Source organism: Aeromonas sp. 604176 (assembly GCF_049170755.1).
GTDB lineage: Bacteria > Pseudomonadota > Gammaproteobacteria > Enterobacterales > Aeromonadaceae > Aeromonas > Aeromonas veronii_A.
Genome location: NZ_JAAKNE010000013.1, coordinates 1 through 54,096 on the forward strand (window position 1 = coordinate 1; position 54,096 = coordinate 54,096).

At 57.8% G+C, this 54,096-nt stretch carries 59 protein-coding genes, 3 tRNA genes, 1 other RNA gene and 2 pseudogenes; 51 read left to right on the plus strand and 14 right to left on the minus strand.

The annotated features are described in order from the left end of the window. Positions 1–231 precede the first annotated feature (231 nt). A complete protein-coding gene (locus G5358_RS03800) occupies positions 232–1,917 on the minus strand; it encodes an aspartate:alanine antiporter (RefSeq protein ID WP_033115819.1) in 1,686 nt (561 codons plus the stop codon). A 773-nt stretch (positions 1,918–2,690) separates the two neighbouring features. Further along, positions 2,691–2,766, minus strand: a tRNA-Asn gene (locus tag G5358_RS03805). A gap of 133 nt (positions 2,767–2,899) precedes the next feature. Between G5358_RS03805 and uvrB the strand changes: the two genes are divergently transcribed. The 3 genes from uvrB to G5358_RS03820 all read left to right on the plus strand — a co-directional run bounded on the left by uvrB (position 2,900) and on the right by G5358_RS03820 (position 5,992). Next, positions 2,900–4,912 (plus strand): excinuclease ABC subunit UvrB, encoded by a 2,013-nt coding sequence (gene uvrB / locus G5358_RS03810; protein WP_042080860.1) that lies wholly within the window; start codon positions 2,900–2,902, stop codon positions 4,910–4,912. Then, entirely contained in the window at positions 4,909–5,166 is a 258-nt protein-coding gene (locus tag G5358_RS03815; protein WP_013723683.1) for a YkvA family protein, read from the plus strand. The genes uvrB and G5358_RS03815 overlap by 4 nt, the downstream gene beginning before the upstream one ends. Before the next feature lie 178 nt (positions 5,167–5,344). Then, positions 5,345–5,992 carry a DedA family protein gene (locus tag G5358_RS03820; protein WP_041202713.1) on the plus strand — a complete coding sequence of 216 codons (648 nt, stop codon included), beginning with the start codon at positions 5,345–5,347 and terminating at the stop codon, positions 5,990–5,992. A gap of 77 nt (positions 5,993–6,069) precedes the next feature. Here the strand turns inward: G5358_RS03820 and dsbB are convergent, their stop codons facing one another. After that, complete coding sequence (gene dsbB / locus G5358_RS03825; protein ID WP_005336895.1) at positions 6,070–6,591, minus strand: disulfide bond formation protein DsbB; 522 nt, start codon at positions 6,589–6,591, stop codon at positions 6,070–6,072. Positions 6,592–6,689: 98 nt separating this feature from the next. Further along, complete coding sequence (nhaB, locus tag G5358_RS03830; RefSeq protein ID WP_421323632.1) at positions 6,690–8,270, minus strand: Na(+)/H(+) antiporter NhaB; 1,581 nt, start codon at positions 8,268–8,270, stop codon at positions 6,690–6,692. A 333-nt stretch (positions 8,271–8,603) separates the two neighbouring features. Here nhaB and fadR point away from each other — a divergent pair, with 333 nt between their 5' ends. The 4 genes and pseudogenes from fadR to G5358_RS03850 form a co-directional block, all read left to right on the plus strand. Beyond that, positions 8,604–9,317, plus strand: coding sequence for a fatty acid metabolism transcriptional regulator FadR (gene fadR / locus G5358_RS03835; protein WP_026034983.1), 714 nt, complete (start codon positions 8,604–8,606; stop codon positions 9,315–9,317). 265 nt (positions 9,318–9,582) lie between these two features. Then, positions 9,583–9,723, plus strand: a complete 141-nt coding sequence (locus G5358_RS03840; RefSeq protein ID WP_005345965.1) for a TIGR02808 family protein — start codon at positions 9,583–9,585, stop codon at positions 9,721–9,723. A 188-nt stretch (positions 9,724–9,911) separates the two neighbouring features. Then, positions 9,912–10,469: a YaeQ family protein gene (locus G5358_RS03845; RefSeq protein ID WP_005336887.1), complete on the plus strand. Its 558-nt coding sequence runs from the start codon at positions 9,912–9,914 to the stop codon at positions 10,467–10,469. 12 nt (positions 10,470–10,481) lie between these two features. After that, a pseudogene (locus G5358_RS03850) lies at positions 10,482–10,883 on the plus strand (AEC family transporter); the annotation flags it as partial. Between the two features lie 259 nt (positions 10,884–11,142). Here G5358_RS03850 and G5358_RS03855 read toward each other — a convergent pair. After that, on the minus strand, positions 11,143–11,889 hold the full coding sequence (locus tag G5358_RS03855) for a LexA family transcriptional regulator (RefSeq protein ID WP_421323633.1): 747 nt from the start codon (positions 11,887–11,889) through the stop codon (positions 11,143–11,145). A 408-nt stretch (positions 11,890–12,297) separates the two neighbouring features. On the opposite strand from G5358_RS03855, the gene G5358_RS03860 reads away from it, so the two are divergent. From G5358_RS03860 to G5358_RS03980, 25 genes are all read left to right on the plus strand, one after another. After that, a complete protein-coding gene (locus G5358_RS03860; RefSeq protein ID WP_421323634.1) occupies positions 12,298–14,268 on the plus strand; it encodes a DNA-binding protein in 1,971 nt (656 codons plus the stop codon). Next, entirely contained in the window at positions 14,196–14,510 is a 315-nt protein-coding gene (locus G5358_RS03865; RefSeq protein ID WP_421323635.1) for a hypothetical protein, read from the plus strand. The genes G5358_RS03860 and G5358_RS03865 overlap by 73 nt, the downstream gene beginning before the upstream one ends. A 42-nt stretch (positions 14,511–14,552) precedes the next feature. Next, positions 14,553–15,275: an AAA family ATPase gene (locus G5358_RS03870; protein ID WP_421323636.1), complete on the plus strand. Its 723-nt coding sequence runs from the start codon at positions 14,553–14,555 to the stop codon at positions 15,273–15,275. A 69-nt stretch (positions 15,276–15,344) separates the two neighbouring features. Continuing rightward, positions 15,345–15,923 carry a hypothetical protein gene (locus G5358_RS03875; protein ID WP_421323637.1) on the plus strand — a complete coding sequence of 193 codons (579 nt, stop codon included), beginning with the start codon at positions 15,345–15,347 and terminating at the stop codon, positions 15,921–15,923. Then, the gene (locus G5358_RS03880) at positions 15,907–16,458 is read left to right on the plus strand and encodes a transcriptional regulator (RefSeq protein ID WP_005353402.1); all 552 of its coding nucleotides are present in this window, start codon (positions 15,907–15,909) and stop codon (positions 16,456–16,458) included. Before G5358_RS03875 ends, G5358_RS03880 begins: the two co-directional genes overlap by 17 nt. Before the next feature lie 56 nt (positions 16,459–16,514). Beyond that, the gene (locus G5358_RS03885) at positions 16,515–16,763 is read left to right on the plus strand and encodes a hypothetical protein (protein ID WP_005353401.1); all 249 of its coding nucleotides are present in this window, start codon (positions 16,515–16,517) and stop codon (positions 16,761–16,763) included. A gap of 19 nt (positions 16,764–16,782) precedes the next feature. Then, complete coding sequence (locus G5358_RS03890) at positions 16,783–16,962, plus strand: hypothetical protein (protein ID WP_029300298.1); 180 nt, start codon at positions 16,783–16,785, stop codon at positions 16,960–16,962. Positions 16,963–16,972: 10 nt separating this feature from the next. Further along, positions 16,973–17,593 carry a DUF3164 family protein gene (locus tag G5358_RS03895; protein WP_421323638.1) on the plus strand — a complete coding sequence of 207 codons (621 nt, stop codon included), beginning with the start codon at positions 16,973–16,975 and terminating at the stop codon, positions 17,591–17,593. A 12-nt stretch (positions 17,594–17,605) separates the two neighbouring features. Further along, positions 17,606–17,800: a hypothetical protein gene (locus G5358_RS03900; protein WP_005345945.1), complete on the plus strand. Its 195-nt coding sequence runs from the start codon at positions 17,606–17,608 to the stop codon at positions 17,798–17,800. 7 nt (positions 17,801–17,807) lie between these two features. Continuing rightward, positions 17,808–17,877, plus strand: an RNA gene (locus G5358_RS03905) — hammerhead ribozyme type II. Positions 17,878–17,922: 45 nt separating this feature from the next. Continuing rightward, complete coding sequence (locus G5358_RS03910; RefSeq protein ID WP_376890660.1) at positions 17,923–18,159, plus strand: hypothetical protein; 237 nt, start codon at positions 17,923–17,925, stop codon at positions 18,157–18,159. Continuing rightward, positions 18,146–18,316 (plus strand): hypothetical protein, encoded by a 171-nt coding sequence (locus G5358_RS03915; RefSeq protein ID WP_323952351.1) that lies wholly within the window; start codon positions 18,146–18,148, stop codon positions 18,314–18,316. The genes G5358_RS03910 and G5358_RS03915 overlap by 14 nt, the downstream gene beginning before the upstream one ends. Beyond that, entirely contained in the window at positions 18,313–18,939 is a 627-nt protein-coding gene (locus G5358_RS03920) for a gp16 family protein (protein WP_421323639.1), read from the plus strand. Before G5358_RS03915 ends, G5358_RS03920 begins: the two co-directional genes overlap by 4 nt. After that, a complete protein-coding gene (locus tag G5358_RS03925; protein ID WP_421323640.1) occupies positions 18,926–19,366 on the plus strand; it encodes a Mor transcription activator family protein in 441 nt (146 codons plus the stop codon). Before G5358_RS03920 ends, G5358_RS03925 begins: the two co-directional genes overlap by 14 nt. Positions 19,367–19,467: 101 nt before the next feature. After that, entirely contained in the window at positions 19,468–19,890 is a 423-nt protein-coding gene (locus G5358_RS03930) for a hypothetical protein (protein WP_421323641.1), read from the plus strand. 145 nt (positions 19,891–20,035) lie between these two features. After that, positions 20,036–20,863 carry a DUF2971 domain-containing protein gene (locus G5358_RS03935; RefSeq protein WP_421323664.1) on the plus strand — a complete coding sequence of 276 codons (828 nt, stop codon included), beginning with the start codon at positions 20,036–20,038 and terminating at the stop codon, positions 20,861–20,863. Positions 20,864–20,947: 84 nt separating this feature from the next. Further along, positions 20,948–21,535, plus strand: a complete 588-nt coding sequence (locus G5358_RS03940) for a glycoside hydrolase family 108 protein (RefSeq protein ID WP_421323642.1) — start codon at positions 20,948–20,950, stop codon at positions 21,533–21,535. Next, entirely contained in the window at positions 21,532–21,828 is a 297-nt protein-coding gene (locus tag G5358_RS03945) for a hypothetical protein (RefSeq protein ID WP_337072321.1), read from the plus strand. Before G5358_RS03940 ends, G5358_RS03945 begins: the two co-directional genes overlap by 4 nt. Then, on the plus strand, positions 21,821–22,042 hold the full coding sequence (locus G5358_RS03950) for a hypothetical protein (protein ID WP_005353373.1): 222 nt from the start codon (positions 21,821–21,823) through the stop codon (positions 22,040–22,042). Before G5358_RS03945 ends, G5358_RS03950 begins: the two co-directional genes overlap by 8 nt. Before the next feature lie 167 nt (positions 22,043–22,209). Further along, entirely contained in the window at positions 22,210–22,437 is a 228-nt protein-coding gene (locus G5358_RS03955; protein ID WP_245096749.1) for a TraR/DksA C4-type zinc finger protein, read from the plus strand. Beyond that, on the plus strand, positions 22,418–22,732 hold the full coding sequence (locus G5358_RS03960; RefSeq protein WP_016350122.1) for a DUF2730 family protein: 315 nt from the start codon (positions 22,418–22,420) through the stop codon (positions 22,730–22,732). Before G5358_RS03955 ends, G5358_RS03960 begins: the two co-directional genes overlap by 20 nt. 79 nt (positions 22,733–22,811) lie before the next feature. After that, positions 22,812–23,108 (plus strand): ArsR family transcriptional regulator, encoded by a 297-nt coding sequence (locus G5358_RS03965; RefSeq protein WP_421323643.1) that lies wholly within the window; start codon positions 22,812–22,814, stop codon positions 23,106–23,108. Positions 23,109–23,110: 2 nt separating this feature from the next. Further along, the gene (locus G5358_RS03970; protein WP_201915719.1) at positions 23,111–23,686 is read left to right on the plus strand and encodes a DUF3486 family protein; all 576 of its coding nucleotides are present in this window, start codon (positions 23,111–23,113) and stop codon (positions 23,684–23,686) included. Further along, entirely contained in the window at positions 23,686–25,245 is a 1,560-nt protein-coding gene (locus G5358_RS03975; protein WP_421323644.1) for a terminase large subunit domain-containing protein, read from the plus strand. Before G5358_RS03970 ends, G5358_RS03975 begins: the two co-directional genes overlap by 1 nt. Then, complete coding sequence (locus G5358_RS03980; protein ID WP_421323645.1) at positions 25,245–26,543, plus strand: DUF935 domain-containing protein; 1,299 nt, start codon at positions 25,245–25,247, stop codon at positions 26,541–26,543. Before G5358_RS03975 ends, G5358_RS03980 begins: the two co-directional genes overlap by 1 nt. 359 nt (positions 26,544–26,902) lie before the next feature. Here the strand turns inward: G5358_RS03980 and G5358_RS03985 are convergent, their stop codons facing one another. Continuing rightward, positions 26,903–27,565, minus strand: coding sequence for a hypothetical protein (locus G5358_RS03985; protein WP_335838130.1), 663 nt, complete (start codon positions 27,563–27,565; stop codon positions 26,903–26,905). Positions 27,566–27,608: 43 nt separating this feature from the next. Continuing rightward, positions 27,609–27,752, minus strand: coding sequence for a hypothetical protein (locus tag G5358_RS03990; protein ID WP_335838131.1), 144 nt, complete (start codon positions 27,750–27,752; stop codon positions 27,609–27,611). Positions 27,753–27,924: 172 nt separating this feature from the next. On the opposite strand from G5358_RS03990, the gene G5358_RS03995 reads away from it, so the two are divergent. Continuing rightward, the gene (locus G5358_RS03995) at positions 27,925–28,242 is read left to right on the plus strand and encodes a phage virion morphogenesis protein (RefSeq protein WP_421323646.1); all 318 of its coding nucleotides are present in this window, start codon (positions 27,925–27,927) and stop codon (positions 28,240–28,242) included. Positions 28,243–28,327: 85 nt separating this feature from the next. On the opposite strand, the gene G5358_RS04000 is transcribed toward G5358_RS03995, so the two are convergent. After that, positions 28,328–28,696, minus strand: a complete 369-nt coding sequence (locus G5358_RS04000) for an HNH endonuclease (RefSeq protein WP_421323647.1) — start codon at positions 28,694–28,696, stop codon at positions 28,328–28,330. 527 nt (positions 28,697–29,223) lie between these two features. On the opposite strand from G5358_RS04000, the gene G5358_RS04005 reads away from it, so the two are divergent. From G5358_RS04005 to G5358_RS04035, 7 genes are all read left to right on the plus strand, one after another. Then, complete coding sequence (locus tag G5358_RS04005; RefSeq protein WP_421323648.1) at positions 29,224–29,844, plus strand: hypothetical protein; 621 nt, start codon at positions 29,224–29,226, stop codon at positions 29,842–29,844. Positions 29,845–29,953: 109 nt separating this feature from the next. Next, positions 29,954–31,174, plus strand: a complete 1,221-nt coding sequence (locus G5358_RS04010) for a phage protease (protein ID WP_421323649.1) — start codon at positions 29,954–29,956, stop codon at positions 31,172–31,174. A 44-nt stretch (positions 31,175–31,218) separates the two neighbouring features. Then, positions 31,219–32,127, plus strand: a complete 909-nt coding sequence (locus tag G5358_RS04015) for a Mu-like prophage major head subunit gpT family protein (protein WP_421323650.1) — start codon at positions 31,219–31,221, stop codon at positions 32,125–32,127. Positions 32,128–32,230: 103 nt separating this feature from the next. Further along, positions 32,231–32,692 carry a Rho termination factor N-terminal domain-containing protein gene (locus tag G5358_RS04020; RefSeq protein WP_227094943.1) on the plus strand — a complete coding sequence of 154 codons (462 nt, stop codon included), beginning with the start codon at positions 32,231–32,233 and terminating at the stop codon, positions 32,690–32,692. 1 nt (position 32,693) lies between these two features. Beyond that, the gene (locus G5358_RS04025) at positions 32,694–33,119 is read left to right on the plus strand and encodes a gp436 family protein (RefSeq protein WP_421323651.1); all 426 of its coding nucleotides are present in this window, start codon (positions 32,694–32,696) and stop codon (positions 33,117–33,119) included. Next, the gene (locus tag G5358_RS04030; RefSeq protein ID WP_421323652.1) at positions 33,116–33,562 is read left to right on the plus strand and encodes a phage tail terminator protein; all 447 of its coding nucleotides are present in this window, start codon (positions 33,116–33,118) and stop codon (positions 33,560–33,562) included. The genes G5358_RS04025 and G5358_RS04030 overlap by 4 nt, the downstream gene beginning before the upstream one ends. Next, positions 33,562–34,311 carry a hypothetical protein gene (locus G5358_RS04035; protein ID WP_421323665.1) on the plus strand — a complete coding sequence of 250 codons (750 nt, stop codon included), beginning with the start codon at positions 33,562–33,564 and terminating at the stop codon, positions 34,309–34,311. Before G5358_RS04030 ends, G5358_RS04035 begins: the two co-directional genes overlap by 1 nt. A 57-nt stretch (positions 34,312–34,368) precedes the next feature. Here the strand turns inward: G5358_RS04035 and G5358_RS04040 are convergent, their stop codons facing one another. From G5358_RS04040 to G5358_RS04050, 3 genes are all read right to left on the minus strand, one after another. Next, positions 34,369–34,968: a hypothetical protein gene (locus tag G5358_RS04040; protein WP_421323653.1), complete on the minus strand. Its 600-nt coding sequence runs from the start codon at positions 34,966–34,968 to the stop codon at positions 34,369–34,371. 194 nt (positions 34,969–35,162) lie between these two features. Then, the gene (locus tag G5358_RS04045; RefSeq protein WP_421323654.1) at positions 35,163–35,501 is read right to left on the minus strand and encodes a hypothetical protein; all 339 of its coding nucleotides are present in this window, start codon (positions 35,499–35,501) and stop codon (positions 35,163–35,165) included. A gap of 139 nt (positions 35,502–35,640) precedes the next feature. After that, on the minus strand, positions 35,641–36,825 hold the full coding sequence (locus G5358_RS04050) for a hypothetical protein (RefSeq protein WP_421323655.1): 1,185 nt from the start codon (positions 36,823–36,825) through the stop codon (positions 35,641–35,643). Positions 36,826–36,913: 88 nt separating this feature from the next. On the opposite strand from G5358_RS04050, the gene G5358_RS04055 reads away from it, so the two are divergent. The 11 genes and pseudogenes from G5358_RS04055 to G5358_RS04105 all read left to right on the plus strand — a co-directional run bounded on the left by G5358_RS04055 (position 36,914) and on the right by G5358_RS04105 (position 52,237). After that, positions 36,914–39,757, plus strand: a complete 2,844-nt coding sequence (locus G5358_RS04055; protein ID WP_421323656.1) for a tape measure protein — start codon at positions 36,914–36,916, stop codon at positions 39,755–39,757. Further along, a complete protein-coding gene (locus G5358_RS04060) occupies positions 39,754–40,128 on the plus strand; it encodes a hypothetical protein (protein ID WP_323952379.1) in 375 nt (124 codons plus the stop codon). The genes G5358_RS04055 and G5358_RS04060 overlap by 4 nt, the downstream gene beginning before the upstream one ends. Before the next feature lie 4 nt (positions 40,129–40,132). Then, positions 40,133–43,750 (plus strand): curculin (mannose-binding) lectin protein, encoded by a 3,618-nt coding sequence (locus G5358_RS04065; RefSeq protein ID WP_421323657.1) that lies wholly within the window; start codon positions 40,133–40,135, stop codon positions 43,748–43,750. An 83-nt stretch (positions 43,751–43,833) separates the two neighbouring features. Further along, positions 43,834–45,036, plus strand: a complete 1,203-nt coding sequence (locus G5358_RS04070) for a hypothetical protein (RefSeq protein ID WP_421323658.1) — start codon at positions 43,834–43,836, stop codon at positions 45,034–45,036. Between the two features lie 3 nt (positions 45,037–45,039). Continuing rightward, positions 45,040–46,188 (plus strand): hypothetical protein, encoded by a 1,149-nt coding sequence (locus tag G5358_RS04075; RefSeq protein ID WP_421323659.1) that lies wholly within the window; start codon positions 45,040–45,042, stop codon positions 46,186–46,188. 2 nt (positions 46,189–46,190) lie between these two features. Beyond that, positions 46,191–46,595, plus strand: coding sequence for a hypothetical protein (locus G5358_RS04080; RefSeq protein WP_421323660.1), 405 nt, complete (start codon positions 46,191–46,193; stop codon positions 46,593–46,595). A gap of 11 nt (positions 46,596–46,606) precedes the next feature. After that, on the plus strand, positions 46,607–48,559 hold the full coding sequence (locus G5358_RS04085) for a hypothetical protein (protein WP_421323661.1): 1,953 nt from the start codon (positions 46,607–46,609) through the stop codon (positions 48,557–48,559). After that, entirely contained in the window at positions 48,556–48,780 is a 225-nt protein-coding gene (locus G5358_RS04090) for a hypothetical protein (protein ID WP_021229456.1), read from the plus strand. The genes G5358_RS04085 and G5358_RS04090 overlap by 4 nt, the downstream gene beginning before the upstream one ends. A gap of 119 nt (positions 48,781–48,899) precedes the next feature. Next, positions 48,900–49,388, plus strand: a pseudogene (locus G5358_RS04095) (AEC family transporter); the annotation flags it as partial. A gap of 265 nt (positions 49,389–49,653) precedes the next feature. Beyond that, on the plus strand, positions 49,654–50,118 hold the full coding sequence (locus G5358_RS04100; protein ID WP_128835637.1) for a hypothetical protein: 465 nt from the start codon (positions 49,654–49,656) through the stop codon (positions 50,116–50,118). A gap of 283 nt (positions 50,119–50,401) precedes the next feature. Continuing rightward, positions 50,402–52,237, plus strand: coding sequence for a sigma 54-interacting transcriptional regulator (locus G5358_RS04105; RefSeq protein WP_421323662.1), 1,836 nt, complete (start codon positions 50,402–50,404; stop codon positions 52,235–52,237). 169 nt (positions 52,238–52,406) lie between these two features. Here G5358_RS04105 and G5358_RS04110 read toward each other — a convergent pair. From G5358_RS04110 to G5358_RS04120, 3 genes are all read right to left on the minus strand, one after another. Then, a tRNA-Val gene (locus G5358_RS04110) sits at positions 52,407–52,483 on the minus strand. Between the two features lie 38 nt (positions 52,484–52,521). Continuing rightward, positions 52,522–52,598: transfer RNA gene (locus G5358_RS04115), tRNA-Val, on the minus strand. A gap of 194 nt (positions 52,599–52,792) precedes the next feature. After that, positions 52,793–54,096, minus strand: a 1,304-nt coding sequence (locus G5358_RS04120) for an MATE family efflux transporter (RefSeq protein ID WP_421323663.1), incomplete at its 5' end; no start/stop codon positions are given.

Sequence of the window (54,096 nt, forward strand, 5' to 3'; positions counted from 1 at the left end):
CAGAGCAGAGCAGAGCAGAGCAGAGCAGAGCAGAGCAGAGCAGAGCAGAGCAGAGCAGAGCAGAGCAGAGCAGAGCAGAGCATCAACTATTGTGGGTAGGGGGCTGACAGCGCAGATGGTTGGTGTCAGGTGAGATCACACCAATGAGCCTGCTCCGCGTCTTGGGAGAAAATCAGATAGCAAGAAGGGAGCCGGAGGCTCCCTTCTTTGTTAGCGGTAACTTGATGGCTGCTAGAACCAGAAGCCGATGATAAAGGAGCCTGCCAGCGTCAGCATCACGTTGGCCACCGCATAGGTCCCTGCGTAGCCAAGCGCCGGAATGGAGCTGTTGGCGGCCTCGTTAACCACATCCATGGCGGGGGCGCAGGTACGGGCACCTGTGATGGCGCCGAGCAGCAGGGCCGGGTTCATCTTCAATACCCAGACCCCGAACAGGTAGCCGACCAGTACCGGCAGCGTCGTGACCAGCATACCGGAGAAGAGTACCACGGCACCCACTTCGCTCAGGTGATCCAGAATGCCGCCACCCGCCTTGAGACCGGTGCTGACCATAAAGACCGCCAGACCAAGATCCTTGGCCAGTCGCAGGGCGCCCGGGGGCACGTAGCCGACCGTCGGGTGGTTGGCCCGCAGATATCCCATCAGAATGCCTGCCAGCAGCAGACCGACTGCGTTGCCGAGGCCAAATTCAATCTGGCCGAACACCAGCGAGACAGAACCGATCAGCAGCCCCAGCACGAAGAAGGTGGTGAAGGCCACCAGATCCGTGGTCTGGCTGTGGATACTGATAAAGCCGATCTTGTTGGCCAGCAGTTTAACCCGCTGTTTTTCGCCGCTGATCTGCAGCACGTCGCCTTTTTGCAGCATGATGTTGCGATCGAACGGCATCTCGATCTGGGAACGCACCACCCGGTTGAGGAAGCACCCCTTCTCGGTCAGGTTGAGTTCCACCAGATGACGACCCACCACGGAGTCGTTCTTTACCACTATCTCTTCGGTGACGATCTGCAGGTCGAGCAGGTTGCGATCAAACACTTCTTTACCGTTGCGGTAATTGACGTCCAGCTTCTCGTGGCTCTCGGGATAGCCCACCAGCGCGATCTCATCCCCTTCCTGAATGACGGCATCCCCATCAGGACTGGCGAGAATGCCGTTGCGGCGGATCCGCTCCACATAACAGCCGGTGTGGGGGTAGATGCCGGTCTCGCGCAGGGTGCGGCCGCCAATCCAGGCTGCCAGCTCGGGACCAACCCGATAGGCGCGAATGATGGGCAGGTAGGTCTTGCGACTGTCGCTGTCGGATAGACCCCGCTCACGGGCAATTTTTTGCGCTTCGGTGTTGAGATCGAGCCGTGCCAGCGAAGGGAGGTATCGCACGACCAGCATCAGGCCAACCAGACCCACCAGATAGGTCAGGGCGTAGCCGATACCCATGTTGTCGAGCACCGCCTGCATATCGGTCTGATGGGGCAGGTTGAGCAGGCCACTGCGCAGGGCATCCTGGGCACCGACCAGCGCAGGGGTCGAGGTGAGCGATCCCGCCAGAATGCCGGCCGCCATCCCGGGCCCCAGATTGAAGAACTTGGCCAGTCCTACCGTCAGGAAGAGGGCGGTCAGCAGGATCACCAGAGTCAGGGTGATGTAGTGGATGCCATCGCGCAGGAAGACACTGAAGAAGTGGGGCCCCGCTTCGATCCCCACGCAGAAGATGAAGAGCATGAAGCCGACGTTCTCGGTCGTGGCGGTGAACTCGAAGCCCATCTGACCAAACAGCAGGGCGGTAAACAGCACACCTATGGTGTTGCCAATCTGAAAGTTGCCAATCCGTACCTTGCCAAGCAGCAGGCCAAAAGCCAGCACTACGAAGAGCAGCAGGGAGTCGCTTTGATGTAGCAGTGTCACAAAGTCTATGGTCATGCCCGGAAAAACCGAGGAAAAAAGTGGGGCCGATATTGTGCCGGATCTATCCCCAATAAAGAAGCGCAAGGGTGCGATTAATCGGAAGTTATCGGACGCTATTTAATGAGCAGGCGGCGGGATAAGGGGAGCATCGGAAAAAAGCAGGTGATTTTTGCTCTCCTTCCCGTTGTCAATTAGTGAAACATGCTGGTTGCAGCCGGGCTTGCACTGTCATGGGTGAGATTTTAGATTCTGCTGTCTAGCGCTTCGCCACAGAGCGGTTTCAGCAGATTCAACCTGGGGATCTCTTGGTCGTAAAAGAGTCAAATGACGAGATACTAGCGTCATTCCCATATGGGGAAAGGGCTGGCAAAAAGATATCTCCGGAAAGTGCCAATAGAGCCTGTTAATCAACAGTTACAGAGGGTGGGACAAAACAGAATAAAATCAGGTTAGCCTGTAAAATGGTCTCCTGTTGCAGGGGATAACAGGCAATCCCGCGTCCTGACAGGGCTTGCTGCACTTACCCACAGAATCTGTGGATAACCCTGTTTATGAAACTTGTTCATCGCCCTGAAAGCCGCGCCAGCACTGGGATGCAAGGGCTGTTCAAAAAATACCGGAAGAAAAATGTTTGTATAAAAATCAAATAGTTAGATGCGACAGGAGAAAACTCTGTCGAGCCGGGGCGGGTAACAAAAGGGAGCGTCAGCAGCAAGAAGGATCTTGTGCATTAAAATTGGCAGAAGAGGGCACTAAAGTGGATAACTTGCACCGAGATGGTGAGGAATTGGCTCCCCCGACTGGACTTGAACCAGTGACATACGGATTAACAGTCCGCCGTTCTACCGACTGAACTACGGGGGAACATCAGGCAAGGAGGAGCATCATACAGAAGGTGTCCTGGGTGGTCAAGCCATTCGCGGGATGATGGCACGGGTGTACCGCTGCCAAACCCTCGGTTACACTGCTCCTTTGCTGTTTTGTGTCGGGAGTGTTCATGAGCAAATTGTTCAAGTTAGCCAGCCAGTTTCAACCCGCCGGGGATCAGCCCGCGGCGATTGCCCAACTGCTGGATGGCATCGAGTCCGGCCTCGCCCACCAGACCCTGCTCGGGGTGACCGGTTCGGGCAAGACCTTCACCATGGCCAACGTCATCGCCACCCTGAACCGCCCGACCATGATCCTGGCTCCCAACAAGACCCTGGCCGCCCAGCTCTATGGCGAGATGAAGGAGTTCTTCCCCGACAATGCGGTGGAGTATTTCGTCTCCTACTACGACTACTACCAGCCCGAAGCCTATGTGCCGACCACCGACACCTTTATAGAGAAGGATGCCTCGATCAACGATCACATCGAGCAGATGCGATTGTCGGCCACCAAGGCGCTGCTGGAGCGGCGCGACGTGGTGATTGTCGCCTCGGTGTCGGCCATCTATGGTCTGGGGGATCCCCAAGCTTATCTAAGCATGATGCTGCATCTCAAAGTGGGGGATGTGATCAACCAGCGGGATATCCTGCGTCGCCTCGCTGAGCTGCAGTACACACGCAACGACATGGCGTTTCAACGCGGCACCTTCCGGGTGCGCGGTGAAGTGATCGACATCTACCCTGCCGAATCGGACAAGTTGGCCCTGCGGGTAGAGCTGTTTGATGAAGAGGTGGAGCGCCTCTCCCAGTTCGATCCTCTGACCGGCGCCATCGAGCAGACGGTAGTGCGCTACACCATCTATCCCAAGACCCACTACGCCACCCCGCGCGAAACCATTCTGGGGGCTATCGAGCATATCAAGGAGGAGCTGCGCAGCCGCCGCGAGCAGCTGTTGTCCCTCAACAAGCTGGTGGAAGAGCAGCGCATCAGCCAGCGTACCCAGTTCGACATGGAGATGATGCAGGAGCTGGGTTACTGCTCCGGCATCGAGAACTACAGCCGCTACCTCTCCGGCCGTGCGCCGGGGGAGCCGCCGCCCACCCTGTTTGACTACCTGCCGGGGGATGGCCTGCTCATCATAGACGAGTCTCACGTCACGGTGCCGCAGATCGGTGCCATGTTCAAAGGGGACCGCTCCCGCAAGGAGACCCTGGTGGAGTACGGCTTCCGGCTCCCCTCGGCGCTCGACAACCGGCCGCTCAAGTTCGACGAATTTGAAGCGCTGATGCCGCAGACTGTGTTTGTCTCGGCGACTCCCGGCCCCTACGAGCTGGAGAAGTCCGGCGGCGATGTGGTGCAGCAGGTGGTGCGCCCAACCGGCTTGCTCGATCCGGAGATCGAGGTGCGTCCGGTGACCACGCAGGTGGACGATCTGCTCTCCGAGATCCGCAAGCGGGTCGCCGTCGAAGAGCGGGTGCTGGTCACGACCCTGACCAAGCGGATGGCGGAAGACTTGACCGAGTATCTGGCGGAGCACGACGTCAAGGTGCGCTACCTCCACTCCGATATCGACACGGTCGAGCGGGTGGAGATCATCCGCGATCTGCGCCTCGGCAAGTTCGATGTACTGGTGGGCATCAACCTGCTGAGGGAAGGTCTCGACATGCCGGAGGTGTCGCTGGTCGCGATTCTGGATGCAGATAAAGAGGGCTTCCTGCGCTCGACCCGCTCGCTGATCCAGACCATCGGTCGGGCGGCGCGTAACCTCAACGGCAAGGTCATTCTCTACGGCGATACCATCACCAACTCGATGAAGGTCGCCATTGAGGAGACCGAGCGGCGCCGCGCCTTGCAGCATGCCTATAACCTCAAGCATGGGATCACCCCCAAGGGGCTCAATAAGTCCATTGGTGATGTGATGGACATGGGCGGCAGCCGCACGGCAGGCAAACCTGGCAAGGGGATGCGCAAGGCGGCCGAGCCGCAAGGGGAGTACCATGTCCGCTCTGCCAGCGAGATTGCCAAAGAGATCAAGCGGATGGAGGAGCAGATGTTCCAACATGCCCGGGATCTGGAGTTCGAACAGGCGGCAGCACTGCGGGATCAGATCCAGCAGTTGCGCAGCGAGTTGATCGAGTCATGAGCCGCAAACGCTGGCTGATTTGGCAACGACTTCGTCGTCTCTATCATGGTTTTCGCCATCCCGGTACCCCCTGGTGGGCGAGGGGACTGGTGATCCTTATCCTGCTCTATGGCATTAGTCCGGTGGATCTTATCCCTGACGTGGTGCCCTTGCTGGGTTGGTTCGATGACGTGACCCTGCTGCTGGTGTTGCTGTGGGGTTGGGAGCGTTGCCTTCCCCCCGCAGTGCGCAGCGATCTGGAACAGGCCTCCTAGTTCACCTTTTCAACACCACGCTCGACATCACTCTGTGCGCTCCCACCCTCGAAGGAAGCGGAAAAACGGTTTCATTTGAAGGTGGGCGCTGCGGGATGAAAAAGAGGCTGGCCGGTGATTGTCGCCCGAATGGCATTGGCGTAGACTCCACGCCGTTCACTTTATGGGTATGGAAAAAATGGATCTGATCCTCTTTGCAATCGACTTTATCCTGCACGTTGACGTGCATTTGAAAGAGCTGTTCGAGAACTATGGCGTCTGGGTTTATGCAATCCTGTTTCTGATCATCTTCTGTGAAACCGGGTTGGTAGTGACGCCGTTCCTGCCGGGTGACTCCCTGCTGTTTGCCGCCGGTGCGCTTACCGTGGGCAGCGTGCTGGACGTCCATACCCTGGCGGCCGTGCTGATCATCGCTGCCGTGCTGGGCAACGTGGTCAACTATACCATTGGGCACTTCTTCGGCGAGCAGCTGTTCCGCAACCCGGACTCCAAAATCTTCCGCCGGGATTATCTGGAGAAGACCCACGCCTTCTATGCCAAGCATGGTGGCAAGACCATCATCATCACCCGCTTCCTGCCCATCGTGCGTACCTTTGCGCCGTTCGTGGCAGGGATGGGGGCCATGACCTATCCGCGCTTCCTGGCGTTCAACTTGGTTGGCGGCCTGCTGTGGGTACTCTCCTTCGTTTATGCCGGTCACTTCTTTGGCAATCTGCCGGTGGTGCGTCACAACTTTACCCTGCTGATCTTCGGCATCATCGGTATCTCCCTGTTGCCCATGGTAATTGGCGCGGTCAAGGCCAAGATGAGTACAGCCAAGGCATAATCAGAAATACGGTCAACCAGAACGAGAAGGGGGAGCCATAATGGCTCCCCCTTTTTATCTCCACGCGGGCATGACACTCAGTTGCAGCAGCGCCCTTTCACCAGATTGCCGATGGCCACTACGGTGAAGACCAACAGGTAAGCGGCGAAGATGACGACCAGCCACTGGGGCATGGAGTAACCGAAGAACTGCCAGGTGATCTGGGCACAATCCCCTTCCGGCATAAAGAGCCAGGGGAGCCACTGATCGAGCGGAGCCCAGCTCGGGAAGTCGGCAAACGGGCTGCAGACGTTGAACGGGGAGGGGTTAACCTGATAGTCCACATGCTTGAGGGCCAGCTGGAAGCCACGGAAGGCACTGTAGCCCCACAGCAACATGGCACTCCAGCGAACATACCACTTATCCGGCGCCACCATGCCGAGCAGACCAGCGGCCAGCACACCCAGGGTCGCCAACCGTTCGTAAACGCACATCACGCACGGGGAGAGGCCCAGCACATGCTGGAAGAAGAGGGCGCACAACTCGAGGAACAGGGCTGATGCTGCCAACAGACCCCAGGCCAGCCGATGGGCGGCGATACGGCGGAGAAACTCGATCATCTCATTGATCTCTCAGAAAAAACAGTGGCTGAATTAGAGCAGAGCGGAACCGAAAAGAAAAGGGCCCTGAAAGGGCCCTCGGAAACCGTCGCAATGGATTAATGCAGCGCCGGCTGTACCGCTGGCAGCGCACTCTCCATCATCAGCCATCCATGCTGATAGAACCACTCGGTGGCAGGACCAAGCAGCAATTCGACAGAGAAAAAGCCGATCAGCCCCAGCACCAATGTGTAGGGCAGCGCCATCCAGACCATGCGGCCATAGGAGAGACGCAGCAGCGGCGCCAATGCCGAAGTGAGCATAAACAGGAAGGCGGCCTGACCATTGGGGGTGGCGACTGACGGCAGATTGGTACCTGTGTTGATAGCTACCGCCAGCAGATCGAACTGGGCGCGGTCGATGGCACCATTGAGCATGGCCGTCTTCACCTCATTGATGTAGACGGTGCCGACAAAGACGTTGTCACTGACCATGGAGAGCACCCCGTTGGCCAGATAGAAGAGGGCCAGCTGGTTCTCCGGTTTGGCTGCCAGTACCAGCTCGATCACCGGCTTGAACAGCTGCTGATCGATGATGACGGCGACCACGCTGAAGAAGACCGCCAGCAGGGCGGTGAAGGGGAGTGCCTCCTGGAAGGCTTTACCCAGCGAGTGCTCCTCGGTGATCCCGGTCAGGGAGGTGGCCAGCACGATGACCGAGAGACCAATCAGGCCAACGGCTGCCAGGTGCATGGCCAGACCGACGATCAGCCAGACCGCAATCAATGCCTGAACGATCAGCTTGGCCTTGTCTTGCGGGCTGCGTTTTGCCTCTTCGTAGCGGTTGTACTCCTCCATGATGGCACGCACCGTGTCCGGCAGGCGGGCGCCATAGCCAAACCAGCGGAACTGCTCCACCAGCACGCATGTCAGCAGACCGCAGATAAAGACGGGGACGGTCACAGGGGACATACGAATGGCAAATTCAGCGAAGTTCCAGCTGGCTTGCTCGCCGATGATGAGGTTTTGCGGCTCGCCCACCAGGGTGCAGACACCACCCAGCGCGGTACCGATGGCGGCATGCATCATCAGGCTGCGCAGGAAGGCGCGAAAATCATCGAGATCCTGGCGATTGAGCTCGGCGACTTCCTTATCATCGGTATGGTCATGGCTGTGACCAAACTCCTTGCCGGACGAGACCTTGTGATAGATGGCATAGAAACCGGTGGCGACGCTGATCACCACGGCAATCACGGTCAGGGCATCGAGAAAAGCTGACAGGAAGGCGGAGACCAGACAGAAGGAGAGGGAGAGCAGGATCTTGGAGCGTACGCCGATCAGCAGCTTGGTGAAGACATAGAGCAGCAGCTGCTTCATGAAATAGATGCCTGCCACCATGAACACCAGCAACAGCAGCACCTCGATATTGGCGACCAGCTCGTGCTTGACCTGATCGGCGGAGGTCATGCCGATCAACACGGCTTCGATCGCGAGCAGACCACCCGGTTGCAGAGGGTAGCACTTGAGGGCCATGGCCAGGGTGAAGATAAACTCAACGACCAGTAACCAGCCCGCAATGAAAGGATCAAGGTGGAAGGCGATCGGATTGATCACCAGAAATAGCAAGATGGCGCTTTTATACCACTGTGGTGCATTGCCCAAGAAGTTCTTGGCGAATGCCTGCCCTAGGCTTATTGGCATGATAATGGGTCTCAACTTTGTTGTTAGGATCTGCTTCTATGCAGTCAAGGATGATTCGACCTGTGCCTCCGGATGTTGGCCTTTATCTGTCTGATTCCTCGTGATTTTAATCAAAAAGCGTGACGATTATAAATGATAGCCGATGGATCTCTGCCCATCTGTCTGTTTTACAACCACCTTGTCGGGGTTGGCTGGCTCCCTCGTGGCGATTAGATACATATTCCCAACACTATATTTGCCATATGTGAGCAGAGGACTGACCTTATGCTTGCCAGCCATCATCGCTTTGATATCATTCGTCAGCCTTTTTACGCATTACAACAGAGTCAATTCATGGTTATAAAAGCGCAGAGCCCAGCTGGGTTTGCCGAGGAATACATCATCGAGTCCATCTGGAACAATCGCTTTCCTCCCGGATCTATTCTGCCCGCCGAGCGTGAATTATCCGAGTTGATCGGGGTGACGCGGACTACCTTGCGCGAAGTGCTGCAGCGACTGGCCCGTGATGGCTGGTTGACCATACAGCATGGCAAGCCGACCAAGGTGAACAATTTCTGGGAAACCTCCGGCCTCAATATTCTGGAGACGTTGGCCCGTCTGGATCAGGACAAGGTACCTGATCTGATAGCTCAGCTGCTCTCCGCCCGTACCCATATCTGCACCATCTTTATCCGCGGGGCGATCCGTCACAATCCAGAACAGGCCGCCGAGATCCTGCGTGGCGCCGATGGGGTCGAGAACAACGCACAGGCTTATGCCGAGTTCGATTATCGCCTGCACCACCAGCTGGCGTTTGCTTCCGGCAATCCGATCTACGCCCTGATCCTGAACGGTTTCAAAGGGTTGTACAGCAGAGTCGGCAGCTACTACTTCTCCGACAAGCAGGCTCGCGAGACCGCAGATGCCTACTACAAGACCCTGCTCAATCTGGCCGAGACCAAGAACCACGAAGCCGTGTTCATGACGGTGCGTCAGTACGGTATCGAGTCCGGCAAGCTGTGGACCCGCCTGCGTCAGGACATGCCAAGCGATCTGTGCGACAACTGATCCCTTGCCTGTGCTGTCCAAGAAACGCGCCATCCGGCGCGTTTTTTTATTCTGCTGTGTTTGTGTCTATCCTTGACTGGCGGTGGTAATTGCTTGAACTGCATGGATATTTGGCCAAAAAGCTTGATCCAGCGCAAATGAACCCTGCATTTATCACTTTGGTGGCATAGGACCCAACCGCTGATTGAGGTCAAATGGAGGCATCAAGAGCGGAGCCAATATCCGCCAGAAGGAACACACCTTTCACCGGATGAAGGACACAACAATGAGTCTTCTTGAACACACCATCTGGACAGTACTGGGATACGGGGCCATGCCCTTTATCTTTCTGAGCGGATTCGTGGCGGTGGCAGTGACCTGTTGCATGCTGCTGAATGCGTTCGGGGTACAGTCCGCCGAGAAGTGAGTCGCTTCTCCATGCCGCCAAATGCCAGTCTTCGGACTGGCATTTGTTTTTTGTGTCTTTTAAAGCACTTATCCCGGCAGGGAAGGGGAAATCTTTGGTCAGTATGGTCGAACCTGCCGCCGATTTTGATTACACTGGCGCCCGTATTTCCCACTCACCCTTCTCTTATCAGGTGTTCAAGGTTTTCTATGGCTCTCAAGGCAACCGTATTCAAGGCCCAGATCAGTTTGTCTGATATGGATCGCAATCTGTATCAGGACTTCTCCCTCACGCTGGCACGCCACCCCTCCGAAACCGATGAGCGGATGATGATCCGGCTGGCGGCCTTTGCCTGGCACGCCGCTGAGCGATTGGAATTCACCAAGGGATTGAGCGCCGATGACGAACCCGAGCTCTGGTGCAAGAACTACTCGGACGAAATAGAGCTCTGGATCGAGCTGGGCCAACCCGATGAAAAACGGCTTAAAAAAGCCTGCAACCGCGCCCGTCAGGTGGTGCTCTACCTCTACGGCGGTCGTGGCACCAGCGTCTGGTGGAAGCAGAACCAGGGCAAGCTGAGCCAGCATGACAACCTCAGCATCATCGAACTCTCCGACAGCCAGACTCTGCCGCTCACCGCTATGGTCGAGCGTACCATGCAGCTCACCTGCACTATTTCCGATGGTCAGCTTTGGGTCAGTAACGGCGCACTGGAAGTGACGCTGGATCCGGTGGTACTGATGGGCAAACCGGCCCGCGAACTGTAACGGACGCCGCCCATGTTCAGCGCCTTGCTCAATATCGTCATCCCGGTGTTCGGTGTGGTCGGGCTCGGCGCACTCTACGGGCGATTGCGACCGGGGGCCGCCCTCGGTTACGTCAATAGGGCCAATATCGAACTGTTTACCCCGGCGCTGGTCTTCTCCGCGCTGGTCAAGTATCCGCTGGCGCTGGCGGAGCATATGCCGCTGATTGCGGCGGGGGCGCTGGTTATTTTGTTACCAGGTCTGCTGCTCGCGCAGCTCAAACTCCAAGGAATTGAGCGGGCAGCGCTGATCTTGCCCGCCATGTTCCGAAATACCGGCAATCTTGGTATCCCCTTGATGGTGCTGGCATTTGGCGAGCAGCAACTGGGGGCCATCGTGATCCTCTTTGTGCTCTCCAATCTGCTGCACTTCTCGTGTAACCCATCACCAAGAATGAAAAACCGGGAGCTGGCGAAAACAAGTGGGAGATGGCGGGACAAACTCAGGAATGGCGGGGCTTGTGGCGTGATGCGGTTAAACCAAGCCGTTTAACCGCAAAATGAAAACTTTAGAGTCAGGCAGCGAGTCGATGCACTGAAAATGAAAAATGTAGTGATTGCTGCCTAGAGCCATTTAAATAATTACTGGCCAGATAATATCAGCAGCGGGGTATCACAAAATCAGATAGTTACAGTTAAAAAAAGTCGTGCCCTGCCCAGACTACCTTGCCGATCACGGCCAGGTTTTCCAGCTGATTGGCTGGAACGACCTGCAGGGGGTAATCATCGCGGTTGTCGCTGATGATGGTGATCCCGCCATCGAAGTTTTTCTGCAGGCGCTTGGCGTAGAGCTCTTCTCCCAGGCGCAGCACGAAGATGGATCCGTCTTCGATCTGATTCTTGCTGATATCGACCAGGATAGAGTCACCAGAGTGGATGGTGGGCTCCATGCTGTCGCCTTTGGCGAAGACCACCACCAGGTTATCCGGGTTTAACTTGCGAAACGTGAGCCACTTGCGGCGGAAGGCCAGCTTGCGTTTAACCTCATGATCATCATTAAACGCACCATGGCCGGTACTGACGGTGACATGGTAGCCATCGATCAGCGCGTACTCCTCATCAAACTCCTCACGTTGCACCATCTGCTCGGCCGTTCCATCGGGGTGTTTCGGGCCCTGACCGGTGGCCAGCCACTCCAGATTCACATTGAACGTCCGCGCGATGCGCAGCGCCTTGTCGATGGTGGGCAATGAACTAAACGGAGGGAAGTATTTGCGCATCCCCGACTCACTCATCCCCACCAGTTCGGCAAATGCCTTGTAGCTCAGGCTCCCGCGCAGCTCATCCAGACGGTCACTCAGAGTATCCATTCCCGCCGTCAGAAAAGATACCTCACCGTCTTTTTGTACTGCTTGTGGTTTTTCTTCATAACGCTCTGACATACAAGGAATTCTCGGCTAGTGGCTGATGCTGGTGAGTCGATAGACAAAAAATTCCGCACAAAAAGACTTGTCAATCTTTTTGGGGGGATCAATCATTCATATGTGACGCGTTGCGACATGAAATCATTCTTTTATGAAAGATAAAGATACGCACTGCGACACTTGATGATACCGAAACGGGGTGAGTATGTCAGGGAAAACACCAGAGTGGATCAGGGCTGAGCTCATAAAATGCGGATATTCCCAAGCTGCTTGGGCCCGCGCTAAAGGGTTGCACCCCCGAGCCGTACAGCGTTGCATCAAACACTATGCTCCGGCCAGAGGGATTAGCCCCAAGCGTCGGGAAAGCCGCGCCATCATGGCCCTGCTGTCCGAGTCGCTGGGGATCGACCTGCTGGGAGGTGACCAATGAGCAGCTGGTACACCGCCCAGGCGCTGGCCGGATTGGTTGGCATGCCCGCTTACCCCGATGGTGTGCGCAAAAAGGCCGAGCGTGAAGAGTGGCAAAGCCGCAAGCGCGAGAAAGGCAAAGGGGCCGAATACCACATTGGCTCACTGCCGATTGAAACCCGCCGTTATCTGGCAGAACAAGCTGTGGCTGCACAAGGCCATGCGGTGACCGACCATGCAGCGGGTGGCAAGGCCATGGCCAAGTTGCTGGCGCGCGAGGTGCCAGTCAAACCGGAGGCTGGCCGCAAATTGCTGACTTTGGGGGAGGGGGCTCGCCAGAAGGTCGATGCCAGACTGCTGATCCTGCAGGCTGCCGATATCTTCCTAGCCCCCTATCACGCCTGCCAGCAAGGGGAGGTGGGTCGCCGCGCCTTTATCGAGGCATACCGTGCCCGCATCCTGCAGTTGCCAGCCAGCGTCTATGAGCGGCAAAAGCCATTCAGTCTGATCACCCTGCGCCGCTGGCAAAGTGCGCTGGCGGATGAAGGCCCCGCAGCTCTGGCTGGCAACTATCAGCGGGAGCGACCATCAACCGTCGAGCAGAGCCCAGATCTGGCCCAGTTTCTCACCGCCTTGGTCACCACCAAGCCCCATCTGGCCAACAAGTGGGGGGCGCTGCACGAACTGGCCAGCCAATACAGCGACATGAATCAGCTGGGATGGCAGATCCCCAGCCAATCCTCCTTGCGTCGCTGGATGGTGAAATGGTTGGCAGAGAACAAGGTGGCCTTTACCTATACCACCAACCCGGATGCCTACAACAACAAATACCGCAGCGCGATCGAGGAGATGTACCCCTGGATGGCCCAGCCCAACGACGTCTGGGAGTTCGATAGCACCCCGGTCGATGCCATGTTGGTGGATGGTCGCCACAGCATCATCGCCGTGATCGACGTGTATACCCGTCGCGTTCGTCTGCTGGTGGCCAAGAGCTCATCGAGCGAGGGGATCTGCCTGCTGCTGCGCAAGACTCTGTTGGCTTGGGGCACGCTCAACGATAACGGCGTGATGCGCACCGATAACGGCTCTGACTACGTGAGCCAGCGAGTTATGTCCATCTGCACCCTGCTTGGTATGAACCTCAGCCGCTCCAACGCCTACTCGGGGTGGGAGAAACCCCATATCGAGCGGTTTTTCCGCACCTTGAGCCACGGCCTGATCGAGCTGTTGCCCTCCTATATCGGCCACTGCGTGGCAGACCGTCAGGTGATCGAGGCGCGCAAGAGCTTTGCCCAGCGGCTGGAGGAGAAGCGCAAACCGGATGCGCAAAAAGAGATTTACGAGCTGGCCATGACGGCAGCAGAGCTGCAAACCCTGCTCGATAACTGGCTCGATGCCCGTTACCACAACCGCAAGCACAGTGCCCTTGGCATCAGCCCCAATGAAAAGTACCAGTTGGCCCGTTATCAGCGCCGCGCCATTCCCGATGAAGCTGCGCTGGATCTGTTGCTCAACCATATCGGCGAGGCGACCGTTTCCAAAGGCTTTATCAAGGCCGGTGGCCTCAAATACAGCGCCCCCGAACTGTTGGAGCACAACTGGAAGAGCCAGCGGGTCAGCGTGTTTCTCGATCCGTGCGATGTGGGCCGCGCCATCTTGTACCGCACGGTGACTGGAACGAGCGGATCGAGGCCATCAACATCGACCTGCTGGGCAATGGCATCAGTCCCGATGCCTTCCGGGCGGCCAAAAAAGCCGATGCCAAGGCGCTGGCCAGTTTTCGCCGCGAGATGCGCAACCTTGCCAAGACCTTTGGCATCGACCAGCTCCATCAGGATGTGGTGCGCCACTTCGTCGATCAGGCCAAGGGTATTGAAGCGTTCAGTCGGCGCGATCTCACCCTCGATAACCCGGCATTGGCCGCGCTCACCGGGGTTTCAACCCCCGCTGAACCCGCCCGTTTCAATGCGGCAGAGCTGGCCGCCATAGAAGCCAGACGAGAAGCGAAAGCGCAGCGGGCGCAAGCCATCGCAGGGCAGGAATCGAGAGCACTCAAGACCGAGTACGAGCAAGCCATCTATCTGGCAGAGCGGGAGCTGGATACCCCGCTGACAGAGCGGGAGAAGGAGTGGCTGACCCGATACCTCTACAGCCACAAGCTGATGGCAAAACGCATTAACCGCCATCTGGATGAAGTTCGGGCTACCCGCCGCACCCAGGCAAAAGGTTAGCGAATAGCCCGAAAAGGCCCAAAAACAAAGGACAAACCCACTATGAAACACAAGATCGTTGAAGTCAAAAACATGCTCAAGACCGAGCAGCTGCTCGACAACTTGCTCAACCGCTCCAGCATAGTGCCGGGCATTGGCCTGATCCATGGCCCCTCCGGCTTTGGCAAGACCACCGCCGTGGAGTGGCTGTTCAACCAGGACGAAGTGAACGGCATCTATGTCCGCTGCTACAAGGCCGACACGGTGACCAGTCTGCTGGAGCAGATTGCCAAAGAGATCGGCATTCCCCAGCGCCACAACCTGCGTGCTCAGGTCGATAGCATCATCGAATCCGTCCGTGCCGAAGAGCTGGCCATCTTCGTGGACGAGGCCGATTACGTGGTCGGCAATGCCCGCATCATGGAGACCCTGCGCGATATCTACGATGCCACCGAACAACCCCTGATCCTGGTCGGGATGGAAGAGATTGCCCGCCGCATCAGCCAGCGCAAGCAGCTGTTTAACCGCATCTCCCAGTGGATCGAATTCAAACCGGCCGATCTCGATGACGTGTCCCTGATTGCCAGCGAAATGCTGGAGGTGGACGTGGAGATCGACGATGCACTGCTGGATCTGATCCGCAAGCGTTCCAATGGCGTGGTGCGCACCATCGTCTCGGCCCTCGACAAGATTGAAAAAATGGCGATGGCCTCTGATGCCCGGATTATCCGGCTGGAGGACGTTGACGCCAGCGAGCTGCTCCATGACGTGCGTCGCAGCCGCTAGCCGTCAGGCTACAGCCAATAAAAACAAAGCACGGGAGGGATTCCAGTGGTTGATACAAAAGCAACGCTAATGACGTTGCAAGCCTGGGAATGGATGTGCCAGCAAGAGACTTTTCTGATCAAGGACGTGATCGCCGTGACGGGAATGTCTGAGGCACATATCTACAAGGTCGTGCGTGACTGGTTGGCCGCTGGCCACCTCATTAAACACCCGGACGGCGTGGTATCCCGCCCGGCCTATTTCAAAGTGGTTAGCGCCCAATACGTGCCACCGATTGGCAAAAGCAGTGGCCAGAAGCGGCCCAAATGCAAGAACAAGCGCAAAACCAATCAACAGAAAATGTGGAACACCATGAAGATCAGCCGCTTCTTCACCCTGACAGACCTGATGCTGACGGCAGAGACGGGTCAGAAACAAGCCTGGTTTTACACCGATAGGTTGGTGAAAGCCGGTTACGTCAAAGTGCTGTTCAAAGTTGACAGTTTGCTGCCTGTACCCGCCAGACACGGCCTGACAGGACGCTATCAGCTGGTCCGGGATACAGGCCGTTATGCCCCGCTGTGTCGTGACCATGGTTGCTGGGATCAAAACCAGCAGCAGTTATACCCGTTCCAACGGGAGGAGGAGACACATGGAAACGTGGCTTGAGGTGTTGCAGGCCGAAGTGGCGGCCAGTTCGCTGGCCCAGGTGGCCGAGAAGCTCGGGCTCTCTCGCACCACCATCAGCCAGGTCTGCAACGAAAAGTATCCCGGCGATATGGCAAGGGTACAGACCCTGGTGGAAGGGGCCCTGATGGGCAACAAGGTGAGGTGCCCCATCCTGGGGGATATCCCGGCCCATCAGTGTCTTGCTCACCAACGCCGTGGCCCGAGCGAAGTGGGTAGCAGTCCAATGGATATCAAGCTCTGGAAGGCATGCCGCAGCGGTTGCCCCCATAGCCAGCTGACCGAGGCGCAGCAACTGCGTCGCCCGATGCGGTTATCTGTAGAGCAGGGCAAAGGGGCGCAGAAAACGGCTCGCTATGACGCCGAGGCCACCCTCTCCAGATTGCGCCGTCAGGCCAAAAGCGATGGCGACAATGCCAGCAGCAGCCTGCGCATTCTAAGTGAATTGCTGGCCGAAGAGCTGAAAATCATGGCCATCAAATACAACCGACTGCTCGACAAGCAAGAAGGCAAATAAGGGTTGGCGGGGCTCTTTCGCGGTGGGCCCGGTGACGAGATCACAAGGAGAACGGGATGAAAAAGCATCTGCACAGCAATTTGCAAAAGACCGCCGAGCAACTCAGCCACTGGCTGACGGCCAAGGGATATGACGTTCGCACCAGTCGGGTTTGCCATACCCCGCTGCTGGCGGTCACCGGGCCACTGCCCAAAGAGATGCAAGCGCGCGCCGTGTTGAGCCGTGAATGTCTGGCGGGCGTGGTGCGCGAAGTCGCCCTAGTGCGCTTTGGCGGCTGCCTGCTGCACTGGCGCCAAGAATCCTGAAACTGGCCAGGGGGATGAGATGAGCAAGATCCAGCTTGAGATAGAAGACGAGGCGCTGGCGCGGGTGGTGCTGCGCCAGTTACCCAAGTTTCTCGAATTCTGCAGCGCGACCCATCAGGAGGAGCTGGCGAGCGCGACAGCAGAGCAGTACAGCGCCGTGATGTGCCCTCCGGTGCCCGGTAGCAACAAGATCCATTAAGGAGAAGTCCATGCAAGAAGCACAAACCAGCAGTACCACCCCGATGCGCCAGAACGCTCAGGGGCACTGGGTACCGGAAAGCCTGATCGCCCCGGCAGACAAGCTGCGCGATGAAGTTGTGATGGGCATCATTGCGGCAGCTCGCGAGCAACGCGCACAGCTGGCCGCCTTCAAGATTGGCGCCATGCAACAGATCGCCGACTTTGTGGACCTCTCCGCCGAGCAGTACGGCGTGGCGTGGGGCGGTACCAAGGGCAACGTGACCCTGCTCAGTTTTGATGGCCGTTACAAGCTCATTCGGGCAGTGGGGGAGCACCGCAAATTTGATGAACGGATCCAGGCCGCCAAAGCGCTAATTGACCAGTGCATCGAACGTTGGAGCGATGGCGCCAGCAGCGAGATCCGCGCTCTGGTAGACCATGCCTTTCGGGTATCCAAGAGCGGTCATATCGACGTGAATCAGGTGCTCTCCCTGCGCCAGCTCAATATCGATGACCCGGATTGGCTGTTGGCCATGCAAGCCGCTGTCGATGCCATCCAGGTGACCGGCACCAGCCAATATCTGCGGCTCTACGAGCGTGACGCTCACGGGCGTTACATCCAGATGAGCCTGGATCTGGCCAAGGTATAGGGAGGAGGCGTGATGGAAATCAACGTGGAAAAAGCCGAAGAGCAACTGCTGCTCTGTGAGCAGATCACCGAAACAGAGGGCACCTGCTACCCCGACGACACCTATGAGGATGGCATCAAGGCCGCCCTGCTCTGGGCGCTGGGGCTGGGGCCTGCCCCCCTCAATGCCGAGGAGTATCAAGGGGTGACGCCACTGCAGTTCGAGTAATGGCCCGCTGCGAAACAGGGCGGCACTGCCGCCCTGTCTACCCGGTGTGGTTGCCGGGTACTGATGAGCAACCAAACGATCTGGGCCCAGGTCTTCACCGTCTTGATACAAGGAGCACGGCGATGACCAAAACAGAGATGGATATTCGGCTTACCAAGATATTCAGCAGCGCAGCCATTGCACTGGCGGCCGCTGAAAAACGGGCTGTGTGCAAACAGCTCAAACAGTTTATTAGAGAGGCCCGCGCCCAGGGGTTATTTGCCCTGGCGGGGGAAGCAAGCCAGATGCGCTGGCAACTGGTGGCTGAACTGCAGCAAGCCAGAACGGTGGCGCTGGAGGCCAGTCATGGCCATGTCTAACTGGCAACGACTACTGGCCTACGTGATGAAGTTTGGCAACCTGAGCCAGCAGCAGGCAGAGCAGTGGCTCGATATCCATTGCCCTGAATGGCGTAGTGGGCCTGACGTGATGGCGGCCGGGCAAATCTGGATGAAAAAGACGGGGAGGGGGAATTGAACACCTTAGCTAACAATCAGCAAAATGCTGCGCAGGGTGGTGATCGTACCCGCCTGATCCGTCTGGTTCAGGTTGGCAGGCGCACCCTGGGGCTCGATGAGGAGACCTATCGGGCGTTGCTGGAGCAGCAGAGCGGCAAGCGTTCGGCGGCCGAGTTGACGATCCCGGAGCTGGACAAGGTGCTGCTGGCCATGAAGGGGGCAGGGTTTAAACCGACGGTTAAACGCCCTGTTAAAGTGGCTGTTACAGCGGGAGGGCACAAGCGTTTAAGCCCGGCCCGTGGGGCCCATGCCAAAACCGCCGAGATAAACGTGATCCGGGCTGTATGGATCACCATGCACCGCCATGGTCTGTTGCGCGATGGCAGTGAGACGGCATTGAATCACTACGTTGAGCGGCAAACGGTGCGGCTTAACAACGGCATCGGCGTGGCAGAGGTGGCCTGGCTCACCGATGGGTTGGCTTACCAGGTGCTTGAGTCGCTGAAGAACTGGCACAAGCGGGAGCTGGTTGCCCGCCTTGTCGCGGCCAATAAAACCGTCCCCACCAATGGGAAGTCCGGGCGAGTGGCCGGTTATCAGGCCGTTGTGGCGGCGTTTGAGGAGATGAATGATGGACGCTAACGCTGAGAATCTGGACTTGTTCGCCGATGATCATGAGTCGCTGGGGCAGCTTGTCGATCGACTGGATCAGATCCCGACCACCGAACTGACGGCCAAATGGCCCAAAGCCCTGGCCGAGTTGGTCGATGTGCTGGCCTGCGAGTTGGTCAGAGGGGGAATGGAGCCGGATCTGGCCAAGGCTCAGGCCCGCAAGTTGGCGCTGGTACAGGCCCATTACATGGGGGGCCGTGCCTACTACATCCCCACCGGGGATCATCTCAAGGCCGCGTTGCGTGACCGGGCCATCTGGGACGAGTTCAATGGGCGGAATATCGATGTGCTGGCTCGCAAGCATGGCCTCTCGGTGCCACAGACCTATGCGGTGGTGGCCGAACAGCGTGAACTCAACCGGCGACGGCATCAGCTCGATATGTTTGGGCATCTTTAGCGATAAGAGTCACAGTAAATGCAGAACCCCGTGCAAGCGGGGTTTTCATTTAGGATGGACTCATTTAACGTCAGGTAAATTTATTGAGATGTGAGTAAAGAATGGATAACCGGACGATTGGTGATGCAGGGGAATACTTGGTTGCGTTTCATCTCAGCCGACGTGGCCTGTCTACGGCGCTAATGAATGCTGGCACCAAGGGGGTGGATATGTTGGTGACCGATGATGGTAAAAGCGTGGTCAGCATTCAGGTGAAGTCATCTCAAGGTAAAAGCCAGCCGAGGCAATGGATGGTCGGCAAGCACCAGCCTAGCCCTTCAGCAAATTTCTTTTATGTTTTTTGCAATATTTGGGAAGATCTCCAGCGTGAGCCTGAGATGCTAGTGGTGCCCAGTGAGCACGTTAGCCGCTCGGTGGATTGGAATTCCAAAGTGCCCTTGTTCAAAATTCAGTCAGAAGAAAAAGAGAAATACCAGGACAACTGGGATCAAATACTGCGATGCTTTAGCAAGCAACTGGATTGAATGATCAGGATATTTCAATGAGATTTTAGCTTGCTGGTACCCCAGACCTATGCGGTGTGTGGGAGTAGAGAAAATTGCTGCATCTTGGGTGCCAAAGAGATGTGTTTGAGGGAGAATATAGAAGCAAAATGGGAGTAAAAAAGTGATGCTATTATATAAATATACTAGTCGTTGGAAGGACTTTATTAAAAACCATCAGTTGAGATTCACACCTCCGTGCGATTTAAATGACCCCTTTGAAGCTACCCCCCCACTTATAGATGTTCTGAGTCAGGATTATTACCCCCAATCAGGCGTTAAGGATGAGACAAGGGCAATATATTTTAATGGCATTATTCGCTCACAAAGTAAAAATGCCCACAGTAGCCGCATGCCGGCAGTCAGAACTCTTGGTGAACAGGGTATTCTATCATTATCAAGATGTGAACCTCTCAACTCCAATGCGAATTTATTATGGGCTCATTATGCAAATCAATACAAAGGTATAGTTATTGAGTTTGATGCTGGAGACGATTTTTTCAATGGATACCAACCCGTTGACTATAGTAATGAGCGGCGTCTCTGTAGCAAAAATTCACTAGCAGATGTATTTTATAAAAAACATCCATCTTGGATATATGAAGATGAAGTGAGAGTTGTTAGGGCTCTGAAAGATGCTAATTCATTTTATTATAAGAGTGCCAATTGTGATGAAGCTCAGAAGTTCGAGTTAGGTGACTCACAACACAAAGGAAAATCACTTGATTCACCAAGTTATTTTTGCTGCTTTGATGTACCTGAAGTGGCAATAAAACGTATTTACTTAGGTGTTTATATGCCTTTGGACGATAAGGTGGAACTATTCGGTTTGGCACAGGAACATCTCAAAAACTGTATAGTTATGGATACAATGATTGATGAGAACTCCTATGCTCTGCGAACCCAAGTATTTTTCCCTGAAACGGCTAGTCGTATAGGCGGTGGTTGGGCCTAAGTGATAAGTTCTAACCCACCATAAACCCATGCCATAGAGGCCCCTCGGTACGCTGCGGATAACGCAGTAAGTCGAGGGGCCTTTATGTTGCCTGATACTTTTTCTTCCGCGCTTGCCTGGTTGCTTCGTCCCGATGTGGAAGGGGGCGAAGTCAACCATCCCGCCGACCGTGGTGGTCATACCAAGTACGGCATCGCCGATGCTGCCGATGGCAAGAAGGACGGCATGGCCGACCTCGATCGGGATGGGGTACCCGATATCGCTATCGGTGATTTGACCCCGGCCCATACCGAGCCCTTTTACCGCCAGAACTACTGGGCGCCCGCCCGCTGTGACCTGATTGCGAGCTTAAGCCCGGCCCTCGCTATCGCCGTGTTTGATGCAGCGGTGCATCACGGGCCGCAACGCGCCATCCAACAGCTGCAACAGGTCTTGGGGGTGATGGCAGATGGCCGCCTTGGCCCGGTGTCGATTGGCAGACTCAAGCAGCAACTGGGCGCCAAGGGCGAGGGCCAGTTGTTGCTGGCGCTGATGATGCAGCGGGCCAGCTTCATGCACGGCATTGTGCGCAAAGACCCGAGCCAGTGGGCCAATGCCGATGGCTGGATCAACCGGCTGCTGCGTCTGCAGGGCTACCTCCTTTCTGACGTGGTTGGCGAGGTGGTGGCATGAGCGTGCTGACCATCAAGCAACAGAAGGCGGCGTCCGCGATCCAGGCTGCGGGCTGCTTTGGTATCCCTGAGCTCAAGAACCCCCGTTATCTCGCTTGCTTCAAGGATGGGCGCAAAGCCCATCTCAAGGCCGCTCTGGCCGGTGCGGATCTGGAGGCCATCCCGCTCTACAGCCATCACGCCACTCGCCAATCCCTGTTTGCCCAGGGCTGGCGGTCGGTGGGCGAGCTGGATCGCCTGCGGGCCCGTGCCCGTCATTCCCAACCTCAACAAAAGGAACTCCATCATGCCTGATTCCCTGTTACCTCAAGCGAAGTCTGCCTTCAAAAGCCGCACCGTGATCGGTGGTGTGATTGCCGTGGGGGCCGGTATTGCGGGCCTGTTCGGTGTGCCGGTCGATGCGGGTACCCAAGCCAGCCTGGCATCCACCCTGGTGGATCTGGCCAGTGCGGTGGGTGGCCTGCTCGCCATCTGGGGCCGGATCAAGGCGACCCATACCGTCCGTTAAAACACTGTTTGAGCCTGTTCCAGTAGGCGTTATTGGCGCAGCCAGTTTGGTCTCGGACAGCGCGCAGAAACCGCAGCGTACATGCAGTACGTGAGGCTTTCGAGCACTGCCCAGGGCCAAAATGGCAAGTGAAATAGCCTAATGGGATGGGCTCCGGGAGAGGTCATGTGACAGACCATATAGACCGCGCCCAGCAGGCCGATGCCGATCGGACTGGGCGCATTATCGAAGCCCACCAGAACAGGGCAAGGCCACACGGTGATGGTATCTGCTGCGATTGTGACGAAGCCATCCCGACCTCCCGCCTTGCAGCCGAGCCTGGTGCCGAGCGCTGTATCGAGTGCCAGACCCTGTATGAGCGCAAGGAGGCGACCCGTGTGGGAATTCATCGTTAAGAACTGGGGGCCTCTTTATGCATTGGCCAGCCTGGTGGGTCTGGTGGTCATCATCTTGCTCTCCAAAACCTACGCCAAGCGCGAAGACCTCACGGCCCTGGTGCAGAGAGTCCAGCGGGTGGAGCAGGTACTGGCTGATCTGCCGAGCGAGCGTGAGCTGCACAAGCTGCAGTTGGAGATAAGCGAATTGCGAGGGGAGCTGCGGGAGGTAAAGCCGGAGCTGCGCCAAGCCCGTCGCCTTGCCGATCTGCTATTGGAAAATGAGCTCGCCGCCGTACAGAAGGAGAAGCCATGAGCATTCAACAAATTCTGTTATGTGGGGCCCAGCAGTGTTTTACCAGGCTGCCGTTACCAATCGCACTTAAGGAGAAGGCATGAGCATTCAAGCGATATTGGACGCCCAGCAGCGGCTGGTGATCTTGCGCTCCCTGCTGGATATAGGTGGTGCCGCCAACGAGTCAATCCTCAATGACTGCCTTGACCAGCTGGGTACCGGCCGGGTGACACGGGATCGGGTGAAGACCCTGCTGGCTTGGCTGGAAGAGCAGGGGCTGGTGCGCATCGAGCAACTGGCCACGGTGCAGGTGGCTCACCTGACCGGTCGGGGGCAGGACGCAGCAGAGGGCCGGGCAGCGGTGCCCGGCGTCAAGAAGCCCAGGGCGGAGGATTAAGCATGGCCGATAAACCGACCCGAGGCCGCGCCAGCAAGGTGTGGCTGCTGCCTGAGTCCATCCGTAACGCGCTCAACGAGATGCTGCGGGACAAGGGCAACAGTCAGGCCGCCATCCTGGATGAGATAAACGGCCTGATCGAGGAGACGGGGTTGCCCGATGATCTCAAGCTCTCCCGCTCCGGGTTAAGCCGTCATGCCAGCCAGGTTGAACAGGTCGGCCAGCACCTGCGGGATTTGCGTGAAACCACGGCTGCCTTGACCTCCCAGCTTGGCGACAAGCCGATGGGGGAGACTACCAAGCTCATTCTGGAGCTGGGCCGTTCCCAGTTGTTCAAGGCGATGCTGGCTCAGGTGCAGAACCCGGAGGAGGCGGTGGATATCGACATGCTGAAGAACGCTATGCTGGCGGCTCAGCGGCTCGAATCGACCGCGATGCAGAGTCATAAGCGGGAGAAAGAGATCCGCCAGGCATTTGCCGAAGAGATCGCCGCCAAGACTGAAGCCATCGTGACTCAGGCGGGCTTGAGCGGTGAAGCCGCCGCCGAGATACGCCGCGAAATCCTGGGGATTGCCTGATGACCGCCATTGCTCAGACCCCTATCGCCCAACAGTTGGCCCAGACCCTGGGTACCGAATACAACCCTGACGAGGTGTTGCTGCCGTACCAGCGCATCTGGATTGCCGACGAGAGCCCGCTCAAGATCGCCGAGAAGAGCCGCCGTACCGGTATCACCTGGGCGGAGGCTGCTGATGCGGCCCTGACGGCCTCCAAGACCAAGACGGCCGGGGGTTGCCACCACTTCTATGTGGGCAGCAACAAGGAGATGGCCCGCGAGTTTATCGATGCGGTGGCGATGTGGGCCAAGGCGTACAACAAGGCAGCCGGTGAGATCCAGGAGGAGGTATTCACCGACGACGAGGACAAGGCGATCCTCACCTTCGTGGTCTATTTTGCCTCGGGCTTCAAGGTACAGGCGCTCTCCAGCAACCCCTCCAACCTGCGGGGGATGCAGGGCAATGTGACCATCGACGAGGCCGCATTCCACGACAGACTGGCCGAGGTGTTGAAGGCCGCCATGGCGCTGACCATGTGGGGCGCCAAGGTGCGGTTGATCAGTACCCATAACGGCGTCGATAACCTGTTTAACCAGCTCATCAACGACAGCCGAGCGGGCCGCAAAGCGTATTCCATCCATACCATCAGCCTGGACGATGCTTGCCGCCAGGGGCTCTATCGTCGGATCTGCCAGGTCAAGGGCGACCTTTGGACACAGGAAGCCGAGGATGCCTGGAAGGCGGGGCTGCTCAAGGCCACCGCCACCGAAGAGGATGCCCTTGAGGAGTATTTCTGCGTACCCAAGCAGAGCAGTGGCGTCTATATCAAGCGCACCCTGATCGAGCGTGCGATGCAACCGGATATCCCCATCCTGCGCTTTACCGCCCCCAAAGACTTCGAGCTCTCGAGCGAGGAGACCCGCAAGGCGGTAGTGGATATCTGGTGCGAGGAGAACCTCAAGCCCTATCTGGAAGCGCTCGATCGCAGTTGCCGCCATGTGCTGGGGGAAGACTTTGCCCGCAAAGGGGACTTGTCGGTGTTCGTGCCGCTCTCCATCGCCACCTACTTGAGCAAACGGGTGCCCTTTGTGGTGGAGCTGGTCAATGCCCCTTATGAGAGCCAGCGCCAGATCCTGTTCTACCTGCTGATTGGGCTACACCGTTTCACGGCGGCGGCCTTCGATGCCACCGGCAACGGCGGCTATCTGGCGGAGGCAGCCAGACTGCGCTGGGGCGCCAGCATGATCGAGTGCGTGATGCTCAATGACCCCTGGTATCGGGAGTGGATGCCCAAGCTCAAGGCAGAATTTGAGGATGGCAACCTGACCATCCCGCGCCATGCAGACGTGCAGGATGACTTGGGGAAAATCCAGGTCATCAATGGCATCCCCAAGATCGACAAGGGCAAGAACACTGGCCAAGGGGGCCAACAGCGCCATGGTGACTTTGCGGTGGCTTTGGCCATGGCGGTGCGGGCCAGCTGGATGGAGGGGGGCGCCATCGAGTTCACCCCGCTGCCCAATAAGCGCGATGAAGCAAGGGGCGATAACCATCATTCGTTCGAGAGAGGGGCCTGGTAATGGGCAGGATCATCGATATCAACGGCAATCCCCTGCGGCTTGAAAAGGAGTCGCAGACCGAGAACTCGGCGGCGCTTGCCCAGTTGCGCCGTCACTACAGTGAACACCCCACGGTGGGGCTCACGCCGAGCAGGGCGGCAGCCGCATTGAAGGAGGCAGAACAGGGCAACTTGATCGCCCAGTGCGAGCTGGCCGAAGATATGGAGGAGAAGGATGCCCACCTGCAGAGCGAGCTCGGCAAACGCCGCCGAGCCCTGCTTGGGGTGAGCTGGACAATCGAGCCGCCCCGCAATGCTACCCCAGCCGAGAAGCACGATGCCGAGCTTATCCGGGAACTGCTGGAGGACTTCACCTGGTTGGATGATGCCATCTTTGACGCCACCGATGCGGTGCTCAAGGGGTTTTGTGCCCAGGAGTTCTGCGGCTGGGAGCTGGTGGAGGGGTTGCAGCTTCCCAAGGGCATCATCTGGCGCGATCCCGCCTGGTTTCAGACCCACCCGGACGATCGCAACCAGCTGCGGCTGCGTGATAACAGCCATGAAGGGGTAGCCCTCAACCCGTTTGGCTGGCTGCTGCACAAGGCCAAGTCCAAATCGGGGTATCTGGCCCGCACTGGCCTTGTCCGTACCCTGATCTGGCCGTTTCTGTTCAAGAACTACAGCGTGCGCGATCTTGCCGAGTTTCTGGAGATCTTCGGCCTGCCGGTGCGGCTAGGCAAATACCCGGAAGGGGCGACCGAGAAAGAGAAGGCTACCCTGCTGCAGGCGGTGCTCTCCATCGGTCATAACGCCGGGGGCATTATCCCACGCGGGATGGAGATTGAGTTCCAGAACGCCGCCAGCGGTCAGGCCGATCCCTTCGTGGTGATGATGGATTGGTGCGAGCGCTCCATGAGCAAGGCCATTCTGGGGGGCACCTTGACCTCGCAGGCCGATGGCAAGAGCTCGACCAATGCTCTGGGTAATGTCCATAACGAGGTGCGCCAGGAGGTACGGGATGCAGATCTCCGCCAGCTGGCCGCCACCCTGACTCGCGATCTGGTCTATCCGCTCTATGCCCTGAACGGCAAGAGTTATCAGGGCCCGCGCCGTAGTCCCCGGCTGGAGTTTGATGTAACCGAGCCGGAGGATATCTGCCGTTATGCCGACAGCCTGCCCAAGCTGGCCGCCTGCGGCATGCGCATCCCGCTCGACTGGGCCCACAAGAAGATGCAGATCCCGCAGGCCGAGCCCGATGAGCCGCAACTGGTTGCTGCTACGTCGGCCAGCAAACCGCCAGCTGATAAAGGGGAGGGGTGATGGCGGTGGCTGTTTTTAGCCCCCGATCTTCTTTAGCCCCCTCTCCCCTTGCGGGAGAGGGTTGGGGTGAGGGGGAGGTTGCAGGGGGAAAATAAAAATACCCAAGCGGCCAGATACTGACGGCTTGGGTATCGCGCCCACCCCTATCCCTGTTGGTATACAGCCATTTCGGCTACTGGGAGACCTGTTCGCCTAGCTCTGTATGAGCCGCCTGCATACCCCTTGTCGATTTGAATCGCGCCGTGAGAGCAAAGGGCTGTTCACAGGGCTTAACTCGCAAGAGTGCTCAAATCTGTGGCGGTATTGCCGCCTTTCAGAGCGTTAAGGTGCTCTGACACCTGTTTGGGTGTCCGGTGAGGCTACCACTGTGCCGGAAACTCCTCAATCCCTTCCACCTGAAAGCCGTGTTGCAGCAGGGCTTGGCGGATCAGAAAGGGGACAGTGTGAGCATCGCTAGGCCATGTGGACGCTATTTCAGCGCTGGCCTTATCAAGGTGGCCCACCAGTTGTTTGCAAGTTAGTGGGGGAGAAATGGATGAGAACCAAATCGAATCATCCTGATGGCTATCGAGTAACAGCCCATCGTTAAATTGAATGCGCGCTTGAAAAACTATTCGAAAGGTATCCTGCCCTTGGTGATGCACAATCAGGCGCTCTTCCGGATTGATCTTGTGCTGTTTTCCGCTGCGGGCATCGCGCCGCAGGTTGTAGAAGATGTGCTGGAAAATCACCTTGCCCTCAACCCGATAAAATTTCTTCGTCTTGGTTTCATCATCGATAGACCAATAGAGGCGAAAGGATTGGCGGCGCAGCGTATGGCCATAGCGGGTCAGCAATTCGGTCAGTTGCCCCTCATTGGCCAGTTTCGTCCCTTTTGCCCACGCGCTGACAATAGATTGCTGGGTTCGGCAAAGTGCGGCGATCTCTTTTTGCGTAAGACCATCGTTGAGAGCAAGCCGGATAAGGGCCCGAGTCTGTTTAAAAGGGCGCTTGGCGCCGGTGGATTGCTCGTTCTGTGTCATAGGGATCCAGATAAGGGGGGACGAGCCCCCCGGTGCCTCTTGCTTACTTTTTGCCGCCGCTTTTCGGGGTCTGCGGATTCAATTGCCAGCCACGGTTCCCCTGATTACGGTCATAGGTATGGTTGGTACCGTTCGAGCCTTTGTTGGGGTTGCTGATATCGGCATTGTGGTTTGATTGCTTGGTCATAACATTCTCCCTTGTGTGTGTGATGACGAGAGAAATGTTAGCTAATTCATAATCTTATACCATTGATGATTTAATGATAAAAGTTGATAAACCGTGATATTTGACCTGGCTGCCCAATTTTCACTGGGCGCAGGATACGAACACTGGCACAACAAGCAGCAGGTGGAATCAGATGGCAAATAACGAGAGTGTGCTCAATATGGTGGGGTTGGTGGAGGCTAGCGACTATCTGGCCAGCTTGCTGGCACGGCTCGCTGCACTGGAGCAGGGGAACGGTATGGCTGCGGTCAGCGCGTTGCCAGAATTGCTGGCTGCCCAGCCCGATCCCCAGACTCTCTACTTCGGTACCCCGCAGGAATACGGTGCCGCCCACCAGTTCGGCCGTCCCGAGATCAACCTGCCAGAGCGCAGTGCTCTGGGGTTGTCAGAAGGGGATAAACAGAGCGTGCTGGAGACGCTGGAGGGGTATCTCAGTCCCGCGCCATTGTAATGCTCCATACTCTGTTTGTGTCCCCAGCCGGTGCGGATGCTCAGCCTGATAGCAAGGTGTTGTCCATTGGCGCGGTTAAACAGCCTTAAACACCATTGGTTTTGTTCCCCTTGACCTTGCTGGTGATCCCTTTCGGAAACCAGCCTCCTTTACCCACCCGCGCCCGAACCTTTTTCTGATACTGCTCAGGGGATAGCACCTTGGGCGTTTTGTGACGGGTGCCGTTGCAGTGCCGACAGGCGGCCACGATATTGGCGCTCTGGTTCGAGCCACCTTCGCCGCGTGGCTGCAGATGTTCCCCCGTGCACTGCAATAGCCGGGCTTCGGCAGGGGTGAGGCGGTATTGCTGCATCAGTGCGGCAGGGGAGGCTTCCCACATCGGCAGTCCGCAATAGAAGCAGTGAAAGGATTGACGAACGGCAGCTTGGTGGCGTTGTTTGGCGATGTTACCCATGGTCGTGACCTCAATAAGTTTGATATTGAAGTCCGTGACGGGATGGATTGGAGAATGGCCGGACGGACTTCGGTTCAAGTTGAAGTCCCGTCGGCCTGCATAGGCTCAGAGCGGGTACTGACCGGCACAACCGGATCAGCCTTACACCGCTATTCTTCTGATATGCGGCAGTTTGGTCTTAGCATGATATTCATAATAAGGTAAAGAGTGCTGAGAAGATTTTTATGTCAAATGTGATGCAGGATAAAATCATTACAAAAGTCATTAATTATTAATTGTATAACTAAAAAATATGATAGACTCTTGTGAGTCCATTGCGTTGCAAATAAAAGACTTTATTTTCAATGCGTTACCAGATAACAAATTCAGTACATTAACTAATGACAACGACAGTTTTCGACCGACATAGTCTGTTGGTTACATCGGATACAAGATGGTCTGCAGAAGTAGAGCTATCAGATGGTAAAAACCTTCTGTTTGTTGACGACACAGGTTTTAATAAGATAGTCAGTAGGCCAGGTGCTGCTATGGTGCTAGCTGGTAATGGAAGAATGATTGCTGCATTGAAATCATGGTGGGGCTCAATAGAGCCTCCTTCGATAGCAACAATCACACCTTGGATTCAGAATGGGCCGCCTGTAACGTTCATGATTGTATCTAGAGAGGGGGATATCCTCTTTGATGTTGGACACAAACTGGCCTATACTGAAGTCACAAATAATGCAACTTACGTTTGGGCTGTTTTCTTTGGTTCTGGTGGTGAGCATGCAGCCAACTGTTGGCATGTGAATCGATGTGCTTCTACCGCAGTTGTAAGTGCATCGCAAAAAGATCCATGTACAAGTGCAGATGTCAAGCATTTGAACTTTAAAGACAGCAATAACAACCTCCATGATGAAACTAATAACTACCAAACTGTCGAAACTGCACTCAGCGAGCGAGGGCTACTTATGAGACTCAATGATAGAGTGATTACACCACTACAAAATCACCCTGATTGTGACCTTATCAAAGTACAGTTAGCTCAGGGCAATATAGTGGCTTCAGCCCCAATGGGTAAAGCTTCACCCATCCAATGGGATGGCAGAACACTTGATAAGCTGTCAGCTGCTCTAGACCGAGTGGCGGAGATCGAAAAGAGTTTGTAATTATTTACAGTGTTGCTCTGATTGTAACTGGCCCGCGAAAACGCGGGCCTTTTGGTTTTTGCGACACTAGATAATTTGCACTAACCCACCATAAACCCCATCCCCCTTCATGCCGCCGCACTATGGCGGCATGAACATATCCAAGACCCCATACTCAGCGCCCTTCGTGGCCATCCTCCAAGCCAACCCCGTCAACGGGGAGCGGCTGGCGGTGCTCGATGCGCAGCTCACCCCCCAAAGCGATGGCTGGTACCAGCTGCTGCCGGTCGGCCCGTTCAAGGCCCGTGATGGTCGCCCGTTCGATGTGGCGAGTGGCCACTGGCAACTGGACGGGCAGATCGCTGCTGCCCTGATTGCCCGAGCCAAAGCCCTTGGGCAAGACATCCTGATCGATTACGACCACCAGACCCTCAAGACTGACCAGAACGGCCAGCCAGCCCCTGCGGCCGGTTGGTACAACGCCGACGAAATTGAGTGGCGCGAAGGGCAGGGGCTCTTTATCAAGCCGCGCTGGACGGAGCGGGCTGCCGCCCTGGTGGCTGCCAAAGAGTACCGATTCCTGTCTGCCGTCTTTCCCTATGACGCCCAGGGCCGCCCGCTGGAACTGCGGATGACCGCCATTACCAATGACCCCGGTGTGGTAGGCATGCAGGCGCTTGCCGCTTTGAGTGCGTTACCCGCTTCAAGCCTTATGTCTACCCAACCCGGCCAGCTGGCCACCTCATCCCATGTTACACAACAGGAGAAATCCATGAACGAACACCTGATCGCGCTGCTCGGCAAACTCGGCATCCAGCCGAGTGCCGATGGCCAGTTTACCGCCGAGCAGGGGACTGCCGCTTTGGCTGCTCTGGATACCCTGCAGGCCATTGCCAAAAAGGCGCCGGAGCTGGAGGCAGCTCTCACTGCTGAGCGCACCTCGCTGGCCGCGCTCAAGGCGACCGTCTCCACAGGGCAGGGTGGCCAGATTGACCTGGCCAAGTATGTACCGGTGGAGACCTATAACGCCCTGGTGACGGAAGTCGCCACCTTGAGCGCCAAGGTTGAGACCACGGATGCCGCAACCCTGATCAAGGAAGCCCGTACCCAGGGCAAGGTGGTGGCCGCCGAAGAAGAGTATTTGACCGCCTATGCCGCCCAGAAAGGGGTAGCTGCCCTTAAGGCGTTGCTGGATCCCCGTCCGGCGATTGCCGCACTGTCCGCCAGCCAGACCACTCAGGTGACCCTGCCCGAGAAGAAGGGGGATGCGGTGCTCTCGGCGGATGACAAGTATGCCGCCGACCAGCTCGGTATCAGCCACGAGGAGTTTGCCAAGGCCAAGCAGGCTTAAGCGCAGACCCTACCACGCCATTTATCCAGAGAAGGAACACCCGTATGGCCATGATTACACCCGCGCTGTTGCAGTCCCTCTTCACCGGCTTCAAGAAGAACTTTGAAGATGCCAAGAGTGAAGCGCCTGCCCAGTACACCAAGATCGCCACCGTGATCAAATCGACTACCAAGTCCAACACCTATGGCTGGTTGGGCAAGTTCCCCAATCTGCGTAAGTGGGTCGGTGATCGGGTGATCGAGTCGATGAAGGCGCACGGTTACCAGATCGTCAACGAAGACTTCGAGGCCACCGTCGGCGTCGATCGCAACGATATCGAAGATGACGAGCTGGGTATCTACGCGCCGATGTTTGCCGAGATGGGCCGTTCGGCTGGCATTCACCCCGATGAGCTCTGTTTCGGTCTGCTCGGTGCTGGCTTCACCACGCCTTGCTATGACGGCCAGTATTTCTTCGACACCGATCACCCGGTCTATCCCAAGGCCGATGGCACAGGTACCCCTGTCTTGACTGCCAACGTGGTGGTGGATGCCGGTTATCAGGGGGAGCCCTGGTTCCTGCTTGATACCAGTCGCGCCCTCAAGCCGGTCATCTTCCAGGATCGCAAGTCACCGCAGCTGATTGCCATGACCAAGATCGATGACGAAGCGGTATTCACCCGCAAGGAGTTCCGTTACGGGGTCGATTGCCGTGATGCCGCAGGCTTTGGCTTTTGGCAGCTGGCCTTTGCCAACAAGCGGGAGCTGACCCCCGACAACCTGTGGGATTCCTTCTCCAAGATGCGGGAGTTTCAGGCTGATGGCGGCCGCAAGCTTGGGGTGAAGGCCACCATGTTGGTGGTACCCCCCTCCCTTGAGAAGCTGGCGACCCAGATGCTGGAGCGAGAGCTGTCGAACAGCAGCAGCAACGAGCTGAAAGGCAAGTTGGAGCTGGTGGTGGCTGACTACCTCTAACCCTGCGTTATGCCTGTTTAAAGCGGGGTTAAACAGCTGCCAGGCACTGTTTAACCCCCGGTTTAAACAGCCTCTCTATCAGATACGACGAGGAAAACATGAGATGGAACAAGAGATGGAACTGGCTATTCGAGTGGGGATTACGTCAACAGTTCGTCAGGTCTATTTTCGCGCGGGCCTGCCGATTGTACCGGGCAAGTCTGAGATGGTTGTGTCGCCTGAGCAGTGCGCGACCCTGGAGAACGACCCGCGTCTGGTGGTCGTCCGGTTGGCTGAAGACACCAGCCTTCAGGCAGGTGATGCACCATCGGCGCCTGGGGATCTGGACGCAACACTGGGCGTCCTGACCGGTTCGGGCTATCTGGCAGGGGTTGCCACCTTGGCTGGCAAGGTCACGCCGCTGGCCGAGATGAAGGTCGATGAGCTGCGCGAGCTGGCGCTGAAGATGGGTATCCCGGAGGCGGCCAAGCTCAAGAAGGCCGAACTGGTGACAGCGATCGCCGCGACCGAAGTGCAATACCCGGTCAAGGATGAGCAGTCATCCGGCCAGAACGGAGAGCAGTGATATGTATGCCAGCGTCAATGACATGGTTATCCGCTTTGGCGAGGCCGAGTTGCTGCGTCTGGCCATGACGCCGACCGGTAAGCTGGACGAGGTGGCCTTGCGCCTCGCCCTGCAGGATGCAGGCGCCTTGATCGATGGCTATCTGGCGGGTCGCTATCCCTTGCCGCTGGCCCATATCCCGAGTGCCCTGGTACCTATCTGCGCCGATATCGCCCGTCACCGTCTCTATGGTGAACAGGCCCCGGAGCAGATAGCCAAGCGTAATGAGGCGGCCCTGGCCTTTCTGAAATCGGTTGGCAAGGGGGAGCTGGCGCTGGGGTTGGCATCCGATGGTGCCACCCTGGAGAGCCAGAACCTGGCTCAACTGCACTCGGATGGGCGCGTCTTTGGCCGGAGTCAGGGGCGCGACAAGGGGGGCTTTCTATGAGCCAACCCGCCAACCAGCCTGGTACCGAACTCGACTACCTGCAGGCGGGCGAACGGCTGCGTGAGCTGCTCACCCCCCTCAAATCTGCGGGGCTCAAGGAGGTGTTTGTGGCCACCGATGTGGCGGCCATCGCCAATCTGGGCCAGCACAGCCCTGCGGTGCATGTGGTCTATCAGGGCGAACGTGAGAGCGAAGGCACTCAGTCAGGCCGGGCCAGCAGCTTTGATCAGCTCTGGTTGCTGGTGCTGGTGCATCGTGCCAGCCCCAAGGAGGTCAGTGCCGGAGTGTGGCTTGCCCGCATCCTGCAGGCCGTCAGTGGGCGAGCATGTGGTGACAGTACCTTTCGCCGGGTCACCCCACCGGTCAAACCCAGTTACAGCGGCGGTGCGGCTTATTTGCCGCTTGCCTTTACTACCCGAGTGAAATTCAAAGGAGAGCGATGATGAGCGAAACACTGCACTTGGAAGGGGATCTCTTTATCGAGACCTTTACCAACGGGGTCTCGGCCGGGGTGATTGGCCCCATCGATGTGGATAGCCTGGAAGTGAAACCCGACAGCCAGAAGATCTCCATTCCCAGTAAGCGCAAGGGGCAATACGGTCAGGCGCGGGAGAACTACCACATTCCCAAGCCTGCCATGGTCACCATCAAGACCACCGAGATCCCGCCTGTGCTGCTGGCAGCCGCCTTTATGGGTCTGGAGAGCCCCATCAATCAGGGGGCCGGGACGCTGACTGATCTGCAGATCGTTCTGCCCGCCTGGCCGAAGTGGGCTCCGCTCGGCAAGAGCAATATTGCCTCGACTGGCCTGGCCATCAAGGAAGGGGCCACGGCGTTGGTGGTGGGCACCGATATCGAGGTCAACTATGCGCTCGGGTTGGTACGGGCGATTAAGGGGGGCTCGGTAGCGGATGGCGGTAGCCTGACGGTCAGCGGTACCTATAACGCGGTGACCGGTACCCGCATCGCGGGCAACATCCAGCCGGAGATCAAGGCGCGGCTGCTGCTCGATGGCCGCAGTATCGTCAGCGGCGAGGCCATCAAACTGACGGTGCCCCGTGCCAGCTTGTCCCCCAAAAAGGCGGTGGACTTTATGAGCGACAAGCCCATCGAGATCGAGCTGGAGGGGGAGTTGCTGGCCGTGGATGGTGAGACCGCACCCTTCTATGTGGATCGGCCGGTGATGGTGTAAAGCGCGGGAATGGAAAACGGCGAGGAAACTCGCCGTTTTCCATTATTTCTTTTTTGCTTATTTTTTGTCTGGGGTTACTGGTGGTTTTACCACCTCTGGTTGCTTCTCTTCTGGTTTTTTTCCGCTGTTTCTTAAGTCGTTAAGCGTAGCCATAAATGCTTGGTCAACCTGTGCCGGTGCCATGGCACATCTGGATGCCAAATTAATAGCACTTAGAACCGTTGGCTTTTCAGCATAAGCATCTTGACCCTTTTCCATCTCTCTCTGAATTTGTGCTCGCCGAGCCGTCACAAGGGCATAGTCAAAGGACTGGTCATAGGATATTTGTAGGGCATTGGTCGCCCCTGAAAAGCCAGACCATGCAATTGCTGCTGATCCCGTGGCTATAGGCGCAAAGACTGCGCCAGCCATTGTACCTAGTGCTGCCAGACCGAATTTTGCTGCTTTGGTAGAACTACCGCCTGCGGCGTAATACTGCTGGAGTTTGACGCAATACGCCGTTGCTTTTAGATATTCAGCTTGGGCATTATCGCCTGGTTTATTGTCGGGCCAGGGCCATTCGATGGCCGTAGATTCGGCTAACTTGTCCGGTATGCTTGAACAGCCAGTAAGGGGGCCTATACAGACTGCCAATATTAGACAGGGAATTTTTTCCATGATCGCACTCTCCATTTATGTATGGGGACTGCAGAGCTGGCAAAGCTCACCACCATGATCGCTTCCTGCTTACACTTTAAGACTAGTGCTAGAGCTCTAAATTAGGGGCTGGTAAGTGTGATTTGCCGCACATAACCATCAAGTAAAATCAAGAAAGTGTGTCTCGACACAGAGCGATTAGAGGTGCTTGGTGTTTAACACCATGCCAGCCGCTTAATTATGACCAGTGGCTGAGATGAGGCTGAAAGGGGCAGAATAGATTTCTCTAACCATTGCCAATCAAGCGGCGGAGTACCCTCTTTGAACTTCTGGTATGGCACGCCATCTTTGATGGTCAGAAACAGGGTGCAAGGGGTATCGGCACGGCAGACATAGCGCACCATCACATCGCCATGGAGTGTACACAGTAGATGTTTCAGGATCGGCAGCCCTTGTATGGTGTGATGCCCCCCTTCATGCCAGACGCCAAATTGATGCATTACGCCCATACCTTTCGACTCAAGTAAATCTAAGTCTTGACCGTACAGGCTCACTTGCCACTGTCAGAAATGACAGTTTTCAGGTTGTTATGTCATCAGTGGTGTAGTGTTTAAGTTGTGCGAAATAGCATCCTTCTATGTGGATCAGGTCGTGAAGGATTGAGAGTAGAATGGCGGGGTTACCCGCCGTTATTCATTTAATCAACCGTTGAAGCTCTAGCTCAATAATGAATAATGCGGATATTGAGATGGTTAATTTATTGCAAATATGAATGTATTCACTGTATGAGATAGACCTCTCCGCACCTGTTCCACCGGTTCTGAAGTATATTATTTCTCCATCTCGCCACACCGAAGCATGATGAGTACCATTCCTCAATGTGGAATCTAGACCTTCTATAAATGGCTTGAAAAACTCTTTGTTTTCAAAGCATTCATGTCGTCTTGCTTTGTCTAGAGACATGTATTTTTTGAGGGGCATCATCTTGAATTCATCGAAACGACGGCCGTCCAGCATATTATTGATGCATGCGAAAATTGTGAAGTGGCTTGTCAATGTCTCATATGCTTGGCCGTAGAATAATTTTATTTCATCTAAGTTTTTCGAACCAATAACTCTGTCCTTTATGTCATCATTATTTACTCGTGCATGGTAGATTAATTGCCCGAAGTTGTCTCTATATTTAAAATAGTCGGTCAGCGTGGATAAATAGCGTTCTTGGTTTTCTGATAAAAGGTGTTCTTTATAAAATGTTATAAATCGTGCATAATCTGGGTGCTCTTCTAGAGTTGCTATTTTTTCAATTATTGGCTTTGATATTTCATTTACTCTTGGATAAAACAATGAGTCAATAAAGTTAATTGCTGCGTCATGTTTGTTACTGATGGTGGAATTGTCTCCGTAGAGTGATCGTTTTTTAGAATATGCTTCCAGCTGTTTTTTGAGGGCTTCTTCATTGGTTTTTTTAGAGTCTAGCTTTATTATTGATTTTAAGTTGTTCCACAATGCTGGTGCGTTTATTACATCAAATTGAACAGATATGTCTTGAAATTTCCCTTCCCGAAATCGGATGTGCTTTTGAATGATTGAAAAAGATTCCAGTGATGCAAAAAATTGGGGGTCGTGTAACTTATTTTGTTCAAAGGAAAAATTAGGGTGGAGGTTATAGACAATACCTTCATTATCCTTAGTTATTATGCAGTTTTCGACGGTTTCGACATGAGCATAAGGGGGATTTGCTCTAACAGCAATTCCAATTGGAAGCTCGCAGTTGATGCAATCAAAAAAGTGCCTTTGGTAAGGGTCATAGCCAACCCCAACACGTAAACAGTAGGGTGTATCACAAATCAAGCATTTTATATATTCACGAACGATCATAACTATTCCTAATACTAATCAGCCATAAACACCAATATTCTGCCATTTCTTCACAATAGGGCATATCTGAATCTGATCGGAATGCCCCATGCCCACCTCTACCACCCTCAAACTTGCCTTGGAGCTGGCGGCCAAAGTCACCGGCCGGGAAGATCTGGCCGCCTTGGCGGGTGAGGTGCAGGAGCTGGGCCCGATCTCGGACGAGACTGCCGCCGAAACGGCGCAATTGGCCGAGAGCCTCGAATCGTTAAGCCGCCAGCAGGCGCTGATCCAGCAGTTCAATGACTCCAAAGCCGCCCTGACCCAGCTTGAACTGGCGACCGTGCTTAGCCGTGACAAGCTGGAGCAGTTGCGCCGCTCCAGCCAAGCAGGCGCCGGTGACGCCAAGGCGCTGGCCGAACAAGAGCGGTTGCTGGCTTCCGAGGTCAAGCAACTGGAGCGCCAGCTGGTCGCTCAGTCAGCCAGTCATACCCGCCTCCACGCAGGGCTCAAGCAGTCCGGGCTCGATACCAAGAACCTTGCCCAGGAACAGCAGCGCCTGCAGCGTGAGCTGACCAGGAGTGTCGCCCAGACCGAACGGCTGGGGCGCGAGCTTAGCCAGAGCAGTCAGCATGCCGGTGGTTTTCAAGGGGCCATCGGCAGTCTGACCGGCCGCCTGGTGGCGTTGGCGGGTACCTGGTTCGGTATCCAGACCCTGACTACCCAACTGCTCGCCATGTTCCAGACCGGCGATCAGGCCGAGCGCCTCGATGTGCAGCTCAAGGCCGTGATGGGGTCGATTGCTGGTGGCAAAGAGGCGTCAGCCTGGATCCAGGACTTTGCCAAGAACACCCCCCTGCAGCTCAGTGAAGTCACCCAGGTGTTCGTGCGCCTTAAGGCGTTCGGCATCGACCCCATGGCGGGGGCCATGCAGGGCATTGTCGATCAGGCGTTCAAATTGGGCGGTGGTTTTGAAGAGGTTCAGGGCATCTCCCTGGCGCTCGGCCAAGCCTGGGCCAAGCAGAAGCTGCAGGGTGAGGAGATCCTGCAGCTGATTGAGCGTGGCGTGCCGGTCTGGCAGATGTTGGAGCAGGTGACTGGCAAGAATACCGCCGAGCTGCAGAAGCTCTCTGAGGCAGGCAAGCTGGGCCGCGAGACCATCTCTGCCCTGATGAACGAGATTGCTGCCCAATCGCGCGGTGCCGCTGCCGACAACATGAGTCTGCTTTCCGGGCTTATCTCCAATGCCCAGGACAATCTCGCCAAGTTTTACCGGATGGTGGCCGAGAACGGGGCGCTGGCCTGGCTCAAAAACCAGCTGGCCAACCTTAATGCCGAATTTGAGACGATGGCCAAGGATGGCCGCCTGCAGGAGTGGGCCAAACGCCTCTCCGATGGCTTTATCACCATGGGGGAAACCCTCAAGTCACTGATCCAGACCCTCTATGAGTGGCGCACCGCGCTGACCGTGCTGGCCCAGGCTTGGGTCGGCCTCAAAATCGCGGGTTGGATTGGTGATCTGCGCAACCTCTACGCCCAGTTTATTGCCATGCCTGCGGCGAGCGCGACAGCAGCAGGCGGTATGACGACAGCGGGCACGGCAGCAGCCGGTGCTGCCATCGGGGTCAGGGCACTGGGCGCAGCCGTCAAGGGGCTGCTGGCCGCCGTGGCGGTCGAGTCCATCATCCAGATCACCCAGTTCGCCTCTGCCTTGCGCCAGCTGGTGCAGGCTGAGCTGGCACTTCGGGAGGCGCAGGGGCTGCGCTCCGAGACTCAGGCCCGCCTCAATGGTCAGTTTGCCGCCCTGTCAACGGAGCTCGGTGTTGCCATTACCAGCATGGTGGATCTCGATCGCCTGGTCGCCGAGGGCAAGGTGCATTACGACGATGCCACTGGAAGCTGGCAGAAGGGGGCTGCAGCCGTTAAAGCGCTGGGGGATGAGGCAAAGAGTACCCGTGATTATCTGGCCGAGATCAATGCAGTGGCCAAGCAAACCGCAGCTGATGGCCCAGCCAAACTGGCAGAGGCGTTTAAGGTGCTCGGCCTCGATTTTGAGCAGGCCAATGGCCGTATCGGTGCGGGTTTTCAGAAGACCATCGGCGCCCTGGATGTATTGGTGGCGCACACGGGGGCCAGTAGTGCCGCCATCGAGGAGGCGCTGGCCGCCGCCTACAACAGCGCCAAGACCACCGCCGAGATCGATGCGGTGATCGAGCGTCAGAAGCAACTGGCCGCCCAGGGGAAAATCACCGGGGATGCGCTGGCTCGCTCCATGGCCATCGCCGCCGATGCCATGGCCAAAGTGAAAGGGGGGAGCGGCGATACCAAGCAGGCAGTCGCGGCCATTGGTGATGGCTTTGACGAAGCGGCTGCACGGGCCAAAGGTGCTACTGATGTGATGCGGGCGGGGCTTAAAGGGGTACAGGATGAAGCCAAGCAGACGAATGCCAGCCTCACCAGTAGTGGCGGGGGCGGAGGTCGAGGCGATATCACCCGCACCGTGAATGCCGGTTCTTTCTACTACAAGAGCGTGGATATCAATAGCCTGCGCGGCAATGCCGAGGGGCTGGCCAATACCCTGGCCGGGGTGGAGGAGGAGCTGGCCCGCTACAGCCAGAAGGTCAAGGATATTCCGGCCTACAGCGAGTGGAGCAAGTATTACGGCGAGAAGTTCCAAAAAGAGATGGAGGCGATGCAGGCCCGCCTAAAAGAGGAACTCAACAAAGCGTTGGCCAAAGAGAGTGCCAAAACCAACCAGGCCTCCATCCAGGCACCAGTCACAACTGTAGAGCAGCCAGCCCCCGGCCCCAACCCCCCAGGGACGCGCAGACCCTTGCCTGAGCGGATCACCATCGAGCTCAAAGGGGTGGGAGGCTCGGCCGAACTGCAGGCCGATGAGGCCAATGCCAACGCCTTTATCAACATTCTTAAACAGCAAGGACTGCGGCAATGAACGTGACCTTAAACAGCGTGCTGCTACCAGATGATCTGGTCTGGCGCGACGAGTTCGAGTGGGCGCCGGTCGAACAGGTGGTGACCCCGACCCTGAGCGGCGCCCTGTTGGTGGAGGAGACCGTCAAGCCGGAGGGGCAGCCGCTGACCCTGAGCGGGCATTGCTCCCGCGCCAAGGTGCAGGAGCTCAAGGTGCTGGAGGCGCAGGTGGCCCAGCTGATGACGTTGACCCTGCTCGATGGCGTGACCCGAACCGTAGTGTGGCGCCGCCCTGGTGTGGTAGCCACGCCCTTGTACGAGTTGGCTGATCCAGACGGTGATCACCCCTACACCCTGACCCTGAATCTGACCGAAATTGAGCGCGGAGAGTAACCCCATGACCATTCTATCTGGCGATATCAAGCTGATGGCCAGCCAGCGGATGACGGACACCGAGGACGGTGGCGGGCGCATCACCGGCAAGGAGATCGTCAGCGGCGAACATAACAGCATGTTTCCCGATATCAGCGATCTGGATCGGGCTTATGGGGTGGTTAACCTGCGCAAGGTATTTCTGGCGGTGCAGACGGACGACACCGACACCTACTATGGCGCGAATGCCGCCGTGCTGCTGCCGCCCTACGATCCGAACGTGGGCCTTGCCCTGATGACCACCAAAGACCACCACGACACCCGCAACAATGCCCGCGATGTGGTGGAGCGCTATCTGGCGCGTGGTCCCAAGTGGCAGGGTTTTCTCTACGATACCCAGCTGGAAGGGCTGCGGGCGATCCGCTTCTTCCAGCGGGTTGAGGCGCGATTGCCAGAGGTGGGCGAAACCCTGGTGCTGGTCGGCAACGAGAACAAGGCCGGGGAGTTCGAGCAGTATGTGCGGGTGCTGGATGTAACCCAGAAGCTGAACAAGTTCCAGGTGCAAGGTTTGCCCGAGTTCACCCGCAACGTGGTCACCTGCACCCTGGCGGATCCGCTGCGCTTCACCTTCGAGGGGGAACAGCCGACCCCCTATGATGTGGTGACCAACCCCAAGACCGCCCTGCGCGAAACCGTGGTGGCCGATGCGGCTAACTACTTTGCCAGTACCAAGATGGTGGAGGATGCGGCCTTTGGCTCGATGAAAGTACGGGCCAAGACCATCTTTACCCAGCTGGTGCCTGCTGCCCGCAGCGAAACCCCGGCGGTGGATCTGACGGCTGCCGGTGAGCTGGCCAGCCTGGTTGATTCTGGACGTGGGCTGGTGAGCATTAACACCGTTGCCGTGATCGCCCCGAGCCGTGGCCTGTTCCTGGGCAGCGGGGCCAAGCCTGGCACGGTGACTATCACCATCGGCGCGGCGACCATCACCGACAAGGGCGGCGAGCTGGTTGTTGCCGGGTCGGTAATCGGCTCCATCGACTATGGCCGTGGCCAGCTGGAGTTCAATGCCCAGTGCCCGAACTACGGCACCCAGAGCAAGACCGTCTCTTTCTGGCCAGCGTCTCGCCCTGCCCGTATCGCTGACACGGCGCGGATTGAGGTCAAGGCCAACAACCGGGGCTATGCCTACACCATCACCCTGCATCCGACCCCGGCGCCTGGCACCACTACCGTCAGCTTTATGGCGCAAGGCAAATGGTATGACCTGAAAGACAACGGGCGCGGGGAGCTGCTGGGCATCGACCGCTCTTATGGCTCTGGCACCATCAACCTGGCCACCGGGTCGGTGATGCTGACCCTTGGCGCCCTGCCGGATGTGGATACCGCCATCATGTTCAGCTGGGCCACCCCTGTGAACTACACCAACCGCAGCGGGCAGGCCATCAGCATCGGCAAAAGCGCCTGGCAGCTCCCCCACAAGGGGATCACCCCCAAGAGCGTGATCCTCACCTGGGGCGATGGCAAGCGGGCCACCGATGTGGCGGGGGATGGCAAGATAACCGGCGATATCACCGGCATCATCAACTATGCCGAGGGGATCATCGATCTGGAGCACGTCACCCTGCCCGCACTGGGTCAGGAGTACGCCGCCCAGTACCAGTACGGTGAGCCGGTGACCGAGCGCCATATCGAACCGGGGCGCCTCAATACCCCCGGCCAGGTGGGGCACCTCTCCATCACCCTGGACGGTAAGGACGGCGGCGGCGCCCACAACCTCACACCGGGCTCGGTGCGGGTCAAGTTCAATGCCCTCTATCACAAATTCGATGTGGACGATCAGGAGCTGGTGATCCAGACCCGCGATCCCATCATCACCTTGCGCGATGACGGGCTGGGCAAGCTGATCGATGCCAGCGGTGTGGTGCTGGGTGCCATCGACTATGCGGCGGGCACCCTGCACTTTATGCCGGATGGTTCCAGCCCCCTACCCAAGCCGAAATACGCCTGGGTGACCGTGGGTACCCGATGGGAGGGAAACCAGGAGATTGCTACCCAGCGCTGGACGATGATCGGTATTGAGTACCACAACACCGCTTATACGTTCCCTGACGGCGAACAGGGGTGGGTGGATGTGACCTACCGCAACAACAACAGCGCCGAGGCCCAGAATGCCACCCTGACCGCTCAGGCGCTGCGCATAGACGTTACCCCAGGCTTTGCCGAGGCGATTCTGGAGGGGTCGATGCGCTTCACCCTGGGGGGATCTACCTACGTTGACCGGCAAGGGCTGCTCTACCGCGACCCGGATCCCTCAACCGGGGCAGGCATCCAGGCGGGCACCATCGACTACTCCAACGGGTTGGCGGTGCTGGCCGACTGGGCAGCCGGGCAACCGGCCCAGCCATCGCTCCAGAGTCTGGCCACCTCATTCAGTGCCCAGTCAGTGGATGCGGTGACGTTCCGCACCCCTGGCGCCCCCTTGGCACCGGGCAGCCTCTACATCAGCGCCAACACCGCCAGCGGGCGCCGTATCGAGGCCACGGCAGACGGGGACGGCTTTTTCACCACCACCGACATGGATGGCAAGGTGTCCTATCAGACCGGCATCGTTACCGTGCGCTTTGGCCGCAAGGTCACGGCAGCGGGCAACGAGACCCAGCCATGGTATGACGCCGAACAGGTGGGGGAGGATGGCAAGATCTGGAAGCCGATCAGCGTGGTGGCTGACTCCATTCGTTTCAACTGCGTGGTGTTCAGCTATCTGCCGCTCGATGCCGACATTATCGGGCTGGATCCGGTGCGGCTGCCGTCTGATGGCCGGGTGCCGTTTATCCGCAAGGGCAACATCGTGGTGGTGCATAGCACCAAGCGCGGTGCCTACCCGATGGGGGTGACGGCTGGCCAGCAGTTCAACACCGGGCGCCAGCGGCTGGCTTACTGCCATGTGGAGGATAAGACCGGCAAGCGGCTCGATCCTGCGCTCTACAGCGCCAATCTGGATAGCGGCGTGGTCACCTTGGCCACCCCGTTGAACCTGACCGGCTATGTGGAGCCGCTGGCGGTGGTTCACCGGATTGAGGATATGAGCCTGGTCACCGATGTGGAGATCTCTGGCCGCCTGGTGCTGGCCCGCCCCCTGTCTCACGCCTATGACGCCGCTGACACCCTGGTGTCGTCAGCACTGATCATGGGCGACTTGTGGGCGCGTTACACCAACCTGTTTGACCAGAAGGTTTGGACGAACAAATGGCAGGACTTTGTAGACGGCGACCAGAGCACGGCGCAGTACAACGACACCGATTTCCCCATCGTGGTCACCAACCGCGCCACCCTGGAGGAGCGCTGGGCCATCATCTTCCAGACGAGTACCAGCTTTGTGCTGGTCGGGGAGCATGTGGGCCAGATTGCGCTGGGGGATGTGAATACCGACTTTGCCCCCATCAACCCCAACAACGGCCAGCCCTATTTTCGGCTGGACAAGCGCGGTTGGGGCGCGGGCTGGGCGAGTGGCAACGTGCTGCGCTTCAACACCAAGGCAGCCAACTTCCCGATCTGGGCCATTCGTACCGTGCTGCAATCGGTGGCGGCCAGCGAAAGCGACCGCTTTGAGCTGCAACTGCGCGGCAACGTCAACCGCTAACCGGGTGGGGCACCGTGCCCCGCCCATTATTTTTTGTGGGGCACTCTTTTGTAGAGCTGCGCCCCACCATGGAGAACGGCAACATGGCTGAATACAAGGTCAAATGGTTTGCAAGCGAAATGCAAGGCGCCCCGAGCCTGGGCGATACCGCAGATGGCGCCCTGGCTGCGCTGCTCAAGGCGGTACTGGTCACCGGCTTTGGCACCCTGACGATTAACGCCCTGTCGTTTGATGCCGCCAAGGGGTGGGCGGTGGCCACCTTTAGCGGCGGCCATGCCTATCTGCAAGATTCAGTTATCCAGGTCGATGGGGTATCGCCTGCCGCCTACAACGGCGAGCATCGGGTAATGCAGGTCAGCACCACTCAGGTGTGGTTTGAGATTGACGGTGGCAACCCAGGCGCTGCCGGTTCCGGCGCGGCCATGACCATGAAGGTGGCGCCGCTGGGCTGGACGATCACCCATGAAAGCGGTGACGGCAAGGTGTTTATCGTGCGCCCCACCAACGTCAGCGAGTCTGGCAATGTCAGCCTGCGCATCGACAACACCGCATTCAGCGGCTGGTCTAGCAGCACATCTCCTGTGGGGTATCTGGCCAAGGTAGCAATGGTGGAGGACGTGGTGGATATCAACACCTACACCACCATTTACGAACACCGCTGGCCAGCCACCAAGCGCTACTCATCGGGTCGCTGGGATCTGATAGGGGATCCCCAGCTGTTCTATTTCCTGCCCTACTACGGTTCATATAGCCGCCCTGCGCTCTATCTGTTCGGCTACATGCGCAGTCTAAGGCCCGGTGATCGCTACCATGCCTTGCTGGTTCACTATCCTGTAACCGCTGCCAACGATACGGCCAGGCGGTGGGATTATGGCGTGGGCAGCCAAAACTCAAACTACTACAACAACGGCGGGCTGTTTGACTCCTCCTCTCATCGGGCTATTGCTCGCCCCTACCATCAGTTGTTCGGCTCCACAACCTGGTGGCTAAAAGGGTTGTTTGGCCGATTTGGCAACGGCTTGAGCATCCCGAATGGCCCGGATAACGGCTTTTATATCAGCACTGATCCGGTCATGGTGGTGGAGAACGGCAACCATTTGCGTGGCTATCTGCCCGGCATTATTTGCCCGTATGGCACCTTGCCAAGTTGGGATCGCAAAAACTTCGGTAACTTGCCAGCCATACCAGGCAAGCTGTGCCGCTTCATCAACGTCCAGCCAAGTGAAGATCCCTTTAGTAACACCCTGGTGTTGATCGGTTTTGATCTGACCGGGCCATGGAGGTAGGTCATGGCGAGTTACGATGAACGAGTGGTCTATGACTGGTCATCACCGACCCAGCTTAATGATTGGGATATCCAGTATTCAGGCCCAGCCGGTTCAGTTGCCATCACCAACGGCAAACTGGTACTGGCGCCAAATCGCACCGCAATATCTGGCGTTAACCTGATTAGCAAGGCGATTGGGTTTGATGCGCTGGAGATGGAGTTCAACACCGGCAACCTTGGCAGTGGGCAGACCCGTTATCTCACCTTGAGTTTCGGCACCGGTGGCGTATGTGACGATGCCGGTAGAGTGCCAGGCACTGACTTTTGGCACCAGGGGATGGCCAATAGCGTCACCTTGCACTTGCAAGACCCAGGTGCGGGTGGCTCGTTTGTCCGGGATTACGCCAATGGCGGTCGGATTGATCGCGGCTCTTATCCACTGACACCAGGTACTGACCTCACCAGGCAAAACAGGGTGCTGATTATTTTCAAACCGGGTGAATATCAGGTCTGGCTAAATGGCATTCAAATACTCAGCATTCCAACTGTAACAGCCCAACCGCCGACCAAGGTGATGATCCATCAGGGGTGGTATGCCCCAGGGGTATGGGGCGCCGATACCACCATCAGCCGGGTGTTCCTATATCGGGGCTATGACCATTTTTCTGACATGACCATGAAGGTTCATCCGGTGAAATGTGTACCCGCCAACCCGGAGCCTAGAGCTGTGTTTCAGCAGCAAGATGTGGCCTGGCGCGGCACCCCGCCGATGTATGCGGGGCCGGTCAACCTCCAGCAACAGACCCAGTACCCCCTCTGCAAGGGGCGGGATTACTTCTGGATCCGCGATGGGGTGCGCAATGTGGAGCAGGGGTTTATTGAAAGCACGGTGACCATCAGCGGGGTGGGGGTGCGGCGGCGGGTGCTCTGCTTTACCCAGGATGGCGAACTGGTTGGCGAGACCTACAGCCGCGCATCGGATGGGGTATATCGGTTCGATCTGCTGTGGCTGAATCGCCGTTATATGGTGGTCGCCCAGGATGACCCTGCCTATGGCCCCGCCGACTATAACGCCGTGGCTGCCGACTACCAGGCACCGAAACCCTACCCGCCTGGCGGGGGGGTGGCCCCTGCGCCCTTCCCCATGCTGGCCCCGCTCAAGAGGAACTAGCCATGCTCACCTATGTGGAAACGCTGCGCACCAGCCGCGCCCAGCTGCTGGCGACTGCCATCGACACCGGCAGCGGCCCCAATGCCACCCTGACCGTCTACACCGGCACCAGACCGGCGCCGGGGGCGGCCATCACCGACCAGCTGGCTCTGGTGGTGCTCAAGTTCACCCATCCCTGTGCCAAGACGGTCAGCGGCGGGGTGCTGACCCTGAAACCCCTGGCCGAGCAGATGGCCACCGCCAGCGGCGCCCCCACCTGGGGCCGCATTGCTGACCGGGATGGTGCCTTTGTGGCGGATCTCGATGTAGGGGGGCCGCTCAGTGGCGCCGATCTGGAGATACCGGCGAGCGAGTTTTTTGCCGGTGCGCTGATCCGCATCAATAACGCCACCATCACCGAACCGTAACCGGGGGCTATATGGCCAGAAAGGATGCGAGCTTAGAACTACGCAAGGCCCGCAGTACCACCGGACAGCTGGAGCTGAACCAGGCCGAGGTGGTGCGCTATGAGGCGATCTTGGTTGGCGCCTCCATGCCGCCGCGCCTGGCCGTCTCCCCCGACCTGCTGACCCTGCCAGCCAGCTGGGCCAGCCAGCCAGACCGCCCCATAGCCGCGCTGGGCGCCGCCGTGGTGCTGGAGGGGAGTCTCGCCAGTACCACGACACCAGAGTGCGCCATGGTGGGCGCATTCGTCATTGAGTGCGGTATGGCGGCCAGTAATCAGCAGCCGGTGCCGGTGATCGCCGGGGAGTACGATATCAACGTATTCCGTGGCCCGAGCGCCGCCCAGGAAAGCCAGTGGGAGCGGGCCGGGCTGGTGAGCAGCCGGGTAGCCAGCACCTGGGAGCGGCCAGAACTGGCCCGCACCATGGGCGCCGTCAGCTGGCAGGAGGCCGAACCCGCTAACAGTGAGCAGGTGGAGCAGAGCGCCATCATGCCCCAGCGCTATGAGCTGGCCCGCAGTCAGTACCAGGAGGGGCTGGCCACCGGTCACGATCATGGCCAGCAGGTGGAGCACCTTGCCCCAGGCCATGCCGTCAATCGCGCCCTCTGGGTCGAGGGTGACAAGGCCGGTATGTGGCAGGCCAGCGGTTATCGCAACCCGCCGCGCTTTGACAAGGTGTGGCAGGCCGACCAGTGGAGCCAGGGCGATGCCGTTGGCCTGCTGCTCTATGGCCGCCGCTTGCGCCTTGGCCTGCCGCTCTGGAAGGGGTGGCGCGATGGCTGGGAGGAGGCGATGCAGCCGGGGCCAGGCACCAGCCCGGATCCGAAGCCGCCGATCATCCCGGAGCGCCCAGACAAGCGCACCCTGCGCCTGGAGTTCGGGCGCAAGCGGGGCGAGGCCGAGCTGGAGTTTGTTTGGCACGGCAGTGATGCAGCAATCGTCATTCCAACCCGGAGGGTTTATCTGGTGAGCAATACAGCGAAGATCGTGCGGGTACGCGATGGGCTCGATATCCCTGCCACGGCGGTAAGTATCGAGCTCGATACCGACTCCTGGGCATGGCAGTTCAGCGCCCAGATCCCCCGTATCGCGGCGGCTGCGCTGACCGATGAGGAAGAGGTCAGCATTCATATCAACGGTCAGCAATGGGACTGCGTGTGTGATGGCTGGCAATCGAGCCAGAGCTTTGGCCGTGAGTCAGCAACGCTGACGGGACGCTCTCGCACTGCTTACTTGTCACCGACCCATGTATTGGCGCAGGCGGTAAGCGAGCCTGCTGCCGCGACCATGGCCCAGCTGGCTGCTGCTGTATTGCCGGTGGGTTGGACGCTGGATTGGCAAGCGGCTGACTGGTTGGTGCCTGCCGGATTCTTTAGCCTGGATAACCAGACCCCTATCGAGGTGGTTAGGTACCTGGCCGAGGCGGCCGGTGGCTTTGTGCTGCCACACCAGCGCAACCGCCATCTGGTCATCAAACCGCGTTACCCCACAGTGCCATGGCAGCTTGACACTGCTGTGGCCGATGTGGCGATCCCCCGCGCCATCATTACCACCCTGGGCAGTGACTTCCAGCCGGGTCATGCCGCCAACGGGATCTGGGTAAGTGGTGGCCATCAGGGCATCAGTGCGCGGGTGGTGCGCCAGGGGACGGCTGGCGAGCAACAAGCGCCGACCATCACCCACCCGTTGGTGTGTGATGTGACGGCAGCCCGTGCCCAGGGTGTGGTGGGGCTGGCCAAGACCATGCCCAAACGTACCCAGACCATTGAACTGCCGTTGTCAGCTGATACCGGGTTGATCCTGCCAGGTGCGCTGCTCGCCGTGGACGGTTGGAAGGGTTACAACCGGGGCGTCAGGGTCTCTGCTGCGTTGCAGAACAGGGCCATGACGGTGCGCCAGCAACTGAGTGTGGAGCGATTTGTATGAACCTGTTTAAGCGATTCCTTGAGTTGGTACCGGGCGCTGATCCCTTGCTGGTTGGTACCGTGACCGCAGTAGGTACCACGACCACGACTCTCAGCGCGTTGGCGGGTGGAACAGTCACAGTACGGGGCACCGGGGTAGCCATCGGCAAGAAGGCGTTTTACAGGGGAGGGGAGCTGGCAGGAGAGGCGCCGGATTTACCGACCTATGAAATAGAGGTTTAATGCCGGTTTAACCTGCTTATCAAACTGGGCGATTCCGGTGCCACCAAGTTTGATAAACTACTGGGCCTGTAGCTTTTCATTTTCCCCGTAACTCTTTTTCATTTTCGGCGGCGGGCTACATCTCGGTCGGCATGTTTATCCTCTCGGCCAATACCTCCCGCTGGCTGTGGCTGCGCAGCCCGGTACTGTGGTCCGCGCTGGCCGGTTTGCTGGTGGCCAACTTGCACATTACGCTGCCGGAATATGTGGTGACCACGGCCTCGCTGCTTGGCCAGATCTCGGTGCCCCTGATGCTCTTTGCGTTGGGTATTCGCCTGATGGAGGGGGAGCTCGATCACCTGGGCCTCGCGCTCAAGTGCAACCTGCTCTATCTGCTGGCGGGGGGATTGTCGCTGCTGCTGGCGATCTGGCTGTTGCCGCTCAAGACGGAGTGGATCCCGCTGTTGATGTTGTCGGTTTCCTTGCCCCCTGCGGTGTTGAATTACATGCTCTGCGAGCAGTATCACTGCCAGCCGGACAAGGTGGCCAGTATCGTGCTCGGCGGCAATGCCCTCTCTGTGCTGGTGATCCCGCTGGCGGTCTGGCTGGCACTTCATCTGCCCGGCTAAGCCAGATTGCATTGGTGCGACGGTGCGACTCACTGGCCAATTGCTTGATCGAACCGAGTCACAGTAGTTCGCATCTCATCCTTGCAGGGGAAAGTTAGCCTATCAGGATCAGCAAGCTTTTCCATGCCATCTCTGTCCATCATTGCCTCCGTGATACATCTGTCGTCCCCGTATCCGGCCCTGAGCCCCAGGGATAACGGCGACAGCTATAGTATGAAAAAGAGCTGACTGACACTGTTTAACCAATGCCAGTGAGGGAAACCGGATGGGCACAAGTGAGCAATCTGATCCTTTGGGGCAGGCAAAATCGCGCTATGACCCGGCATTGCCTACCGGTTATGACTGGCGCAGACACCGCCGTTTTATCCTCAGTGGCGGTGGTTACAAGGCAGAATGCAGCCGTCGCAACTGGTTTTTGGAGTTGCTCAACCCTGTGCCCTATGTGGTAGTGCGCGACATAGCCATCGGCGGCATCGGTATTCTGGGGGCCATACGGTTGAAAGAGGGGGATGAGCTGGTGATTGCCATTCCCTCTGGCGAGATGCTGCGCGGTCTGGTCGTGAGATCCCAGCCAGACCCACTCTTTCCCAAACTCTATCGCACCGGTATTCGTCTGCATCGATATCCGACGGCCGAGCTGTTTGCCCGCTGGCAAAGTTACATTCAGCCGCAAGATAAAGCGGATTTCGACCATGAGTGCCAAGTCTTGAAACAGATACGCGGTGCGTGAACCAAATGCCATTTCAGTGGTTGTTTTCCCCACGTTCAGCATGATTTGTCGATGGATTCCGCAGATCTGCAGGCTTGGCTGGCCCAAGTGATTTATCTTGCTGCATGTGTTTTCATCTTTATGTTTTTATTGAATTTTATCTGTGCCTCTGAAGTCGCGGAGGATACGGATCATTTTCCCTTTTCGTGATCCCCCCCGAAGTAGTTCCCCCTGATATCCCTTAGTATCTGGCCAGCATGACTCCCTTTAGGGGGAGGATAACAAGAACAAAAAGGAATGATGGATGAGATCCGTGAGCAACCAGTGTCTGTTGATGCAGATCCAGCCGACCATCTTGCGCTTTGCCAAGATGCTGGCCAGTGTGCTGCAGCTTGAGGTCGAGATTGTGGATGCCGATATGGTTCGGGTGGCTGGCACCGGGCCTTATGGCAAGTTCTTCGGACGTCAGCTGGAGGGGGATTCCCGCCTGCTGCGCTATGTGATTGATAATCAGCGGGAGAAGATAGTTACCCACACCAGCGATGATCCGGTGTGTGACGGTTGTACCTGCAAGGAGAGTTGCCGTGAGCGCGCCTTCCTCGGGGTGCCCATCATGGTGGACGAGCGTTGTATCGGGGTGATCAGTCTGGTGGCCTTCAGCGACGAGCAGCAGGCGCGCCTCAACAACAATCTGCAGGATGTGTGTGACTATGTGCGCCACATCTCCACCATCTTTGTGGCCAAGTTGCTCGATTCGCGCGGGCTGTCGGACGGGGTCAACAAGGTGTTCCTCAATCTGATGACCAACATGGATCAGGGCTGCCTGCTGCTCGATGACAAGAGTCAACTGCTCTACGCCAACGAGGCGGCACTCCATCATCTGGGTTGCCAGCAGGAACAGCTGCAGGGGCGCGAAGTGGGGATCCGCCCGCTCACCTTCTCCCAACAGGGGCTGAGTGGTCATCTCCAGCACATCATCACCTTTGAAGGTCGTCAGGAGCTGATCATCGGCCAGCTACATCATGTGCAGGGGCAGCAGCTCTTTCTGATGGCGTTTCACCAGTCCCACTCCGGTCAGGTGCAGGAGCCGGATCCGGATGTGCGGATCGATCAGCTGATCGGCGAGAGCAAGCCGATGCGCACCCTCAAGCGACTGCTGCACCGCATCGCCCAGAGTCCCTCCAGCGTGCTGATTTGTGGCGAGAGCGGCACCGGTAAAGAGGTGGTGGCCCGCGCCGTCCATCGCCTGAGTCCGCGGCAGGACAAGCCGTTCATCGCCATCAACTGTGCCGCCATTCCCGAACAACTGCTGGAGAGCGAGCTGTTTGGCTATGTGAAGGGCTCCTTTACCGGTGCCTCCAGCGGTGGCAAACAGGGCCTGATCCAGGCGGCCCATCAGGGAACCCTGTTCCTTGACGAGATTGGCGACATGCCGCTCACCATGCAGGCCAAGCTGCTGCGGGTGCTGGAGCTTCGGGAGGTGACCCCCATCGGGGCCAGCCGACCGGTGCCGGTGGATATTCGCATCATCGCCGCCACTCACCAGCATCTCGATCAATACATCGCCGAAGGGAAGTTTCGCGAGGATCTCTACTACCGCATCAATGTCATCCCCCTCAACCTGCCGCCGCTGCGGGAGCGGGAAGGGGACGTGGAGCTGCTGACCCACTACTTCCTCAACCTGCACACCAGCCGCATCGGCATCGTCTATCCCGGTCTGGCGCCCGAGGTAATGGCGCTGCTCAAGGGGTATCGCTGGCCGGGCAACGTCCGCGAGCTCAGCAACCTCATCGAATATCTGGTCAACGTCAGCCAGGCGGGCGAGGTGATTGACGCCAGCCTGCTGCCCCCCAACATCATCCGCAATCAGGAGCCCCATCGCGTCACCGCCCAGTCGATCCCGGTGACCAACCTGGATGCATCGTTCAATGTGCCTGCCACCGCTCCGCTCGCCGCCACGCCGGAGAAGCTGCCTGAACCCGTTCCGGGTGAGAGCGGCCTTGAGAGCATGGAAAAACAGATGATAGAAGAGACCCTGCAGCGGCTCGGCAACAAGAAACTGGCCTCACAGGCGCTGGGGATTGGGATTGCCACCCTCTATCGCAAGATAAAGAAGTACGAGATTGCCGTGCAGAGCTGAGGCGCTGGCGGCATCTATCCGGCCCGTGTCGTTTATCAGACGACACGGGCTTTTTATGGGAACAAGGTTCTGCGCCATTGCCGAATTGTGCTGAACGAAGTGGCGGGGCAGGGGAGTGGCTGCATGGCAGAATGCAAAAAGCCCGCTCGATGAGCGGGCTTTTTTAATCTGGTGCGTCCTAGTGGATTCGAACCACCGACCCCCACCATGTCAAGGTGATGCTCTAACCAGCTGAGCTAAGGACGCAGGGTGCGCAATGCGACTTTTATTTCTTTATGCAGAAGTGGTGGGTTTAATTGGATTCGAACCAACGACCCCTACCATGTCAAGGTAGTGCTCTAACCAACTGAGCTATAAACCCACTTCATAAACCGGGGTGAAGACCCGTTTTATCCCGCCAGCACTGCTGGCGTGGTCGGCATACTACCCATGGCCCCCAAGGCTGTCAACAAGGGACATGCACAAAGGAGACTGTTTGCCCAGTTCTTGTGCAGCCTGTTGATTTTACAGGCGAGCCGCCCCAAAAGTGCGGCTCCCCGTGCCCCTGGCCGCGCCCTATTGCGCCCGGGAGAGGGCGGTGCAGGCCGCGGGGCTGGCGAAGCGGCCATAGATGACGCGCAGCCGCGCGCCCAGCATCAGGGCGGCGGAGGTGAGACCGACGATGAAGCCTATCCAGAAGCCCTGCGGGCCCATGCGCGGTACCACCCAGTCGGTCAGCCCCAGGATCATGCCGGTGGGCAGACCCAGCCCCCAATAGGCGACGATGGTGACGTAGAAGATGGCCTGGGTATCCTTGTAACCGCGCAGGGCCGCCGCGGCCACCACCTGTACCGAATCGGAGATCTGGTAGATGGCGGCGAAGAAGAGCAGGGTGGCGGCAAGGCCGATCACCTGCAGGTCGTCGGTGTAGATCCCCGCGATGGGGTCGCGCAGCAGCACGGTGAGGGCGGCGGTCGCGGCGGCGACGCCCATGCCCAGTATCAGGCCGGTGCGGGCGGCGACCCTGGCCTGATCCGGTTGACCTTCCCCTATGTTGTGACCGACCCGGATGGTCACGCCGACACCGATGGAGAGGGGCAGCATGAAGACCAGGCTGGAGAAGTTGAGCGCAATCTGGTGACTCGCCACCGTCTCCGCGCCGAAGGGGGCCAGCATCAGGGCGACCACGGTAAACAGGGTCACCTCGCAGAAGATGGCCATGGCGATGGGGAACCCCAGGCGGAACAGGCGCCAGATCCGGCTGCCGTTGGGGCGTGCCAGCTGGGCGAACAGGTTGATGCGCTTGAAGTGGGCAGAACACTTCACATAGACGATCATCGCCAGCAGCATGGCCCAGAGCACGATGGCAGTGGCCACGCCGCAGCCGACGCCGCCGAGTTTCGGCATGCCGAAGTGGCCGTGAATGAAGATGTAGTTGGCGGGGATGTTGACCGCGAGCCCCACGAAACCGATCACCATGGTCGGCATGGTGTGGGAGAGCCCCTCACTGAAGTTGCGCAGCACCTGGAACATCACGAAGGCGGGCAGGCCCCACAGGATGGCGTGCAGGTAGCCGGCAGTCTTGGCCGCCATGACGGGATCCACGTCCATGAATTGCAGTGCCAGGGGGCTGAAGTAGAGTGCCACCATGGCGATGGGCGTGACGATGAGGGCGAGCCAGAAGCCCTGGTGCACGGCGGGGCGCACCTCGTCCTGCTTGCGGGCGCCGTTGAGCTGGGAAACGATGGGGGTGAGGGCCATGATGATGCCCTGCACCAGCAAGATGATCGGCAGCCAGAAGCTGGACGCCACCGACACGGCGGCAAGATCCACGGCGCTCACCTGTCCCGCCATCACGGTATCGACGAAGTTCATGGCGA

Bases quoted from the DNA above. Each gene is read 5' to 3' on its own strand.
- G5358_RS03980 (WP_421323645.1), top strand. From the start codon at position 25,245: ATGGGCAGGATCATCGATATCAACGGCAATCCCCTGCGGCTTGAAAAG.
- G5358_RS03925 (WP_421323640.1), top strand. From the start codon at position 18,926: ATGATGGACGCTAACGCTGAGAATCTGGACTTGTTCGCCGATGATCAT.
- G5358_RS03965 (WP_421323643.1), top strand. From the start codon at position 22,812: ATGAGCATTCAAGCGATATTGGACGCCCAGCAGCGGCTGGTGATCTTG.
- G5358_RS03815 (WP_013723683.1), top strand. From the start codon at position 4,909: ATGAGCCGCAAACGCTGGCTGATTTGGCAACGACTTCGTCGTCTCTAT.
- G5358_RS04040 (WP_421323653.1), bottom strand. From the start codon at position 34,968: ATGGAAAAAATTCCCTGTCTAATATTGGCAGTCTGTATAGGCCCCCTT.
- G5358_RS03895 (WP_421323638.1), top strand. From the start codon at position 16,973: ATGCAAGAAGCACAAACCAGCAGTACCACCCCGATGCGCCAGAACGCT.
- G5358_RS03860 (WP_421323634.1), top strand. From the start codon at position 12,298: ATGAGCAGCTGGTACACCGCCCAGGCGCTGGCCGGATTGGTTGGCATG.
- G5358_RS04090 (WP_021229456.1), top strand. From the start codon at position 48,556: ATGAACCTGTTTAAGCGATTCCTTGAGTTGGTACCGGGCGCTGATCCC.
- G5358_RS03900 (WP_005345945.1), top strand. From the start codon at position 17,606: ATGGAAATCAACGTGGAAAAAGCCGAAGAGCAACTGCTGCTCTGTGAG.
- G5358_RS04035 (WP_421323665.1), top strand. From the start codon at position 33,562: ATGAGCGAAACACTGCACTTGGAAGGGGATCTCTTTATCGAGACCTTT.
- G5358_RS04010 (WP_421323649.1), top strand. From the start codon at position 29,954: ATGCCGCCGCACTATGGCGGCATGAACATATCCAAGACCCCATACTCA.
- G5358_RS03820 (WP_041202713.1), top strand. From the start codon at position 5,345: ATGGATCTGATCCTCTTTGCAATCGACTTTATCCTGCACGTTGACGTG.
- G5358_RS04025 (WP_421323651.1), top strand. From the start codon at position 32,694: ATGTATGCCAGCGTCAATGACATGGTTATCCGCTTTGGCGAGGCCGAG.
- G5358_RS04050 (WP_421323655.1), bottom strand. From the start codon at position 36,825: ATGATCGTTCGTGAATATATAAAATGCTTGATTTGTGATACACCCTAC.
- G5358_RS04085 (WP_421323661.1), top strand. From the start codon at position 46,607: ATGGCCAGAAAGGATGCGAGCTTAGAACTACGCAAGGCCCGCAGTACC.
- G5358_RS04065 (WP_421323657.1), top strand. From the start codon at position 40,133: ATGACCATTCTATCTGGCGATATCAAGCTGATGGCCAGCCAGCGGATG.
- G5358_RS03845 (WP_005336887.1), top strand. From the start codon at position 9,912: ATGGCTCTCAAGGCAACCGTATTCAAGGCCCAGATCAGTTTGTCTGAT.
- G5358_RS04080 (WP_421323660.1), top strand. From the start codon at position 46,191: ATGCTCACCTATGTGGAAACGCTGCGCACCAGCCGCGCCCAGCTGCTG.
- G5358_RS03800 (WP_033115819.1), bottom strand. From the start codon at position 1,917: ATGACCATAGACTTTGTGACACTGCTACATCAAAGCGACTCCCTGCTG.
- G5358_RS03870 (WP_421323636.1), top strand. From the start codon at position 14,553: ATGAAACACAAGATCGTTGAAGTCAAAAACATGCTCAAGACCGAGCAG.
- G5358_RS04005 (WP_421323648.1), top strand. From the start codon at position 29,224: ATGGTGCTAGCTGGTAATGGAAGAATGATTGCTGCATTGAAATCATGG.
- G5358_RS03930 (WP_421323641.1), top strand. From the start codon at position 19,468: ATGGATAACCGGACGATTGGTGATGCAGGGGAATACTTGGTTGCGTTT.
- G5358_RS04015 (WP_421323650.1), top strand. From the start codon at position 31,219: ATGGCCATGATTACACCCGCGCTGTTGCAGTCCCTCTTCACCGGCTTC.
- G5358_RS03855 (WP_421323633.1), bottom strand. From the start codon at position 11,889: ATGTCAGAGCGTTATGAAGAAAAACCACAAGCAGTACAAAAAGACGGT.
- fadR (WP_026034983.1), top strand. From the start codon at position 8,604: ATGGTTATAAAAGCGCAGAGCCCAGCTGGGTTTGCCGAGGAATACATC.
- G5358_RS03940 (WP_421323642.1), top strand. From the start codon at position 20,948: ATGTTGCCTGATACTTTTTCTTCCGCGCTTGCCTGGTTGCTTCGTCCC.
- G5358_RS04100 (WP_128835637.1), top strand. From the start codon at position 49,654: ATGGGCACAAGTGAGCAATCTGATCCTTTGGGGCAGGCAAAATCGCGC.
- dsbB (WP_005336895.1), bottom strand. From the start codon at position 6,591: ATGATCGAGTTTCTCCGCCGTATCGCCGCCCATCGGCTGGCCTGGGGT.
- G5358_RS03915 (WP_323952351.1), top strand. From the start codon at position 18,146: ATGGCCATGTCTAACTGGCAACGACTACTGGCCTACGTGATGAAGTTT.
- G5358_RS04020 (WP_227094943.1), top strand. From the start codon at position 32,231: ATGGAACAAGAGATGGAACTGGCTATTCGAGTGGGGATTACGTCAACA.
- G5358_RS04000 (WP_421323647.1), bottom strand. From the start codon at position 28,696: ATGGGTAACATCGCCAAACAACGCCACCAAGCTGCCGTTCGTCAATCC.
- G5358_RS03990 (WP_335838131.1), bottom strand. From the start codon at position 27,752: ATGACCAAGCAATCAAACCACAATGCCGATATCAGCAACCCCAACAAA.
- G5358_RS03995 (WP_421323646.1), top strand. From the start codon at position 27,925: ATGGCAAATAACGAGAGTGTGCTCAATATGGTGGGGTTGGTGGAGGCT.
- nhaB (WP_421323632.1), bottom strand. From the start codon at position 8,270: ATGCCAATAAGCCTAGGGCAGGCATTCGCCAAGAACTTCTTGGGCAAT.
- G5358_RS04075 (WP_421323659.1), top strand. From the start codon at position 45,040: ATGGCGAGTTACGATGAACGAGTGGTCTATGACTGGTCATCACCGACC.
- G5358_RS03885 (WP_005353401.1), top strand. From the start codon at position 16,515: ATGAAAAAGCATCTGCACAGCAATTTGCAAAAGACCGCCGAGCAACTC.
- G5358_RS03880 (WP_005353402.1), top strand. From the start codon at position 15,907: ATGGAAACGTGGCTTGAGGTGTTGCAGGCCGAAGTGGCGGCCAGTTCG.
- G5358_RS04070 (WP_421323658.1), top strand. From the start codon at position 43,834: ATGGCTGAATACAAGGTCAAATGGTTTGCAAGCGAAATGCAAGGCGCC.
- G5358_RS03935 (WP_421323664.1), top strand. From the start codon at position 20,036: ATGCTATTATATAAATATACTAGTCGTTGGAAGGACTTTATTAAAAAC.
- G5358_RS03945 (WP_337072321.1), top strand. From the start codon at position 21,532: ATGAGCGTGCTGACCATCAAGCAACAGAAGGCGGCGTCCGCGATCCAG.
- G5358_RS03975 (WP_421323644.1), top strand. From the start codon at position 23,686: ATGACCGCCATTGCTCAGACCCCTATCGCCCAACAGTTGGCCCAGACC.
- G5358_RS03950 (WP_005353373.1), top strand. From the start codon at position 21,821: ATGCCTGATTCCCTGTTACCTCAAGCGAAGTCTGCCTTCAAAAGCCGC.
- G5358_RS04105 (WP_421323662.1), top strand. From the start codon at position 50,402: ATGAGATCCGTGAGCAACCAGTGTCTGTTGATGCAGATCCAGCCGACC.
- G5358_RS03840 (WP_005345965.1), top strand. From the start codon at position 9,583: ATGAGTCTTCTTGAACACACCATCTGGACAGTACTGGGATACGGGGCC.
- uvrB (WP_042080860.1), top strand. From the start codon at position 2,900: ATGAGCAAATTGTTCAAGTTAGCCAGCCAGTTTCAACCCGCCGGGGAT.
- G5358_RS03985 (WP_335838130.1), bottom strand. From the start codon at position 27,565: ATGACACAGAACGAGCAATCCACCGGCGCCAAGCGCCCTTTTAAACAG.
- G5358_RS03875 (WP_421323637.1), top strand. From the start codon at position 15,345: ATGACGTTGCAAGCCTGGGAATGGATGTGCCAGCAAGAGACTTTTCTG.
- G5358_RS03890 (WP_029300298.1), top strand. From the start codon at position 16,783: ATGAGCAAGATCCAGCTTGAGATAGAAGACGAGGCGCTGGCGCGGGTG.
- G5358_RS03910 (WP_376890660.1), top strand. From the start codon at position 17,923: ATGACCAAAACAGAGATGGATATTCGGCTTACCAAGATATTCAGCAGC.
- G5358_RS04060 (WP_323952379.1), top strand. From the start codon at position 39,754: ATGAACGTGACCTTAAACAGCGTGCTGCTACCAGATGATCTGGTCTGG.
- G5358_RS03970 (WP_201915719.1), top strand. From the start codon at position 23,111: ATGGCCGATAAACCGACCCGAGGCCGCGCCAGCAAGGTGTGGCTGCTG.
- G5358_RS04030 (WP_421323652.1), top strand. From the start codon at position 33,116: ATGAGCCAACCCGCCAACCAGCCTGGTACCGAACTCGACTACCTGCAG.
- G5358_RS04055 (WP_421323656.1), top strand. From the start codon at position 36,914: ATGCCCACCTCTACCACCCTCAAACTTGCCTTGGAGCTGGCGGCCAAA.